Annotated in this window: 49 protein-coding genes and 1 pseudogene (1 of these 50 running past the window's edge); 24 read left to right on the forward strand and 26 right to left on the reverse strand. The window is 64.0% G+C overall.

Annotated features, from left to right (window positions below; all coding sequences use genetic code 11):
• Window positions 1–1,145: the 5' portion of a fumarate hydratase gene (locus G8O24_RS01135; RefSeq protein ID WP_188095653.1), read on the reverse strand. 511 nt of this gene lie to the left of the window's left edge; 1,145 of the gene's 1,656 nt are visible here — the first part of the coding sequence; it begins with the start codon at window positions 1,143–1,145; its stop codon lies off the left edge, out of view.
• 258 nt (window positions 1,146–1,403) lie between these two features.
• On the opposite strand from G8O24_RS01135, the gene G8O24_RS01140 reads away from it, so the two are divergent.
• The 4 genes from G8O24_RS01140 to G8O24_RS01155 all read left to right on the forward strand — a co-directional run bounded on the left by G8O24_RS01140 (window position 1,404) and on the right by G8O24_RS01155 (window position 4,345).
• Window positions 1,404–1,883, forward strand: a complete 480-nt coding sequence (locus G8O24_RS01140) for a hypothetical protein (protein ID WP_188095654.1) — start codon at window positions 1,404–1,406, stop codon at window positions 1,881–1,883.
• A 203-nt stretch (window positions 1,884–2,086) separates the two neighbouring features.
• Window positions 2,087–2,269 carry a hypothetical protein gene (locus G8O24_RS01145; protein ID WP_188095656.1) on the forward strand — a complete coding sequence of 61 codons (183 nt, stop codon included), beginning with the start codon at window positions 2,087–2,089 and terminating at the stop codon, window positions 2,267–2,269.
• Between the two features lie 205 nt (window positions 2,270–2,474).
• On the forward strand, window positions 2,475–3,590 hold the full coding sequence (locus tag G8O24_RS01150) for a helix-turn-helix transcriptional regulator (RefSeq protein ID WP_188095658.1): 1,116 nt from the start codon (window positions 2,475–2,477) through the stop codon (window positions 3,588–3,590).
• 80 nt (window positions 3,591–3,670) lie between these two features.
• Window positions 3,671–4,345, forward strand: a complete 675-nt coding sequence (locus G8O24_RS01155) for a methyltransferase family protein (RefSeq protein WP_188095765.1) — start codon at window positions 3,671–3,673, stop codon at window positions 4,343–4,345.
• A gap of 320 nt (window positions 4,346–4,665) precedes the next feature.
• Here the strand turns inward: G8O24_RS01155 and G8O24_RS01160 are convergent, their stop codons facing one another.
• The 9 genes from G8O24_RS01160 to flgB form a co-directional block, all read right to left on the reverse strand.
• Window positions 4,666–5,373, reverse strand: coding sequence for a glutathione S-transferase (locus G8O24_RS01160; protein ID WP_188095660.1), 708 nt, complete (start codon window positions 5,371–5,373; stop codon window positions 4,666–4,668).
• Window positions 5,374–5,555: 182 nt separating this feature from the next.
• Window positions 5,556–6,548 (reverse strand): Tim44 domain-containing protein, encoded by a 993-nt coding sequence (locus tag G8O24_RS01165; protein WP_188095662.1) that lies wholly within the window; start codon window positions 6,546–6,548, stop codon window positions 5,556–5,558.
• Window positions 6,549–6,881: 333 nt separating this feature from the next.
• On the reverse strand, window positions 6,882–9,464 hold the full coding sequence (gene cckA, locus G8O24_RS01170) for a cell cycle histidine kinase CckA (protein WP_188095663.1): 2,583 nt from the start codon (window positions 9,462–9,464) through the stop codon (window positions 6,882–6,884).
• A gap of 155 nt (window positions 9,465–9,619) precedes the next feature.
• Window positions 9,620–10,699, reverse strand: coding sequence for a flagellar biosynthesis protein FlhB (flhB, locus tag G8O24_RS01175; RefSeq protein ID WP_188095665.1), 1,080 nt, complete (start codon window positions 10,697–10,699; stop codon window positions 9,620–9,622).
• A 9-nt stretch (window positions 10,700–10,708) separates the two neighbouring features.
• A complete protein-coding gene (fliR, locus tag G8O24_RS01180) occupies window positions 10,709–11,479 on the reverse strand; it encodes a flagellar biosynthetic protein FliR (protein ID WP_188095667.1) in 771 nt (256 codons plus the stop codon).
• Between the two features lie 17 nt (window positions 11,480–11,496).
• On the reverse strand, window positions 11,497–11,760 hold the full coding sequence (gene fliQ, locus G8O24_RS01185) for a flagellar biosynthesis protein FliQ (RefSeq protein ID WP_188095669.1): 264 nt from the start codon (window positions 11,758–11,760) through the stop codon (window positions 11,497–11,499).
• Window positions 11,761–11,928: 168 nt separating this feature from the next.
• Window positions 11,929–12,237: a flagellar hook-basal body complex protein FliE gene (gene fliE / locus G8O24_RS01190; RefSeq protein ID WP_188095671.1), complete on the reverse strand. Its 309-nt coding sequence runs from the start codon at window positions 12,235–12,237 to the stop codon at window positions 11,929–11,931.
• A gap of 17 nt (window positions 12,238–12,254) precedes the next feature.
• A complete protein-coding gene (gene flgC / locus G8O24_RS01195) occupies window positions 12,255–12,680 on the reverse strand; it encodes a flagellar basal body rod protein FlgC (RefSeq protein ID WP_188095673.1) in 426 nt (141 codons plus the stop codon).
• An 18-nt stretch (window positions 12,681–12,698) separates the two neighbouring features.
• Entirely contained in the window at window positions 12,699–13,103 is a 405-nt protein-coding gene (gene flgB, locus G8O24_RS01200; RefSeq protein ID WP_188095675.1) for a flagellar basal body rod protein FlgB, read from the reverse strand.
• Window positions 13,104–13,466: 363 nt separating this feature from the next.
• Here flgB and G8O24_RS01205 point away from each other — a divergent pair, with 363 nt between their 5' ends.
• Both G8O24_RS01205 and fliP read left to right on the forward strand, forming a co-directional pair.
• A complete protein-coding gene (locus G8O24_RS01205) occupies window positions 13,467–14,468 on the forward strand; it encodes a flagellar biosynthetic protein FliO (protein ID WP_188095677.1) in 1,002 nt (333 codons plus the stop codon).
• Window positions 14,465–15,253: a flagellar type III secretion system pore protein FliP gene (fliP, locus tag G8O24_RS01210; RefSeq protein WP_188095679.1), complete on the forward strand. Its 789-nt coding sequence runs from the start codon at window positions 14,465–14,467 to the stop codon at window positions 15,251–15,253. Before G8O24_RS01205 ends, fliP begins: the two co-directional genes overlap by 4 nt.
• A 200-nt stretch (window positions 15,254–15,453) precedes the next feature.
• Here the strand turns inward: fliP and G8O24_RS01215 are convergent, their stop codons facing one another.
• Window positions 15,454–15,687, reverse strand: coding sequence for a hypothetical protein (locus G8O24_RS01215; RefSeq protein WP_188095681.1), 234 nt, complete (start codon window positions 15,685–15,687; stop codon window positions 15,454–15,456).
• Window positions 15,688–15,767: 80 nt separating this feature from the next.
• A complete protein-coding gene (locus G8O24_RS01220) occupies window positions 15,768–19,574 on the reverse strand; it encodes a tetratricopeptide repeat protein (protein WP_188095683.1) in 3,807 nt (1,268 codons plus the stop codon).
• A 421-nt stretch (window positions 19,575–19,995) separates the two neighbouring features.
• Between G8O24_RS01220 and G8O24_RS01225 the strand changes: the two genes are divergently transcribed.
• From G8O24_RS01225 to G8O24_RS45380, 3 genes are all read left to right on the forward strand, one after another.
• Entirely contained in the window at window positions 19,996–20,193 is a 198-nt protein-coding gene (locus G8O24_RS01225) for a hypothetical protein (RefSeq protein WP_188095685.1), read from the forward strand.
• A gap of 58 nt (window positions 20,194–20,251) precedes the next feature.
• The gene (locus tag G8O24_RS01230; protein WP_188095687.1) at window positions 20,252–20,740 is read left to right on the forward strand and encodes a hypothetical protein; all 489 of its coding nucleotides are present in this window, start codon (window positions 20,252–20,254) and stop codon (window positions 20,738–20,740) included.
• A gap of 115 nt (window positions 20,741–20,855) precedes the next feature.
• Window positions 20,856–21,005 carry a hypothetical protein gene (locus G8O24_RS45380; protein ID WP_306666285.1) on the forward strand — a complete coding sequence of 50 codons (150 nt, stop codon included), beginning with the start codon at window positions 20,856–20,858 and terminating at the stop codon, window positions 21,003–21,005.
• Window positions 21,006–21,216: 211 nt separating this feature from the next.
• On the opposite strand, the pseudogene G8O24_RS46330 reads toward G8O24_RS45380, so the two are convergent.
• A pseudogene (locus tag G8O24_RS46330) lies at window positions 21,217–21,318 on the reverse strand (PEPxxWA-CTERM sorting domain-containing protein); the annotation flags it as partial.
• Window positions 21,319–22,182: 864 nt separating this feature from the next.
• Here G8O24_RS46330 and G8O24_RS01245 point away from each other — a divergent pair.
• The 5 genes from G8O24_RS01245 to G8O24_RS01265 are packed head-to-tail and all read left to right on the forward strand — an operon-like array spanning window position 22,183 to window position 26,157.
• On the forward strand, window positions 22,183–22,854 hold the full coding sequence (locus tag G8O24_RS01245; protein WP_188095689.1) for a nucleoside triphosphate pyrophosphohydrolase family protein: 672 nt from the start codon (window positions 22,183–22,185) through the stop codon (window positions 22,852–22,854).
• The gene (locus G8O24_RS01250) at window positions 22,847–23,752 is read left to right on the forward strand and encodes a phage Gp37/Gp68 family protein (RefSeq protein ID WP_188095691.1); all 906 of its coding nucleotides are present in this window, start codon (window positions 22,847–22,849) and stop codon (window positions 23,750–23,752) included. The genes G8O24_RS01245 and G8O24_RS01250 overlap by 8 nt, the downstream gene beginning before the upstream one ends.
• Before the next feature lie 3 nt (window positions 23,753–23,755).
• Window positions 23,756–24,046 (forward strand): hypothetical protein, encoded by a 291-nt coding sequence (locus G8O24_RS01255; protein WP_188095693.1) that lies wholly within the window; start codon window positions 23,756–23,758, stop codon window positions 24,044–24,046.
• Window positions 24,016–25,218, forward strand: coding sequence for a site-specific integrase (locus tag G8O24_RS01260; RefSeq protein WP_188095694.1), 1,203 nt, complete (start codon window positions 24,016–24,018; stop codon window positions 25,216–25,218). The genes G8O24_RS01255 and G8O24_RS01260 overlap by 31 nt, the downstream gene beginning before the upstream one ends.
• A gap of 24 nt (window positions 25,219–25,242) precedes the next feature.
• Complete coding sequence (locus G8O24_RS01265; protein ID WP_188095696.1) at window positions 25,243–26,157, forward strand: hypothetical protein; 915 nt, start codon at window positions 25,243–25,245, stop codon at window positions 26,155–26,157.
• 95 nt (window positions 26,158–26,252) lie between these two features.
• Here G8O24_RS01265 and G8O24_RS01270 read toward each other — a convergent pair whose 3' ends face one another.
• From G8O24_RS01270 to fliL, 4 genes are read right to left on the reverse strand one after another with little or no spacing between them, the layout of a single operon-like run.
• A complete protein-coding gene (locus G8O24_RS01270) occupies window positions 26,253–27,020 on the reverse strand; it encodes a MotE family protein (protein ID WP_188095698.1) in 768 nt (255 codons plus the stop codon).
• Window positions 27,021–27,029: 9 nt separating this feature from the next.
• Window positions 27,030–27,476, reverse strand: coding sequence for a DUF6468 domain-containing protein (locus tag G8O24_RS01275; protein ID WP_188095699.1), 447 nt, complete (start codon window positions 27,474–27,476; stop codon window positions 27,030–27,032).
• A complete protein-coding gene (fliM, locus tag G8O24_RS01280) occupies window positions 27,473–28,675 on the reverse strand; it encodes a flagellar motor switch protein FliM (RefSeq protein ID WP_188095701.1) in 1,203 nt (400 codons plus the stop codon). Before fliM ends, G8O24_RS01275 begins: the two co-directional genes overlap by 4 nt.
• Window positions 28,676–28,705: 30 nt before the next feature.
• Complete coding sequence (fliL, locus tag G8O24_RS01285) at window positions 28,706–29,206, reverse strand: flagellar basal body-associated protein FliL (RefSeq protein ID WP_188095702.1); 501 nt, start codon at window positions 29,204–29,206, stop codon at window positions 28,706–28,708.
• A gap of 385 nt (window positions 29,207–29,591) precedes the next feature.
• Here fliL and flgF point away from each other — a divergent pair, with 385 nt between their 5' ends.
• From flgF to flgH, 4 genes are read left to right on the forward strand one after another with little or no spacing between them, the layout of a single operon-like run.
• On the forward strand, window positions 29,592–30,353 hold the full coding sequence (flgF, locus tag G8O24_RS01290) for a flagellar basal-body rod protein FlgF (protein ID WP_188095704.1): 762 nt from the start codon (window positions 29,592–29,594) through the stop codon (window positions 30,351–30,353).
• Window positions 30,354–30,369: 16 nt separating this feature from the next.
• On the forward strand, window positions 30,370–31,158 hold the full coding sequence (flgG, locus tag G8O24_RS01295; RefSeq protein WP_188095705.1) for a flagellar basal-body rod protein FlgG: 789 nt from the start codon (window positions 30,370–30,372) through the stop codon (window positions 31,156–31,158).
• Window positions 31,159–31,167: 9 nt separating this feature from the next.
• Window positions 31,168–32,301 carry a flagellar basal body P-ring formation chaperone FlgA gene (flgA, locus tag G8O24_RS01300; protein ID WP_188095707.1) on the forward strand — a complete coding sequence of 378 codons (1,134 nt, stop codon included), beginning with the start codon at window positions 31,168–31,170 and terminating at the stop codon, window positions 32,299–32,301.
• Window positions 32,302–32,310: 9 nt separating this feature from the next.
• A complete protein-coding gene (gene flgH / locus G8O24_RS01305) occupies window positions 32,311–33,075 on the forward strand; it encodes a flagellar basal body L-ring protein FlgH (RefSeq protein ID WP_188095708.1) in 765 nt (254 codons plus the stop codon).
• 265 nt (window positions 33,076–33,340) lie between these two features.
• On the opposite strand, the gene G8O24_RS01310 is transcribed toward flgH, so the two are convergent.
• On the reverse strand, window positions 33,341–34,120 hold the full coding sequence (locus G8O24_RS01310) for a 2-keto-4-pentenoate hydratase (protein ID WP_188095710.1): 780 nt from the start codon (window positions 34,118–34,120) through the stop codon (window positions 33,341–33,343).
• A gap of 85 nt (window positions 34,121–34,205) precedes the next feature.
• Window positions 34,206–35,234, reverse strand: a complete 1,029-nt coding sequence (locus tag G8O24_RS01315) for an SDR family oxidoreductase (RefSeq protein ID WP_188095712.1) — start codon at window positions 35,232–35,234, stop codon at window positions 34,206–34,208.
• 93 nt (window positions 35,235–35,327) lie between these two features.
• Here G8O24_RS01315 and G8O24_RS01320 point away from each other — a divergent pair, with 93 nt between their 5' ends.
• Window positions 35,328–35,726, forward strand: coding sequence for a winged helix-turn-helix transcriptional regulator (locus tag G8O24_RS01320; RefSeq protein ID WP_188095713.1), 399 nt, complete (start codon window positions 35,328–35,330; stop codon window positions 35,724–35,726).
• 285 nt (window positions 35,727–36,011) lie between these two features.
• On the opposite strand, the gene dksA is transcribed toward G8O24_RS01320, so the two are convergent.
• Window positions 36,012–36,377: an RNA polymerase-binding protein DksA gene (dksA, locus tag G8O24_RS01325; protein WP_008554760.1), complete on the reverse strand. Its 366-nt coding sequence runs from the start codon at window positions 36,375–36,377 to the stop codon at window positions 36,012–36,014.
• A 216-nt stretch (window positions 36,378–36,593) separates the two neighbouring features.
• Complete coding sequence (locus G8O24_RS01330) at window positions 36,594–37,205, reverse strand: NAD(P)-dependent oxidoreductase (protein WP_188095715.1); 612 nt, start codon at window positions 37,203–37,205, stop codon at window positions 36,594–36,596.
• A 149-nt stretch (window positions 37,206–37,354) separates the two neighbouring features.
• Between G8O24_RS01330 and G8O24_RS01335 the strand changes: the two genes are divergently transcribed.
• Window positions 37,355–37,726 (forward strand): winged helix-turn-helix transcriptional regulator, encoded by a 372-nt coding sequence (locus G8O24_RS01335; RefSeq protein ID WP_188095717.1) that lies wholly within the window; start codon window positions 37,355–37,357, stop codon window positions 37,724–37,726.
• 80 nt (window positions 37,727–37,806) lie between these two features.
• Here G8O24_RS01335 and G8O24_RS01340 read toward each other — a convergent pair whose 3' ends face one another.
• On the reverse strand, window positions 37,807–38,220 hold the full coding sequence (locus G8O24_RS01340) for a flagellar assembly protein FliX (RefSeq protein ID WP_188095719.1): 414 nt from the start codon (window positions 38,218–38,220) through the stop codon (window positions 37,807–37,809).
• Window positions 38,221–38,502: 282 nt separating this feature from the next.
• Here G8O24_RS01340 and G8O24_RS01345 point away from each other — a divergent pair, with 282 nt between their 5' ends.
• The 4 genes from G8O24_RS01345 to G8O24_RS01360 all read left to right on the forward strand — a co-directional run bounded on the left by G8O24_RS01345 (window position 38,503) and on the right by G8O24_RS01360 (window position 41,035).
• Complete coding sequence (locus G8O24_RS01345) at window positions 38,503–39,627, forward strand: flagellar basal body P-ring protein FlgI (RefSeq protein WP_188095721.1); 1,125 nt, start codon at window positions 38,503–38,505, stop codon at window positions 39,625–39,627.
• Window positions 39,627–40,007 (forward strand): flagellar assembly peptidoglycan hydrolase FlgJ, encoded by a 381-nt coding sequence (gene flgJ, locus G8O24_RS01350; protein ID WP_188095723.1) that lies wholly within the window; start codon window positions 39,627–39,629, stop codon window positions 40,005–40,007. Before G8O24_RS01345 ends, flgJ begins: the two co-directional genes overlap by 1 nt.
• Before the next feature lie 12 nt (window positions 40,008–40,019).
• Complete coding sequence (locus tag G8O24_RS01355) at window positions 40,020–40,514, forward strand: hypothetical protein (protein WP_188095725.1); 495 nt, start codon at window positions 40,020–40,022, stop codon at window positions 40,512–40,514.
• Window positions 40,515–40,675: 161 nt separating this feature from the next.
• Complete coding sequence (locus tag G8O24_RS01360) at window positions 40,676–41,035, forward strand: hypothetical protein (RefSeq protein ID WP_188095728.1); 360 nt, start codon at window positions 40,676–40,678, stop codon at window positions 41,033–41,035.
• Between the two features lie 14 nt (window positions 41,036–41,049).
• Here G8O24_RS01360 and G8O24_RS01365 read toward each other — a convergent pair whose 3' ends face one another.
• The 4 genes from G8O24_RS01365 to G8O24_RS01380 form a co-directional block, all read right to left on the reverse strand.
• On the reverse strand, window positions 41,050–41,418 hold the full coding sequence (locus G8O24_RS01365; protein WP_188095729.1) for a hypothetical protein: 369 nt from the start codon (window positions 41,416–41,418) through the stop codon (window positions 41,050–41,052).
• A gap of 12 nt (window positions 41,419–41,430) precedes the next feature.
• Entirely contained in the window at window positions 41,431–41,799 is a 369-nt protein-coding gene (flaF, locus tag G8O24_RS01370) for a flagellar biosynthesis regulator FlaF (protein WP_188095731.1), read from the reverse strand.
• Window positions 41,800–42,216: 417 nt separating this feature from the next.
• Window positions 42,217–44,397 carry a DUF1522 domain-containing protein gene (locus tag G8O24_RS01375; protein ID WP_438503262.1) on the reverse strand — a complete coding sequence of 727 codons (2,181 nt, stop codon included), beginning with the start codon at window positions 44,395–44,397 and terminating at the stop codon, window positions 42,217–42,219.
• 215 nt (window positions 44,398–44,612) lie between these two features.
• Window positions 44,613–44,794, reverse strand: a 182-nt coding sequence (locus G8O24_RS01380; RefSeq protein WP_283815472.1) for a flagellin, incomplete at its 5' end; no start/stop codon positions are given.

Raw genomic sequence — 44,794 nt, forward strand, 5'->3', positions numbered from 1 at the left:
GCCAGGATGTCCTTCATCGGCTGATTGAGATCGATCTTGACGACCTCCCCGCCCAGCGACTGCTCGACCTCAGGCAGATATTGCGCCGGGTTGTGCTCGAGCTCCTCGAGATAGACGCCGTCCCTGGTGATCTTGCCGAGCACCTGGCGATCGGCCGAGCAGGACACGCCGAGCCCGATCGGCAGCGAGGCGCCGTGGCGCGGCATGCGGATCACGCGGACGTCGTGGCAGAAATATTTGCCGCCGAACTGCGCGCCGACGCCGAGGCTTTGCGTCATCTTGTGGATTTCCTTCTCCATCTCGACGTCGCGGAAGGCATTGCCGTCGGGCGAGCCGTGGGTCGGCAGCGCATCGAGATAGCGGGCGGAGGCGAGCTTCACCGTCTTCATGCAGAGCTCGGCCGAGGTGCCGCCGATGACGATGGCGAGATGATAGGGCGGGCACGCCGCGGTGCCGAGGGTGAGGATCTTTTCCTTCAGGAAGGCCAGCAGCCGGTCCTTGGTCAGCACCGAGGGCGTCGCCTGGAACAGAAAGCTCTTGTTGGCGGAGCCGCCGCCCTTCGCCATGAACATGAACTTGTAGGCGTCATCCCCCTCGGCATAGATCTCGCACTGCGCCGGCATGTTGTTGGCGGTGTTCTTCTCCTCGTACATCGAGAGCGGCGCGACCTGCGAGTAGCGCAGGTTGCGGCGCAGATAGGCATCGCGCGCGCCCTCCGACAGCGCGGCCTCGTCGTCACCGTCGGTGATGACGTTGCAGCCCTTCTTGCCCATGATGATCGCAGTGCCGGTGTCCTGACACATCGGCAGCACGCCGCCGGCGGCGATATTGGCGTTCTTCAGGAAGTCCAGCGCCACGAACTTGTCGTTCGGGCTCGCCTCGCCGTCTTCCAGGATGGCGCGGAGCTGCTTCAGATGGCCGGGGCGCAGATAATGATTGATGTCGCCGAAAGCCGCCTCGGACAGCGAGCGCAGCGCCTCGCGCGACACCACCAACATGTCCTTGCCGAGGACCTTCTCGACCCTGACCCCCTCGGACGAAATCTTCTTGTAGGGGGTCTCGTCCTTGCCGAGCGGAAACAGCGGGGTGTGCTTGTAGGGCGGGACGGGCTTGGACTGGTCGGGGAAGGCGGTCGGAGCGTTCATGGGGCGATCTCGGGTTCTGCAGCCCTCGCGGGGCCTCTAAGCATAGAAGCGTTCTAAGCTTTTTTGCCGCAAAGGGAAGGCGTTCCGGTGCGGCGGGGGCATCCCGATTCGGTACCCCATTTGGTCCCATGGCGGCCATTTTTGCTGCCCGCACTCTGCCGGTGAATAGCTGTAGTTGTGCCCGATCGAGCCGGGCTGCACCCCTTGCGCTTCGCGCGCGGCGACGGTTGAATGCGCGCGCTTAAGGGGCTTTTCATCATGATTTTGAGACTGGACGTTCGCGGCGCGATTGTGGTCGCCGCCGCAATCATCGGCCTTGTGACCATCGCTGCGCCTGCTCGGGCGGACCAGTGCGACGACATCGCCAAGCAGCTCGCCGGCGGCATCGACGGGTTGAAGGTCAACTTCAAGGCCGCCAACATCATCTACCTGACCCACCCGGCGGCAAAGGAGCTCTCGCTCGGCTGCCGCGCACAGGGAGCCGCTTACTCCAACGAGCTCTACGCCAAGGGCGAGCGCAAGCCGACGCCGCAGTTCTATGACCTGGTCGCCTCCGCGGCCGCGATCATCTTCACCGTGACGAAGGACGACACCACGACCGGCGCGACGCGCTGCCTGAAGCGCATGGGCCTGTTGCGCGGCGACAAGATCACGATGCGCTACAAGCGCCTCAACATGGAATGCACGCGCACCAAGACGGACGCGGCGATCGCGATCACGCGGCCGAAGGACGAATAAGCCGGGCTCCTCACCGCACATTCCGTCATTGCGAGCGCAGCGAAGCAATCCAGACTTGTCTCCGCGGACGGACTCTGGATTGCTTCGCCGCGCTCGCAATGACAAGGAAGCGACCAGATCCCTCGCATTTTAACGATTGCCTTGAAGGAAATTTCGTCTCCTGCGGGGCAGGGTCAATCGTTTCCATGTGTGAGGATTTGTGGATGAGCGTTTCCAACGTTTCGACCGTTGCTCCGCCGCCGATCGCGATCGTGGTTCCGAGCTACGACACGACCAAGCAGCCCGACGACCAGACCAAGAGCCAGGATAGCGATCCGACCCATCAGCCGACGCCGCCTGCGCCGCTGCCGCCGGGCCAGGGCACACGGATCGATCAGCTCGCCTGATCGCGCCTGCCTAGCGATGGATCGCCCGGTCATAACGACCGGGCCTTTCGCGTGTCCGGGTTTGCCGGACGTACAGCCAAGCCATTGGCCCTCGGCCTGAGTGCTTCGTACCCTCAAGTGTGATCCGGCTCATCAAATTTCCACATCCGGCGTGCTCATCTGCGGGGCCGAACAAGCCCCCTCCATGCGTTTATGGGACGAGCCGATGGAACTGAGTGTACAGCTGCTCTCGCTGGTGGGAGACATCTACGATGCGGCGCTCGACGATTCCCTGTGGACGTCGACGCTTGGCAGCATCGTCGATCTCGCAGGTGGCCGGAGCGGTGGTCTGGTCCGGATTGGGCCCGCCGGCGAGGCCGTGATCTCGCATGCCGTCGGCGTCGATCCCTCCTACGTTCGATCCTATATCGAAACCTACGAGCCATTCGATCCGTCGCGGGGCGTGCTCCACGCGCCGGTCGGCCAGATCCAGACGATCGGAGACTGGATCGATGTCGGCGAATTCCGGACGACCATGTTCTACAACGAATGGACGCGGCCGCAGGGTCTCGATGACGCCGCCAACCTTCTGCTCGACAAGTCCGCTGCGGGATTGTCCCGCCTCTCGGTCATGAAGGCCGGCGGACTTGTCGACCGCAGGATGTATCAGGTGATCTCCTACATCACGCCGCATATGCAGCGGGCCATGCATGTCAGGCAGAAGCTGCAGCAGCAGAACGCCCTCGAGGCAATCTCGGCCCACACGCTCGACGCCCTGCGCGCCGCCATCCTGCTGCTTGATGCCAACGGCCATATCACCCACTCCAATGCGAGCGCGCAGGAGATCTTGGACGAGGCGGACGTGCTTCGTTCGGTCCATGGCCGGCTGATGACATCCGACCCGAATGCGGATCGTATCCTGAGACAGGCGTTGGCAGGCACAGGCCTCGGCGACCGAGCGATGACGGGCATCTCGCTTCATCTGGCGGCGCGCGACGGCTCGCATTATGTGGCCCATTTCGTGCCGCTGACCGCTGGGCGCCGTCAAATGTTCGGCGCCAGCTTCGAGGCCTGCGCCGTCCTGTTCGTCACAAAGGCAGCGCTTGATACGATCGTCGCTCCGGATCTCATCCGGAAACTCTTCAAATTGACGCCGGCGGAACTACGCGTCTTCCTCTCCATTATCGAGGTCGGCGGCGTTCCCGACGTGGCCAGAAGCATGGGCGTCGCCGAATCCACGATCAAGACCCACCTCGCCAGGATCTTCACGAAGACCGGAACCAAGCGACAGGCAGATCTGGTGCGGCTGATCGCGGCCTTCACACCTCCCATCAAGATCTGAGGCGCCGCGCGTCGCGCCGGCCGCATGTTGGCCGGAAGCATGCTATCATCGCATCGGTGCTGTGAGGGAGCCAGATGAACCTGATCGCACGCCTCCTGTTACAGAACACGATCCTCACCGCCGCGATGGGCGCGCTGCTGTTCGCGTCCGCCGGAACGCTGCACTGGCCCGGCGCCTGGGCATTTCTGATCACCTCCGTCCTGCTCGGCCCGCTCTGCGGCTGGTGGCTCTACCGGATCGACCCGGCGCTTCTCGCCGAGCGCTTGCGTCCCGTTCTTCAGAGAGACCAGCCGGCCGCCGACAAGGGCTTCATGATCGTATTCATCGTGGCGATGCTGGGCTGGCTCGTCGCGATGGGCCTCGACAGGCGCTATCTTGCCTCCAGCATGGGCGTCGCCTGGCAGGTCGCCGGCTTGATGCTGTTCCTCGCCTCGACGCTGTTCACGCTGTGGGTCTTTCGCGAGAACTCGTTCGCCGCACCGGTGGTGAAGCTGCAGGCCGAACGCGCGCAGCGCGTGATTTCGACCGGGCCCTACGCCCATGTCCGCCACCCCATGTATAGCGGCATGATCCTGTTCTTCGCCAGCGTGCCGCTGATCCTCGGCTCGTGGTGGGGCCTTGCGATAGCGCCGCTCTTCCTCGTCTTGCTCGCCATCCGCATCCGCATCGAGGAGCGCACGCTGATCGCAGGGCTGTCAGGCTATGCCGATTATGCGGCGCGGGTACGATATCGCCTGTTGCCCGGACTATGGTGAGGACGCCCTCGAAAAGCGTTGCCCTCCTCCGATCGACTGACGCCGCAAGAACAGGACCTCGCTACAGAGGGCCCGCACCGGCATGCGGTTCCGATCCGGACGCACAACGCGAGACGCAATGATGTTCTGCAAGCCCCCCTGTCCCGACGAGCATGATGTCTCTCCTGCTCCCGATCACTCCGACGATCGCCCCCGCTCGCCACGCGCGCGGACGGTCGGCAGTGACGAAGTCTTTGGGCGATCGATCGCGCCTGGAGAAGCCGATCCGGAACGGAGGCTGCCGCCAGCTTCCGTCCGGGTCGGCTAAAGCCGAACACGCTCTAAGCGTCCAGCTCACGATAGCGCCTGAAGATCCCCTGCTCGTTGAAGGGAATGCGGCGCTCGCTTGCGAGATAGGCCTTGATGTTCGGCCGCGCCGCGACGCGGTCGTGCAGGTCGGCGAGCCCGGGGATGTTTGTCTCGAACGCCTTCATTCGCCTCGGAAACGCGTAGCGCAGGCCGTCGACGATCTGAAACAGCGAGAGATCGACATAGGTCAGCCTGCGGCCGGTGACATAGGCGCCGCCATTATCATCGAGAAGCCGCTCGAAATAGCCGAGATATTTCGGCACGCGCTCGTCCCAGAATTCCGCCGTGCGCTTCTTCGCCGCCGGCTTCTGGTCTTCGTAGTACAGCGACGGTCCGAGCGGATGATGGGTGTCGTGGATCTCGACCACCAGATCGGTGATCGTCAATTGAAGCTGGTGTACCCAGAGCTTGCCGGCTTCCGTCTTTGGCGCAAGTCCGTGACGGGCGCCGAGATAAAGCAGGATGTTGGCGGTCTGGCCAATGACGAGCTTGCCGGCTTTCAGGAACGGCGGTGCAAAGGGCGGCGTGCCCTTGCGGGCGTCCATCATCTTCATCATGGCGCCGCTGCCGCGCGCTCCCCGCGCGACGTCGACATAGGCCGCCCCCGCCTCCTCCAGCGCCAGCCGCACATATTCTCCTCGGCCCTGGATCTCGGGCCAATAATAGAGCTCGTATTTCATGAGAGGGGTCCGTAAGCGTTTGGCCAGCGAGGCCAATGTAGCACGCATTCGAAGGTTCCGTCAGCGCGGGGCGGAACAGCCACACCACACAAATCCGTCTTTGCGAGCAGAGAGCTCCGCGTCCAAACAAAAAGGGCGCCGTGCTTGAGGCACGACGCCCTTCGCTTGTCACTGTTGCGCGATCAGTTGGTCTGCTGGATCGCCGACAATTCCCAGGCACCACCGGAGCGGCGCGCGAAGGTCCAGACTTCGGTGACCTCGCCCGGCTGCTCGCTGCCGGCGACGATCGCGCCGGTGTTGCGGTCGACCGTCTTGTCGGTGAGCGCGAAGCGCATCGCCACCGTCGCGTAGTCGGTCTCGCCTTCACGCCAGGCTTCCGCGAGGTCGCCCTGCAACAGCTTGACGTTGGTCACCTTGTTGACCGCGTTTCGCGCGCGGTTCTCAGCGAGATCCCGCTCGAAATAGGAGACCATTTCGGGCGTCGCGAGCGTGTGCAGTTTGGCAACGTCCTCGTTCGACCACGCAGACTGGATGTCGCCGAGCAGGCGCTCGAACGCCTCGTAGTCGGCAGGCTTGATCTCGAGCGGCGCGCTGTTGGCGCCGAAGCCGAAGCCGCCGCCGAGACCTGAACCAAGACCGCCACCGAGGCCGCTGCGATAGCTCGTCTGCGGTCCCGCACCGGCGTAGGCCGCCTGCGGCGAATTGCGGCGCTGCCACCAGGACATCGCCAGCCGCACCACGAACACGACGAGCACGATCTGGATGATCAGGCCCAGGATCGACGACAGCCCGCCGAGGCCGCCGAACAGACCGCCACCGAACAGCATGCCCAGAAGGCCCGCGCCGAGGAAACCGGCCGCGAGACCGCCCAGGAAGCCGCCGCCGCGGCCAAACAAGCCGCCGCGCGCGGGCGCAGCATTGTTGAAGCCGGTGCCCGGCTGGCTGTAGGTGCGGTTAAACTGCGAGGTCGAGCCCGGCGCGGTCGTGGTCGACGGCGGGGCCGAGAAGGTCCGCGAACCGCGCGAACCCGACGAGAAGCCACCGCCGACGCGGGCGTCAGCGGACGAGATCGCCAGCGCCGTCGGCAGCGCGAGCGCCAGAACGACGGCAATCGTCTTCACGACAGTGCGGGACCATTGCGAGAAATTCATGTTCGTTTCCCAAATCCCCGGCATGGGGACGTGCCAGTAAGATGGGCAGCCTTCAGCAAAAAGGAAGCCGGTTTCGGAACAAAGGGCTGCGGCCCTCAGTCGCGGGGATGTGGCAAAAGCTCATATTTACCGGGGGTTTGGCCGGGGAGCGGGCAGGAACCGTGGTCGCCCGTTACCGGCGATCTAGGGGACGTAGGGCTCTCTGCTCGTCATTGCGAGGAGCCCTTGCGACGAAGCAATCCAGACTGCCCCCTGCGGAAAGATTCTGGATTGCTTCGCGGAGCCTGTCATCGGGCCGCGCTTCGCGCGGACCCGTTGGCTCGCAATGACGGAGTGTGAGGCGCGGCCGGCCGCCCCTCACCCCTGCTTCGTCATCGTCTCCTTCACGGCGGCCACGAGCTGGCTGAGCGTGAACGGCTTTGGCAGGAAGTCGAACTGCTGGCCCTCGGGCAGGCTCTTCTCGAAAGCATCTTCGGCGTAGCCGGAGACGAAGATGAATCGGATATCGGGATTCTTCTCCCGCATCGCCTTGAGCAGCGTCGGGCCGTCCATTTCCGGCATCACGACGTCGGAGACGACAAGATCGATCGCGCCGCTCTGCTCGTCGAGCACGTCCATCGCCTCGACGCCGTTCTCGGCCTCGACCACGGTGTAGCCTCGCGAGCGCAGGCCGCGGGCATTCAGCGCACGCAGACCCTCCTCGTCCTCGACCAGCAGGATGGTGCCCTGCCCGGTGAGATCGGTGCGCGGCTTGGCCTCCACCGCGGCGGGCGCCGCTTCCTTGGCGGTGCCGGTCGGGGTGGCCACGGCGGCAGGTTGCTCGACCTGCACCTCCGGCTCGGCCTGATGGCGCGGCAGGAAGATGTGGAACGAGGTGCCTTTGCCCGGCTCGGACTCGACGTAGATGAAGCCGCCGGTCTGCTTGACGATGCCGTAGACCGTCGACAGGCCGAGGCCGGTGCCCTTGCCGACTTCCTTGGTCGAGAAGAACGGCTCGAAGATCTTGTCCCTGATATCGGCGGGGATGCCGGTGCCGGTGTCGGCAACCTCGATCCGAACATAATCCGCCGCCGGCATGCCCTTGTAGGCGAGCTTGCCCGCCTCTTCCGTCGCGACATTGGCGGTGCGGATGATCAGCTTGCCGCCGTCGGGCATGGCGTCGCGCGCGTTCACCGCGAGGTTGACGATGACCTGCTCGAACTGGGAGACGTCGACCTTGACCGGCCAGAGATCGCGGCCGTGGATCAGGTCGAGCTTGACCTTTTCGCCGATCAGGCGGCGCAGCAGCATGGTGAGATCGGACAGCGCATCGCCGAGATCGAGCACCTGCGGCCGCAGCGTCTGACGCCGCGAGAAGGCGAGCAACTGCCGTACCAGGGTCGCAGCACGCGTCGCGTTCTGCTTGATCTGCATGATGTCCTGGAACGACGGATCGGTCGGCTTGTGCGCGTTCAGCAGGAAATCGTTCGCCATCATGATGGCGGAGAGCACGTTGTTGAAGTCGTGGGCGATGCCGCCGGCGAGCTGGCCGACTGTCTCCATCTTCTGCGACTGGTTGATCTGGTTCTCCAGCGCGCGGCGCTCTGTGGTCTCGAGCATGTGCACGATCGCAGCTTCGGCGTCGTTCTCGGCCGCATCGACCGGCGTGACGAAGAATTGCCCCCAGCGCTCCTTGGTCCCCTCCAGCGCGACCTCGACCGGCGCGATGTCGGCCTTGTTTTCGGCGGCCTGATTGATGGCCGCGATCAAAAGGTGCCGGTCGCGCGCGTTCACGGCGCGGAAGATCGACTTGCTGGCACTGTCGAGCCCGAGGCCCTGCGCGAGCTTGGCGTAGCGCGCGTTCGCCCGCACGACGTTGCCGCCGCGGTCGACGGTGGCGATCGCCATCGGCGTATGGTCGAAGAAGCGCATGAAGCGCACTTCGGCGGCACGATCAGGGTCGCTGCGCTCGTCGCGGGCCCGGCTGATGACGAGCGTACGCGACGGTCCCGGCGCGCCATCGGCACCGAAAGCGAGCTTGTGATAGAGCCGCACCGGCATGGTCTTGCCGGTGCGCATGCGCAGATCGATGTCGAAGACCTCGGTCTTCACCTCGCCCGGCACGGCCACGACCGCGCTGAGCAGCGAAGCGCCGTCACCCGACACGATGTCGGCAAGCTTCAATCCGCCGGAACCGATCTCCGCGAGGTCGTAGTCGAGCCAGTTCGCCAGCGTCGCATTGACATAGGCGAGCTCGCCGGCAGGATTGACCGAGAAGAAGCCGCACGGCGCGTGGTCGAGATATTCGATCGCGTGTTGGAGCTCCTGGAACACGTCCTCCTGGCGCTCGCGGTCGCGGGTGATGTCGGCGATCGACCACACCGCATATTTGGCTTCGCGCTTTCCGGTGCCGAGCGGACGCACCCGCATGCGCAGCCAGCGCCCATGGCTGCCGTCCTGGCCGGAAATACGCACCTCTTCCTGCTGCCGCTTGCCCTCGCGCGCCGCCTTGAGCAGGCGGAACACGGCTTCGGACACATCGGGATTGCCGATGAAGACGCGCTCCACGGGCCGCACATCCTGCGGGCCGGAGGCCCCGGTCAGCGTCAGATAGGCCGCATTGGAATAGACCACATGGCCGCGCGGATCGGTCACCGCGAGCCCATCGAAGGCGTGATCGGCGATACGCCCCATCACGGGATCGTCGAGGCTGCGGTCGACGAAACGGATGATGCCGGCGGCAAAGGCAAACAGGTTGAACAGGCCGATCATCGCCAGCACGGCGAGGATCCCCAGGATATAGGGCTGCGCCTGCGCACGCCCCAGCGTCATCAGCCCGACGGCGACCACGACCAGGCCGGTGGCTACCAGCAGCACCAGCGCAATGCTGCCCGAGCGCGGCGACGGCTCGTGCGCCGCAGCGGGCTCGCGTGACAGTTCGTGGTCGGTCTCGGCGGTCATTTCACGCTAGGGCAGCCTGTCGGCAGAGAATCAACGCGCCGCGGGGCGCGTGGGGTCCTCCCTGCCTGAATCGGACCCGCAGACGCAAGGGCAGCAGGGGCGAAAGCGTACGCTGATTCCCAGTTTACAGCCATTTCCGGTACTTTTCGGGGGTTTTATTGCCGCGCGGCGCTAAAACCGCGCTTCATCCGCATGACGTAGCCGATGACTTCGGCGACCGCATGGTAGTGCTCCATGGGGATCTCCTGGTCGATCTCGACAGTGGCATAGAGGGTACGGGCCAGCGGCACGTTCTCGACGATCGGAATGTCGTGCTCGCGCGCGATCTCCCGGATCTTGAAGGCGAGATTGTCGACGCCCTTGGCGACGCAGATCGGCGCCGACATGCCGCGCTCGTAGGACAGCGCCACCGAATAGTGGGTCGGGTTGGTGATGATCACGGAGGCCTTGGGAACCGCTGCCATCATGCGCTTCTTGGAGCGCTGCTGCCGCAACTGCCTGATCTTGCCCTTGATGTGCGGGTCGCCTTCGGACTGCTTGAACTCTTCCTTGATCTCCTGAAGCGACATCTTCTGCCGCTGGAACCAGCTGCGATACTGGAAGAAATAATCGCCGATGGCGATGATCGCGAGGGCCGCGACCACCGCGCCGAGCAGATGGACGGTCAGGCCGGTCGAGGCACCCAGCATGGCCATCGGATCGAGCTTGACCATCGCCTCCATGCGGTGCCGTTCCGGCCACAGGACCGTGGCCATGACCGCGCCGAGCACGATCAGCTTGCCGAGCCCCTTGAGGAAGTTCGCCGCCGCCTGCTTGCCGAAGATGCGCTTGAGGCCCGCTGCCGGCGACAGCTTGCTGAATTTGGGCTTGAGGGATTCGGCCGACCAGACCAGCCGGTGCTGGAGCATGTTGCCGGCAATCGCCGCGATCAGCAGCATCAGGAGCGGCACGCCGACCGCAGCCAACACCGCGATTTCGATCTGCTGCATCAGCGCGAGCAGATTTCCGGGGTCGGTTTTGATCATCCAGGAATTGGCGAGCAGGTTGCGCATCGGCCTCATCAGCCCGCTGCCGACCGAGCCCGAGAAAGTCGAGACCACGAGCGTGCCGCCCGCGATCATGAACCAGGTGTTGATCTCCTGGCTTTTGGCGACGTCGCCGCGTTCAAGCGCCTCTTCGAGACGCTTTTGCGTCGGGTCTTCTGTTTGACTCTCCGGATCGTTGTCTTCCGCCATCGATCCCTCTTATTTCAATGGGAGCATCTGGTGCATGACACCGATGAAATAGTCGAGATAGGTGCCCATCATCGCCGTCAGCACCACGGCCAGCACCATGAAGCCCGCGAAGATCGACAGCGGCACGCCGACGAAATAGACCTGCATCTGCGGCATCAGGCGCGCCAGCACGCCGAGCCCGATATTGAAGACGAGGCCGAACACCAGGAACGGCCCCGACAGTTGCAGGCCGAGCAGGAACGCGGCGGAAAATGCCCGCGTCGCCAGCGAAGCGACGTCGCCGCTCGACACGGTCTCGCCCGGCGCGAAGATCGCATAGCTGTCGTTCAGCGCCGCGATCACCAGATGATGGCTGTCGGTGGCAAACAGCAGGGTGACGCCGAGCATGGTCAGGAAATTGCCGACCAGCACGCCCTGCTGCCCCTGCGTCGGATCGACCGAGGTGACGAAGCCGAGCCCCATCTGCTGTGCGATCACGGCGCCCGCGACCTGCAGCGCCGACAGCGTCACGCGCGCGGTGGCGCCCAGCACGATGCCGATCACAATCTCATGCAGCATCAGGACCAGCAGCGGCGCGAGCGAGCCCATGTCGACCTGATACGCGTTCCGGTGCAGCGGAAGGATGATCAGCGTGAGGAGGAGCGCGATCGACAGCTTCACCCGCGTCGGGATGTTGGTCTCTCCCAGCCCCGGCAGCAGCATCACCATCGCGCCGACCCGGGCGAAGGCGAGCATGAAGGCCGCGGCGAGCGCCGGCAGCAGCGAGACGTCGATGCGCATGGTGGGCGCATAGTGCCTCAGCCGCCGATGATTCGCGACGAGATCCGCAGCATGTGGGAATGGAGCGCATCGGCCATGAACGGCAGCGCCAGCAGCATCGTGGCGAAGATCGCCAGGATCTTCGGCACGTAGATCAGCGTCTGTTCCTGGATCTGCGTCAGCGCCTGGAACAGCGACACGATCACGCCGACCACGAGCCCGACCACCATCAGCGGCGAGGACACGACCACGATGGTCCAGATCGCATCGCGCGCGACGTCGAGGGTTTCAGGTCCGGTCATTGCAGAATTCCCTTATTCAAGCCTCATCCCCACCACTCCGGCGAGAATCACACGGCCCCTCCCCGTCATTGCGAGCGCAGCGAAGCAATCCAGACTGGTTACCGCGAAAAGACTCTGGATTGCTTCGCGGCGCTCGCAATGACGCCTGGGCAAGCGCCAGCGCCAAATTCAGATCGGCATCTTCATGATGTCTTCGTAGGCTGCGATCACGCGGTCGCGGACCGAGACCAGCGTCGACACCGCGACGTCGGTGTCGGCGACCGCCGTCACCACGTCCATCACGTTGGCCTTGCCGTTGGCCATCGCCACGGTCTGCGCATCGGATTTGCGGCCCGATTCCACCACGCTGCCGACGGCGTCCTTCAGCAGCGAGGCGAACGACTGTCCGTTCGGCTCGCTGCCCTTGCCGGCGCCGCCGTTCTCCAGCACGCGCGCAAGGTTGGCGTAGGCATTGGCCGCGATTGTCGGTGTTGCCATGGCTTAAGGCTTCCTGTTCAGCTCTTGAGGATGTCGAGCGTGCGCTGGATCATCCGGCGCGTCGCACTGATGATGTTGACATTGGCCTCGTAGGACCGCTGCGCATCGCGCATGTCGGTCATCTCGACCACCGAATTCACGTTGGGATATTTGACGTTGCCGCTGGCATCGGCCGCCGGATTGCTCGGCTCGTATTTGACACGGAAGGCGGACTGGTCGGGCTTGATCCTGCCGAGCGTGACCACCTGCGCATCGAGCGTGCGGTCGAGCGCCGCGGAGAATGTCGGCACCTTGCGCCGATAGGGATCGCCGCCTGCAGACTGCGACGTCGAGTCCGCATTCGCGATGTTCTCTGAGATCACCCGCATCCGCCCGGCCTGGGCCCGCAGGCCCGAGGTCGCGATCGCCATGGAGCGGGCAAAATCGCTGCTGTCATTCGCCATGATGCGCCTCTCCTAGCTCTAGCCCTTGCCGATCGCGGTTTTCAGAAGATGCAGGCTCTTCGAATAGAGCGAAGTCACCGCCGCGTAATCCATCTGGTTGTTGGCGGACTTCATCATCTCCTCCTCGAGATTGACGGCATTGCCCGCAGGGCGGGTCTCGAAACCCGCATTCTTGTTCTGGTCGAAGCTCGAGGCCGCCCCGGAGGGCGTCATGTGCGAGGCGCTGGTGACGGTCATGGCCAGGGGCCCCATCGAGCTCGCGAGCGCGCCGGCCTTGTCGAATTTGGGTTCGACCAGCTCGCGCGGCCGGAAATTGGGCGTGTCGGAATTGGAGACGTTCTCGGACAGGACGCGCTGGCGTTCCTGGTGCCACTGCATCTTGGTGCGAAGCGCCGACAGCACCGGAAGATCGTTGATCGACATCGTTGCGGCTCCTTCCGCCTCGCTGGGCCCCGGGTGCGGACGCGGGGCCGAAGCTAGGCAGAATTTGCCGCGTGTATGGTTAACAGGTGGTTAAGGCGGGGCAGATGCATGTTTCCGATTGAGACATGCAGGGCCTTCCCCGTGATTCTACCGATTCCAAAAGCCGCATTAACCCAATCGCTTGGCGGCCCGAGCACGGACCAAGAAGTCGTTTTGGATCGGGCGATTCATAGGTTATTAAGAGTTGGGGACGGCAAAACTTGCCGCAGGACGTTAAGAAATCGCAGGTTTGGGGCATCGCACGCCGGTGGTCGGCGCATCCGACCATAGGCACGAGAGAAGCGCCATTTACCGGGGACAGGTATGAACGGTAGCCCTATCACTTTCATCGTCGCGTTCATCGTCGTTCTGGCGTTGATCGGCGTCGCGGCGTGGCTGGTCCGCCGATTCGCGACCACGCGGCTCGGCGCCAATACCCAGCGCGGCAGGATGCCCCGTCTCGCCGTGATCGACGCGGCCGCGGTCGATGGCCGCCGGCGCCTCGTGCTGGTCCGCCGCGACAACGTCGAACATCTGCTGATGATCGGCGGTCCGACCGACATCGTCGTCGAACCGAACATCGTCCGCGCCGCCAGTGGCCGCGATCAGATCCCGCAACGTCCCAGCGCTGCCGAACCGCCGCGCCTCGCCCCGATGCCCGATGCCGGCAGCTGGGCCGACGAGGCGCCTCGGCCCGAAGTGCTCGACCATCCCGAGCCTCAGCTGCCTGAGCCGCCGCCGCGGCCCGCGCGCCCTTCCTTCGCCGACGAGGTCCGCCGTCCGGCGCCCGCTTTGGCCGAGCGCCGCAGCGAGCCGACGCTGGGCGGCTTTTCGCCGGAACCGATCGCACCGCGTCCCGAACGTGAGTCCCGGCCCGAGCCGCTGCCGCCACGTGTTGCGCGCAGCGAGCCGCCGCTGATGCCGCGCCCGCCACGCCAGAGCGAGCCGGCGAAAATGCCGCCGGTGCGTGCCGAACGTGCAGCCGCGCCGCCGCCGCCTCCACCCGTGCCGCAGGCCCCGCCAGGCTTACAGGCCTCGCCGGGACTGCAAGCTCCGGCCGTTCCGCCGCCGGCCGCTGCCGCCGCGCCGTCGAGCGCCGAACAGAATCTCGCCGAGATGGCCCAGCGCCTCGAAGCGGCGCTCCGCCGTCCCGCGGGCGAAACCGTGGCCCCGCCGGTTGCACCGGATCCGCCCGCGCCTCCGCCGCGCGCCGCGCGGGTCGAGCCGCCGTCGCCTCCGGCACGGCCGGCGGCGGAGAAGACCAGCTTTGAAAATCTCGAAGACGAGATGGCCTCCCTGCTCGGCCGTCCGAAGCCGTCTTCGTGAGGCTGCCGTCCTTCCCGCGTAGAGTTCTTGTCCGTTCTGTCCTGATCGCCGCGGCTCTGCTCGCCACGGGCTTGCTCGCCACGGCTTTGCTCACGACGCCTGCGCACGCGCAGGACATCAGCATCAATCTCGGTGGCGGTGCTGGCGGCGGCGGCGTCACCGAGCGCGCGATCCAGTTGATCGCGCTGCTCACGGTGCTGTCGATCGCCCCGTCGATCCTGATCATGATGACGTCGTTCACGCGCATCGTGGTCGTGCTGTCGCTGCTGCGCACCGCGATGGGCACCGCGACTGCACCGCCGAACTCCGTGATCCTGGCACTGGCGATGTTCCTCACCTTCTTCGTGATGGGACCGGTCCTGCAAAAATCCTACGATGACGGCATCCGCCCGCTCGTCGCCAACCAGATCGGCGTCGAGGACGCGCTCCAGCGTGCCTCCGTCCCGTTGCGTGGCTTCATGCAGAAGAACGTGCGCGAGAAGGATCTGAAGCTGTTCCTGGATCTCTCCGGCGAGCCGCCGCCGGCTACCCCGGACGAACTCGCGCTGCGCATCCTCGTCCCCGCCTTCATGATCTCCGAACTCAAGCGCGCCTTCGAGATCGGCTTCCTGCTGTTCCTCCCCTTCCTGATCATCGATCTCGTCGTCGCCTCGGTGCTGATGTCGATGGGCATGATGATGCTGCCGCCGGCGACGATCTCGCTGCCGTTCAAGCTGATCTTCTTCGTGCTGGTCGACGGCTGGTCGCTGGTGGCGGGAAGTCTGGTGCAGAGTTACGGGGGGTAGTCGGGATTTCGCCGTCGCCAACGCATCCTCTGCGCTGGCAGCGATAGCCCCCCAGCTCTCACCTCGTCATTGCGAGGAGCCCTTGCGACGAAGCAATCCAGACGGCCCCGCGCGGAAAAATTCTGGATTGCTTCGCTGCGCTCGCAATGACGAGTGTGAGGCGACGCCTCCGGCCGCGCTTCGCGCGGGACGTTGAGCCTTTATTTCACATCATACTGCTTGCTGAGGTGATCGCCGATCTGCACCAGCATGGCGACGCTCTCGGGGAAGCCGGGCCTGTCCCGTGCCGCCTGGTCGGCATCGGCCCGGAACTCCCAGCTGTCCCCGTCGCGGACGATCGAGATGATGAGGCCGTCAGGGCCGTCGGCATGGACCTTCAACTCGGCCCGCGCCATGGCGATCAGTTCGGCTTCGGTCTTGGCTGGCTTGCTCATATCGTGGCTCTCCCGGCAGGACAGTGGACAGGTTGCCGTCTCACCCGGCACCTGTCGAGAGGCTAGAAGTAGCAGAGTTCCTAGCGCGTCATCTTGATCTGCCGCACGACGGGGATCGTGGGCAGCGAGCCGGTGTGCTCGGTCTCGTCCTTGGCCTGCGGCGAGGCCGGTGCGCGCGCGGTGGCGTCAGGGAAGCGCTGCTTCATCTCGCGCAGGAAGCCGTCGAGCGTGTCGACGCTCGCGGCGAGCTTGGCGATCTCGGCGAATTCGGCGCTGGAGGCGGCCGCCGGCTTGCTGGCGATGTCGAAGGCGAGCCGGTCAGCGCTCTCGCTCATCAAGGGGGCATATTTCTCGCGGAAGCGCGACAGGCCGATCGAATCGTCTGCGAGCGCATAGCCGACGGCGGCCCGGATGATGTCGCTCTTCTCCACCGCATTGAGCGGCTTGAAGTCGCGGAAACGCTCGCCGTAATAGAGCTCGATCTGCTCGGCGGACTCGCGCCAGCGCCGCGCCGCCCAGAAGATGTCGGACCGCAGCCGGAGCACCTCGCGCCCGGAGACGTTGGAGACGATGTCGAGCGCGAGGTCATGGCGGCCGACGTCGCTCTGCGCCCGCGCCTCCAGCAGTAGGCGCTGCTGCCGCAGCTCGCCCGAGAGGTCGCTGATGCGGCTCGCGCGCAAGGCCGTGATCGCCATGTCGGGCTTGCGGTTGGCAAGATAGATCATGGCGAGCCGCGCGGCAACCTGCGCCCGCGCAGCGCCTTCGAGACGATGATCGACCTGGTATTGCAGCAGCTCGGCGGCCTGGTCGAGCAGGTCGATCGAAGCGAGACGATCTGCGAGGCGCCGGATCAACTCGTCGCCGCGGCGGCCGATCGGCGTCAGCTCGCGAAACTCGTAGAACATCCCGAGCGCCTCGACCGGCGGCAGTTCGTCGCCCTTGGGGCCCAGGAAGATCTGCGTAAACAGTTCCGACGCCAGATCCTGCGCCTGGCGCGAGGCCTCCGAGTTCGGCTGCAGCCTCGTCGCGGTGCGCGCCGCGGTGAGCGCGTCGCGGTAGCGACCGTTCTCGGAATAGAGCTGCGACAGCATCTGCAACGTCTTGACCTCGATCGCATCGCCACGCCAGGTCATCGACAAGGTCTCGAGCTCGCGCAGCGCCTCTTCCTTGCTGATCTCGTCGCGCTTCTGCCGCAGCGCGACCTCGAGCTGCTTGGCTTCGGCGGCCGCGAGGCGGTCGTTCGAGGCGACGGCGAACTTGTAGTCGTCGAGCGCGTCCTTGTCGTGGCCGAGCGCCTCGGCGAGCCGGCCGCGCAGCACCGCAAAACCGGGCGCCGCCTCCGGCGACACGCCGACCACCTCGATCTCGCCGCGGCGCTTGGAGGCGCCGGCATAGTCCTTGACCTCGAGCGAAGCGCGCATTGCATCCATCGTCACGATGCGCTGGATGTCGAGCGGCAGCGAGGCGATGGCGAATTCGACGTTCTTGAATTTCTCGCGGGCGTCCGCCCATTTGCCCTGGCGCGCATAGGCGAGCGCCTTCCAGAGCTGGGAATCATGGCTGTTGCCGATCACGGGATTGGCGAGATCCTTCAGGCCCTGGGCCGGCCGTCCGATCAGGATGCTCGCGATCGCATGGATGATCAGCGCGCTGCTCTCCTCCTTGTTGAGGGGATCGCTCAGCATCACGTCGGTCACGGACTTGGCTTCGTGATACATCCCCCGCGACATGTAGAACTGGGCGAGATCGAGCCGGGGCAGCGAGCGCTGCGCCGGTTCGACCGCCGAGCTCGCGGTGATCAATTCGCTCTGGCGCGTCCAGAAATCCTCGGACTGGCCCTTGCGCCAGCCCTCCGGATTGAACACCGGCCGCACCGCGGTCGGCGCCCGTTCGGCCGAGACGTCGACCGGCGACAGCGTCAAGCCGCCCTTCTTGCCCAGAATGACCTTGTCGGCTCCGACCTCGACACCGACCTCATCGGAGTTCGGCCGGATCGCGATGCCGTGGGCGGATTCCAGCAGCGAGAGGTCGACGAGGTCCTGCCGCTTGATGAAGCCGCGAACCGGCCGCTGCGCGGTGACGACGTAGAGCATGTCGCCGGCGTCGGGATCGGTGAGCTTGTGCAACAGGCCCGGATTGGCAAAGGGGATGGCGATGTTGGCGAGCGCGGGATCGGTGATGTTGCGCGACATCATCAGCGGCAGCGGCGTCGCCTGGATCTTGTCGGCGAGCGTGAGCAGCCAGTTGGTCTCCTTGCCGACCTCCTCGCTGGTCAGCGAATAGACCAGCGGACGGGTGAGACGGATGCGCACCGCCTGCCCCTTTTCCAGCGGCATGCGGCTGACCTCGCCGATCATCGCACCACCCCTGGTGCGGATCGCTTCGACGTCGATCGGCTTCGGCGAGTCGAACACCAGCCACACCGTATCACCGCGACGGAACGCTGCGGCCGGCGTTGCGACGGCAAGCGGGAACGTCACGCGCAGGCCGTCGCTGTCGCGCCGCGCATCGACGCTGGCGGCAGGAGGCGGCGCGGCTTGCGTCTCGGCCGGCGCAGGCTTTGGCGCTTCCTTGGGCGCTTCTTTGGAAGCTTCCTTGATCGGCTCCTTGACGGTTTCCTTGGGCGTTTCCTTGGGCTCGTCCTTGACCGGCTCCTTCGCCGCGTCGTTCACGGGCTCCTTGGGCGCCTCGGCCATCACGGGCTTGGCCGGCGCGGCGGCTTCCATCGCGGGCGGCGCGGCCTTTGGCGCTTCGGTGACGTGCGGGGCTTCGGTCGAGGTCATCGCCGGCGCGGGCTTCGGCGCTTCGGCAACCGGCATCACGGCAGCCGCGTCGGGCTTCGCTTCTGCCTTCACCTCGGGCTTGACCTCAATCTTGGCTTCCCGCGCGATCGTCTCCGAGGTCGGCGGCTTGATCTCGCTATGGGCATCCTTCGGCTTCGCCGCGGCCGGCTTTTCAGCGGCCGGCGCCGGTCCATGACCTCCGGCTTCAGCCTTCGCGATCGCAGCTTCGGGTGTTGCGGCCATCTTGCCCTTGTCGGGCTGGAAGGCGATGTCGACGACGTAGTTCTTGTCGTCGCGGAAGGAGTGCACGTCGGAATCGCCGATCAGCGCAATCTCGACGCTGGTCGTATCGATGTCGGCCTTCTGCTTGATCGAGGCGACGTTCGGGGGCGCCGCGACGACGGCGTCCGCGAGGTCGAAGTTGAGATTGGCATTGAAGGCGAGCGTCAGCTTCTGCTCGTTGAGCACGGAGGAGACGCCGACGCCGTCGGGCATCTCGAACACGAAGCGCACGAAGGTGGGCTGGATCGAGGCCCGCACGCGGATCGGTGGACGCTTCTTGCTCTCGGCCGCGGCGCGCTGAGCGCGCAGCGCGCGCTCGGCGGCGCGGGCGCGCTCGGCAAGCTCCTTCACGACGTCCATCGGCAGGCTGGGCGGCGGGCCCTTCCAACCCTCCGGCAGCAGGTCGATGAAGGTGCGCTCGCCGGCATTCATGGTGTTGACGGTAACGCGCCGGGCCAGCGACAGCCGGATCGCGCCGCCGTCGGGGTCGCGACGGGCGGAGTTGACGTAGTCGGGCGCGCCTTCCGGCACGCGATCGACGGGAACGTCGACAGGTCGGTCGAAACGGATGATGAGGATGGAGCCGGCGGTCGTCACCTCCGAGGGAACGTCCTCGCCGAGCTTGATGACGAGACGGGCAAAGCCGCCGCCGGCCGAAAAGCTCGCCTCACCCCTGATCGCATCGGCAGCCTCGGCGACATTGTGATTGAGGCCGACCAGCACGCAGGCGCCCAGCAAGATGCCCTTGCGGACATGGCGCGACAGCCCCAGCGCCAAGGCGCGGGCTCGCGACACAAATCCAGCGGCAGCCTCTCGCGCCATTGGCGGTATTCTTCCGGCTCGACGGGTCCACGCCGGCTACTATTGCCGGCCCATGCCCTCGAATGTAGGTTTTGCCAATTAAGGACTTCTTAACGCTATCTCTTTGGATTTATTCGACCGGTGTGCGCCTTGGCTAGGTCATGTGCGCCCGCATGTTCCCGGCCTGTTCATAGGTCGCATATCCGGAGTAACCCGGTTGCGGGATTTACGGAAATCTTAAAGATTACAGAACGTTGATTCGTCTCGGAAATGAGAAACGGCCCGAAGGTGCGAACTTCGGACCGTTTTGATCGAGGCGGAGTGTGCCAAATCCGTTGCCGTTGCACACCCTGGAAGACAAACCTCGATGAGAGGCGCACCACGCCTTATTCGAGGTCCTCTGTCAAGACGGCTGCAGTCTAACCAGTCAAAAGGACAAATCATGACTGGAATTGCGTCTGGCGGCTTCGGCCGCAAACCCTCGTACACGCTTAAACCCCAAGACGTTCCCTTCATTAAGAAGCGCATCCGTGAGGGTGACTTCGTGAACCGGATCGCCGCGGACTACGACGTGAACCCCGGCAGGATCAGTGAGATCAAGACTGGCCGCCGTTACGGGGAAATTCCGGCCGCGCCGTAAGGCGTTAACGGGGAGGCGCAACGCAAGTTGCGCCTCTTTCCCCAGGGAGTGTGGTCAAATGCAGATCAGCAGTACTTTGTGGCTGGTGATGATAGCCGCAGGCGCCATGCTTGTGGCCGTAGGCAACCTGAACTTCAATATCGCTCGCGACCGCGAGCGAGAGCAAGCGGCTGGTCTGCGAGCAGTAGAAATGCTGCAAACAGAGCTCGTCAACAATGATGGACGAATAAAAGAGCTACGTGAATTGTTGAAGCAGCGGCAGGTTACAACCGAGCCGCTTGAGTTCGCAGCGTGGAATGTAGTCACGGGTGCCGGTTTACTTGCAAGACTCGACCACAAGAAGATGACCCAACTGGCGGATGCCTATTACAACTTGAATTTGATCGAACAATATCGATCACAGATCGTGGAAAGATCCATCGGGGTTGCATCCGCTTTACAGCAAACGCCCGCGATCAAAGAACAATTGATGGCCAACCTAGGTGCCGCCATAGATAAATTAGAACCGAAACTGAAAGAGCTGACTGCGGATCAGATCTCGAAATGACATACGCTGCCGAGCGACCATACGCCAACGCAGAGGCTGCCGCGCGCAAGCTGGTCGAGATCGCCGCCGCCGTCGAGCCGGTCCGATCTACATCGAGCGCGTCAACGCGAAGTTCGTGCCTCTCTTGAACGGCAGCAGCAAGGGCGCCCCAGAGTTCGGCAACGGCATCCGATACGCGGTCGAGAAGGGCTGGCTCTGGTTGCACGAAAGCGGCACGTATCTGAAGCTGATGCCGCCGGCCGGAGATCTAATCGGCCGAGCGTAGGAACGGGAGACCGCGCCACGGATTGCCCTTCAGCCAGCTCGCCGCCGGGCTGGCGGAGCGGCCCCGGCCCATAGCCCCAAAGCCCCCCTGAAGCCGGGGCCAGCTCTCCGCCCCTCGTTGATAGGTCACCCACCGCTGACTCATAGACCCGATCAGCCCGCGTCCGTTAAGCCCTCAGCAATTGATACAGGTGGTGACGATCTCCATGCCGCTACACCGCTAAACCAAGATGAGATCGACGTCGGTACGCCATGGAGCCCAGCCCGCAGAAGCCGAGGATCATCATCACCCATGTAGAGGGCTCAGGGACCGAACTAACGGAAGACGGAGCGCTCGGATCAAAGATAATTGAGCCGTCATGCGCGCCCAGCTGCGTGTCCGTAGCCTGGTAATAGGTAAAGCCGTTCCACTCGTAAGCGGAGGCTGGATCAAAATATCGATCGTAAAAGTTCAGAGTTCCGCCGAACATGCCGATACTGACCAATTTGCCGCCGGCATACTGATTATTGTCGTAGTTGAAGCTGAGTGCCGCAACGCCACCAAAACCCAACCCTTGCGAGTTCCAGGCGGCTTGGTTGATCGAGGGCCAGTCCGGGTCCAGCGTGATGGCGCCTTTCCATTCTCCGCCCGCCACTTTGAAGTCAAATGTCGCTGTGTTGAAGAAGTAAAATCCGTTCGTCACGGAGGTGGGCGTGAAGTCGATCTCCAGGCTGACGGGATCGTTCGATCCGCTCGACTGGTGCGGCGAGAGCAGGCCGAGTTGATCGGTCCATCCATAATAGGCCGTGCCCGTATACTTCACGTAAGCAGCCCCGGCAGGCTGGAACAGCGCCGTGGACGCAAACAGCAGAGCACCTGAAAATATCCAAGGTTTCACTGGCTAATATCCTTTTGAAAAAAATGATGGAACCAAAGTTCCATAAGAATTACTGTCCGGTCAAGACGGCTGCGCGGCAAACTTTGCGCATAAGTTGCGCTGCGGTCGCCGCTGAGCCTGAGATGCGATTGGCGCAAGACCCTAGCCCGCGCTGCCCGTCGTGCTCGGCACCGGTCAGGCGCCTCGCCAATAAAGAGATCGAAGCTTGGATTATCTGCCAAGAATATGCCGACGACCTGAGGGCGATCCAGCACCGACTACGCCGCAAGGTGATTTAAGGGAGACTTAGTCGCCACTGGTTTGCGCAGCGATACCCCGCCGCAGCAACTTCCTCACGGCCTCTGCCCGGCTCGGCAGTTTCTGCGCAAACCAGAAATCATCGATCGCTTGCATGTCTTCTTTCGTCATGAGGACTTGAAGCCGGACTGTGCGGATGCGCTCTCTCATGCGCACGAAACGCAGACGGAAAAGCAGATGTTCCCGCCGTCAATGCGCAGGCCGGTTCTATCAAGGCCGGCTGGTCTTGCCGCCTGCGAAGGGATCAACGACCGGCACGGCGGGCGCCATTTGCGCCGACGCAATGGCCCTTTCCAGCTCGGACGCCAGCACCTTGTGATGCTCCGCCAGCCGGCTGAGCGCCGCCGAATGAGCGAAGATCGTTTCGTGCCGAGCGATGGCCGGCCCTTGACGCCGTACGAGCGCGAGATCCTGACAATCCTTCAGGAGGAATGCGCAGAGGTGATCGTCGCAGCTTCGAAGCTCCTGCGGTTCGGCGTCGGCAATACCAATCCGAGCACGGGAAAGAAGAACGACGAGGAACTTGGCCTTGAGGTCGGAGACCTTCAACAGATGATCGACAAGATCATCTTCGCGGAGATTGTCAGTCGAGATCACCTCATCGACGGCATGGTCCGCAAGCAGGATCGTTTGATCCAGTTCATGCAGCACGCCCCGGAGCGCCGCCATGGGTGAGAACAGCGCAATCAGTTGGTGCGACCACACGTTCAATCCGTGGATTGGCTGCACGCGCGTTTCGCCAGCGTGCGATCACTGCTATGCGGCCACCGAGAACCAGCGGCGAAAGTGGGTTGCGTCCTGGGGAGAGCCTGGCCAGTCTCCTGCGCCGCGGCATCGAACTAAGACGTGGGGCAACCCGCTGAAATGGCAGCGGCAGCACCTTCAATTCTATTCGATCCACCAACGCCCGCAGCGCGTCTTCTGCGCGTCGCTCGCCGACGTCTTCGACAACGAGGTGCCCGCCGAGTGGCGCGCAGATCTCTTCAGCCTGATCAACCGAACTCCCGATCTGCGCTGGATCCTTCTAACGAAGCGTATCGGAAATGTTTTGAAGATGGTCCCGGCCGGCGCTTGGACGCGTATGCCGCACGTCGGCTTGATGTCGACCATTGCGAACCAGGCCGAATGGGACCGCGACTACCCCAAGCTGAAGGCCGTGCCCGCGGCATGGCACGGCATCTCGGCCGAGCCGCTGCTCGGCCCGATCAACATCGGCGACGCTCGGCCGGACTGGATCATTACCGGCGGCGAGAGCGGGACGCACGCTAGACCGATGAGCATTCAGTGGGTCCGCGAGCTCCGCGATCAGTGCGCTGCCGGCGGCATCGCCTTTCACTTCAAGCAGTGGGGTGAATGGGCCCCTGCCCGCCTGCGCGCCTCCGGATCGCCTGGCCGCTTTGCGTTCGGCGACTATGAATACGACCGAACGGCCATGGTCCAGGTCGACAGCTATCCTCGCCATTTCACGATGTTCGGCTCTCGCACCGTCATGGAACGGCTTGGCCGGAGCAAGACGGGAGACCGGCTCGACGGCATCGAGCACAAGGCCTTCCCGCCGCAACTGGCGGCCTAATCCATGTCCAACCGCTTCCAACCGCTCGATAAATTGCCCCTCTTTGCCGAGGAAGAGGCAATTTCGGTCGCCCTGTTGGGACCGGGGAAATATGCTCATTGGCGCCAGCTTGCCCCTTTACTTGAGGGCCGCGGCTTCCCCAAGATCGATGCGGAGATGGGCGGCCGGTACACGCCGGCGATCAAGCGTTTCTTCGATCACGAGTACCGCCTGGACACCGCCCAGCCAGTTGCGTCGCGTGACGGGCCGGAGGATTGGGGAACGTGGAAAAAGAAGAGCGCCCGCCGGGCCTGAGATACAACGGCAAGCGCCCGGTTTGGCGCGCCAGCAAATCAGCGATCGCTGAAGGCTATCCCCTCAAATCCGTGCATCTTACCTCTCTTGCAGACAATCCCGTGCAGCTTCGTCAGCGCTGCGAGCGCCTGCAGGCCGAGATGCTGTCGTGGCTCAAGGGGAAGAGATCGAACATCGACCCGCAGTTCGACGGCACGTTTCGATCTCTGTTCGACCTCTACCAGGTCGACAAGGAGAGCCCATACCACAAGCTGAAGCGCTCTTCGCGCGTCCCATACGATGTCTATTTGCGCATGATGCGCACGAACATCGGCGAGCGGCTGATCAACGCGTGTGACGGCCGCGACGTGAAGCGTTGGTTCGCGGTCTGGTCAGAGCCGGCGGAAGGCAAGACAAAGCGCCAAGTTGCGAAGGCGCGCATGGCCATCTACGTCCTCAAGGCCGCACTCTCGTTCGGCATCCTCTGCCGCAAGCCGGGATGCGTCGAATTCCGCGCGGTGCTCGACGCCATCAGGTTTGAGACGCTCCGGCCTCGCGACGTCGCGCTTCCTGCCGATGTCGTGGTGAAGGCTCGCGCGGCTGCGCACGCGGCCGCTCATCCGCGCGCGGCGCTTTGCTACGCCATCCAGTTTGAGGGCGCTGTTCGACAATGGGACGTCACTGGGCAGTGGTTTCCGATCGCGGATTCTCAGCCGTCGGCAGTGCACGATCACGGCACGAAGTGGATAGGCCCGACCTGGGCGAACATCGACGAAAACCTGATCCTGCGCTGGACGCCGACCAAGACGGAATTCACGACGGGCTTACCCGTGGTGATCGATCTCGCCGCGTGCCCCATGGTGATGGAGGAGCTCGCGCTGATCCCCGAGGCCGAGCGCGTGGGCCCTCTGATCGTCAACCCAAAGACTGGCTTCCCCTATCGCAACGACAAATTCCACGATGTTTGGTGCGACGTGAAGGAAGCGATCGGGCTATCAGCGAAGGTCTGGAGCCGAGATTTGCGGAAGTCCGGGTCGACGGAGGCCCGCGCTGCCGGCGCGCCGCTCGATGACGTCAAGAAGCTGATGGGGCACGCGGAGAACTCGGACACCGCGGCAAAGGTCTATGATCTTGCCGTCCTCGAGGCTCACCGCCGCATCGCAGCCGCGCGCGTTGCGAGCCGTAAGAAGTGATTGCCGATGATCAACAGAGGTCCAATGGCGAGCCTGGCCGCTCAGGAGGGCAAGTTCAAAATCAATCTCACGGACCTCTGCCCGTGCGATAGCAAATGGATGGTCGAGCGATGCTGTTTAGACCGTACGGACATGAAGCTTCGAAAACGAACGCCATCCATTTCGCCGCCGGGACCGTCGACCAGCTACTCGCATCCACGATGCTACCTAAATGGAACGAACGACTGTTCGGAGAAGATTTCGGCCGAGCATTATTTTTCCAAAAACCTGCTCGAGTTCCTCGCCGAGGATGGCGGTGGAATAACCATGTCGGGCATGCCTTTCTTGAAGCCGGGTGAACAGAGGCGCCTGGCCGTGGATAATTTAGTCGCCAATATTCTGTGCAAACGCCACAACGAAGCCCTCTCTCCGCTCGATCAGGAGGCCGGAGCATTCTTCCGTGGGCTGAAGGATACCCTCTCTGGCGGTAAGCGCCGGAACCCACACATTCGACTGTTCGACGGCACCGCCATTGAAGCATGGATGCTGAAAGTAGCTTGTGGTGTCTACTTTGCCAGGCTTGCTAGCGCTGGCGGAGTTCGAATTGCGGATACTCACACCATCAACCTCGACAAGGTGCAGAAGGCTCTCTTCGACCACCAATGGGAAACTGCTGCAGGTCTTTACTTTGTCGGTAGCCCTGGCACCGTCATAAACACGGCATTCCATCTACAATTCGCGCCACTCACTTTGGAAAGCGCAACTCGTTTCTGCGGTGCTCGTATTTCGTTTCTTGGTTTCGAATGCGATCTGCTATTCGACATGGAAGGCATCAACATGGGCAAGTTGGTTCACCGGCCCCATGAGTTGAACCTTCGCCAAAAGAATAGACACAGCATCATCATGCTGAGTTGGCCGCGAGGCACGCCCATGGTTTCTGTCAACATCGAAAAGATTTGACGGTGTGCGAGAGGACGGCGCACACGGCGCACAGCCATATTGATTTGTCAGCGCTTTTTAGGCGTCCCGTCTAAGGACTTCTTAAGTATGAGCCCTCAATTCGGCTTTTGCGTCGGCTTGCCGTCGATCTTCGGCAGGTCCCCGGCGGCGGCGGACTGATCCCCGCCCCCGTTGGCGCGGCGCGCCATCTCGACCGTCAGCCGCTCGGCGGCTTCCGAGGACATCAGTCCCAGGATGTCGGACATCTTGCGGGGGGCGATCGCCGAGGCGATCTCGATCAGCACGCTCATCTCGAGCCGGTCGAACACCCGCGCGGCGTCCTTGGGCTTCATGCTCTCATACATGATCACGAGGCCCTTCAGGCGCTGGGCCTCGGCAGCCTTTTGCTCGGCCTGGGTCGCCGAGATGCGGGATTCGACCGCCTTCATCTCCTCGACCTTGCCTTCGATGCGCTTTTCGGCCGACTTCAACAGGCTTTCGCGGATGTCGATCTCGCGCTGGCGGGCCTCGATCTCCTGGCGACGCGATTGCAGCCGTTCCAGGATCGCGCGCTCCGAGGCCGAGACCTGCGGCTGAGCTTCGTCCATCTTCACCGGAGTGCCGCCCTCCGGCGGCTTGCTCTCGGCCGCGGCCGGCTTGGGCGCTTCCTTCGGCTCACCATGCGTCGAGCCGGTGACGTCAGGGTCCTCGCGCCCGGTCGGGAAGTTCAGATTCTCCTGCGCCCACGACTTCTTCGCGCTGTTCGGCTGGTAGTCGAAGACATAGCCGCCATTGATCACGAGTCCCGCCACTTTCAGCATGGCGAGACCTGCGACCGCAACCAGCACGACCGGAATGACGCGGATGTTACGAAACGACTTCATACCCTGGCTTTATGCGGCGAGACCGTTGGACCTTCGGCGCTCCGAAAAGGCCTCGGCGGCGGCGGCCACCGCCTTCGCGGGCGAGGGCTTGGCCACCGGCGCGGCGGCGGCTTCCGGATGCGTCACGGGGCGCGCCGCGATCGCGATCTTGGAGAGGCGGCGCACCACATTGTCGGCTTCGCCGAGCTGCTTGTAGAGCTGGTCGGACATCTGCGTCGCGGCCGCGAGCTGGCTGCCGAGATTCTCGTTGACGTCGCGCACCGCGAGCTTGAGCCCGCCGATGGCACGCTCGGCGATCTCGGTCGCGGTGATCAGCTCGCCGATCACGGCCTTGAGCGAATGCTCGTCCGCCTTCAGCCGCGTCAGCCGCTTGTTCAGCAGGATACAATAGCCGATCGTGAGCATCAGCAGGATAGCCACCAGCGTCTCGATCGCCATTCCCAGGGAGTGGTTCATGGGGCCTCCATCAGCTTGTTCTGTTCGTCCACCTTCTCGAACATCGCAAGTGTCGTACTTGGCTTGCGCAAGGGTTTCGTCACGCGGATCGCAACGCGCTCCCCGACCCGGCCCATGCGTCCTTCGGTGATGATGACGTCGCCGCAGCGCACGGAGACGTTGGCATCGGCGCGCATGTCCAGCGGCAGGGTGTCGCCGACCTTGAGCCGCATCAGCTGCTTGAGCGGGATGTCGGCCTCATAGAGCACCGCATCGACGGAAATCTCGGCCTGCACGATCTCGGTGGCGAAATGGCCTTCCCAGATCGGATCGCGGCCGAACTTCTCGCCCATGAACATCTGGAGCAGGACGGGCCTGATCGGTTCGATGGTCGCGTAGGGCAGCAGCAGCTCGATGTTGCCGCCGCGGTCTTCCATGTCGATGCGCAGGCGCACCAGGATCGCGGCATTGGCAGGGCGGCTGATCGCGGCAAAGCGCGGATTGGTCTCGAGCCGGTCGATCGTGAAGGTCACCGGGGACAACGGCCGGAACGCCTGCTCGGCGTCGGCCAGCACCACCTCGACCAGGCGCTTGACCAGCTCGGTCTCGATCGTGGTGTAGGGCCGGCCCTCGATGCGCAGCTGGCTCGAGCCGCGGCGGCCGCCGAGCAGCACGTCGATCATCGAATAGATCAGGTTGGAATCGACCGTCGCCATGCCGAAATTTTCCCACTCCTCGGCCTTGAACACCGAGAGCACGGCGGGCAGCGGGATCGAGTTCATGTAGTCGCCGAAGCGCACCGAGGTGATGCGGTCGAGCGAGACTTCGACGTTGTCGGAGGTGAAATTGCGCAAGGAGGTCGTCAACAGCCGCACCAGGCGGTCGAAGACGATTTCGAGCATCGGCAGACGCTCGTAGGAGACCATCGCCGAATCGATGATGGCGCGGATGCCGCTGTGGTCGTCGAGCGTGACGTCGCCGACGGTGAAGCCGAGGAGATTGTCGATCTCCTCCTGCGACAGCACCCGCTCGCCGGAGTTCTTGCCGTTGCCGAGATCGCGGCTGCCGTCCTCGACCATGGCCGCCCATTGCAGGGCCATGGTCTCCGACAGTTCGTTTTCGGCAGCGGCCTTCGCGGCCTCCGCGGGATCCTCGGAATCGAGCGACGCCTCCCATTGGGCGGCAATCGCATCCTGATCCATCTGCTCGTTGCCGGCCATGACGCTAGCCCGTACCCTTCCGCAGCATCCTCACTGGAGCACGACTTCCTTGAACAGCACCGCGCTGACCTGGATCGGCGCGACCGCGGCGTTGACGCGCTTGGTCAGCTCTTCCTTGAGGCGGAAGATGCCGGCGGAGCCGTTGAGATCGGAGGAACGGAGCTCGCGCACATAGGTCTGGAAGATGTCGGTGACGCGCGGCATCGACGGCTTGATCGCCTCGATCTGCTTCTCTTCCTTCAGCTCGAGCACGATCTTGAGCTTGAGATATTGCACGCGCTCGCCTGGCGCGCCGGCGAGGTTGACCATCATGTCGGGTACGTCGACGAAGGCCGGCGGCTTCGGCGGAGGCGCCGCCTCGGCATGATGCTCGTCGTCGCCATGACGGAAGAAGAAGAACCAGGTCGCAGCGCCGCCGCCGAGGACGGCGAGCAGGCCGACGGCCATGATGATGAGCTTGAGCTTGTTCTTTGGCGGAGCGGCTTCCGCGCCCTCGGCGGCTGCGCCGCCTTCCGCTTCGTTCTCTGCCATGGTCGTCCGGGCTCGCTCATCTCATCAAGGGTCGAAAGAGCGAAGCCTCCTGGCAGACAGTGACGCGATACAAATGTCCCAGCGCGATGCGCTCCTCTTAGGCGCAAACGCTACGGTAATAATGGTTAACGGAACCTTTCGATCGGGCCTTCGCTAGGAAAAATCTGCCGGGCAAACATGGCTAACAGAACCTTTCTGCCCCCCGCCCGGAGCTCCGAAAAATCGACATCCAATTGTAATTCCTTATCTTTTCGCGTTGGCACGGCTTTCGCTGAGAGAGGCCGAGACCGGACGGTTTGGGAGAACCCGACGGCCTCGTTCACGGGATCGGCCAAAGCGCTTGGGAGAGCGAAAGGGCCGGGCTCATTTGAGGGGAGATCGACCGATGCAGAATGCGCTTCTGATCGGGTTGTCACGGCAGATGACGTTGGAGCGGCAGATGGATGTCATCGCCAACAACGTCGCCAATGCCAACACCAACGGCTTCAAGGCCGACCATTCGCTGTTCGAGGAGTACCTCAACTCGAACGCGCATGAGGACAATTTCGTCGGCTCCGACCGCCGGGTCTCCTATGTGCAGGACCGCGGCACCTATCGCGACGTCGGCCAGGGGCCGATGGAGGCGACCAACAACCCGCTCGACATGGCGATCAGCGGCAACGCCTTCTTCGCCGTGCAGGCCAATGGCGCCGAGCGTTACACCCGCGACGGCAAATTCGCGCTCAGCAGCACCGGCCAGCTGATGACCTCCGACGGCAATCTGGTGCTCGGCACCGGCGGCCCGATCGTGTTCCAGCCGACCGACCACGACGTCAACGTCGCCCCCGACGGCACCGTGACGGTGCTGGAGGGCACCGCCAAGACGGACTCGATCCGCGGCAAGATCAAGATGGTGACGTTCGACGACCCGGCCAAGCTGATCAAGCTCGGCGCCAACCTCTATGACACGGGCTCCGCCACCCAGCAGCCCGACACCAAGTCCACCCTGCAGCAGGGCTATGTCGAGAAGTCGAACGTGAATTCGGTCGGCGAGATGAGCCGCATGGTCGAGGTGATGCGCAGCTACACCGCGATCGCCAACCTGCTGCAACAGCAGAGCGACCTCCACAAATCGGCGATCGAAAAGCTCGCCGACGTTCCGGCCTGATTAGGGGATCATTGACATGCAAGCGCTCCACACCGCTGCGACCGGAATGGCGGCACAGGAACTGAACGTTCAGGTGATCTCCAACAACATCGCCAATTTGCGCACCACCGGCTTCAAGAAGCAGACCGCGGCGTTCCAGGACCTGATCTACGAGCACATCCGCCGCGTCGGCGCCCAGGCTTCGGACCAGGGCACCATCCTGCCCGTCGGCGTCGACATCGGCGGCGGCGTCAAGACCGTCGGCACGCCGCGCAGCATGACGCAAGGAACGCTGTCGCAGACCGGCAACGACCTCGACCTCGCGATCTCGGGCGAAGGCTTCTTCAAGATCCTGATGCCCGACGGCACCTACCAGTACACCCGCGACGGCACCTTCCAGATGGACAATCAGGGCCGCGTCGTCACCGCGGGCGGCAACCCGGTGCAGCCGACCATCACGATCCCGAACAACGCCTCGGGCATCACCGTCAACGAGCAGGGTCAGGTCACCGTGACGCTGCCGGGCTCGTCGAGCAACACCGTGCTGGGCCAGATCGGCGTGACCCGTTTCATCAACAAGGCGGGCCTGCAGCCGGTCGGCAGCAACCAGTTCATCGAGACGACCTCGTCGGGCACGCCGCAAGACGGCACCGCAAACTCCGAAGGTTACGGCAAGATCACGCAAGGCAGCCTCGAACAGGCCAATGTCGACGTCGTCTCGGAGATGAGCGATTTGATCGCTGCGCAGCGCGCCTATGAGATGAACGCGAAGGTCATCAGCGCCGCCGACCAGATGATGCAATCGACCACGGCGCTGTTCCGCTGAGGTGATGAGATGATCCGCACCGCCTTTCTCGCACTCTCCGCCCTGCTCGTGCTGGCGCTGCCGGCGCGGGCCGCAGACGATGGCATCGCGACGCTGACGCTGCGCGCCAACGTCACCGTGACCTCCGACGTGGTGCGGGTCGGCGACCTCATCGACAATGCCGGCTCGGCCGCGCTGATCCCGGTCTATCGCTCGCCCGATCTCGGCACCACCGGCGCGCTGCCGGTCGCCCAGGTGCTGAGCGTGCTCCGCGCCAAGCAGGTGATCGGCGTGATGACCGGCGACATCAAGGAGGTCCAGGTCACCCGCCTTGCCCGCACGCTTGCCAGCAAGGATCTCGAGAACGCGGTCGCTTCCGCGCTCGAGCGCCGCTTCGGCCTGGGCGATGCCGCCAACATCATCGTCACCTTCGACCGCGGTCTCGCCGACATGCGCCTCGATGCCTCCAACACCGGCGCTCTCCAGGCGGTCGCGACCCGCTACGATGCCCGCGGCGGCCGCTTCGACATCGCCTTCGAAATCAACAACGACAGCAACCCGGCGCCGACCAAGCTGCGCCTGACCGGCACCGCGATCGAGACCGTCGAGGTCGCCGTGCTGACCCGCGACATCGATCGCAGCGAGATGCTGAAATCCTCCGACGTCGCGCTGGAGCGCCGGCCGAAGGCGGAAGTGGCCGGCGAGCCCGCGCCGCGCGAGCGCGCGGTCGGCATGCAGCTGCGCCGGCCGATGCGCGCCGGCACGCCGATCCGCGTCGCCGACATCGCCAAACCGGAATTCGTCTCGCGCGACCAGAGCGTCACCGTGATCTATCAGGTCCCCGGGATCTATCTCACCACCCGCGGCAAGGCGATCGAAGCCGGCGCCGAGGGCGACACGGTGAGCGTTATCAATCTGCAGACCAAGCGCACGCTGACCGGTGTCGTCACCGGCCGCGGCCAGGTGACCGTGCAGGGCGCCAGCCAGTCCGCGCCGATGGCGCCTGCGGTGGAGCAGACCTCCTCGCTCAAGCGCGACGAAGCGCCCGCCCCGGTCGACACCGCAGCCCTCCTCCGCAACCTGGTCCAGCCCCCCGCCTCGCCGGGCCAGATCGCAGAAGTCCAGATCCCGCAAGCTCGCGTCTCGCAAGCCCAAGCCAAGTAAGAGTTTGTCATGTCCGTTTTCAGTTCGGCTTCCCGTCTTCGTCGCATCGCGGTCTCTGCCCTGCTGCTGGCAGCCAGCGCGCTTGGCGGTTGCTCCTCGATCGACCGCCTGTCGCAGATCGGCGAGCAACCAAAGCTGGCCGCGATCGAAAATCCGACGACGCAGCCCGGCTACAAGCCGGTGCAGATGCCGATGCCGAAGCCGGAAGTCGCCTCCTACAGCCCGAACTCGCTGTGGCGTAACGGCAGCCGCGCCTTCTTCAAGGATCAGCGCGCCACCCATGTCGGCGACCTCCTGACCGTGACGGTGAACATCACCGACAAGGCCAATATCGAGAACGAGACGCAGCGCAGCCGCACCAACAAGGAAGACTCGGGGATTACCGACTTCATCGGGGCGAAGACGCTCGGCGTACAGGCGCAGAAGGTGCTGCCCGGCCGCATTCTCACGGCCGACTCCACTGCCTCCAGCGACGGCAAGGGTTCGGTCAATCGCACGGAAGCGTTGCAGACCAACGTTGCCGCCGTCGTCACCCAGGTGCTGCCGAACGGCAACCTCGTCGTCGAAGGCAAGCAGGAGATCCGCGTCAACTACGAGATCCGCGAGCTCGTGGTCGCCGGCATCGTCCGCCCCGAGGACATCCAGAGCGACAACACCATCGATTCCAGCAAGATCGCGCAGGCCCGCATCGCCTATGGCGGCCGCGGCCAGATCATGGACGTGCAGCAGCCGCGCTACGGTCAGCAAGTCATGGACGTGCTGCTGCCCTTCTAAGGTTCTCCCGAGCTCCCACATCGTGTTCGCGAACCTAGGCGCGAACGACGATGTACGACGCGGCCTCCGGTAGCTCCCCTGCCGGAGGCCGCATTTATTGGTGGGGGTGGTGTCGTTATGGCAGCGGTTCAAGTCCGCGCAATTGCAGCGACGCCGCTGCCGCACACTCGGTCATTGCGAGCAAAGCGAAGCAATCCAGACTGCCGCCGCGGAAAAGATTCTGGATTGCTTCGCTACGCTCGCAATGACGGGTGGAGAGAGCGCCTCACGTAAACTCCGCCTCCACCACGCCCAGCCCATCGAGCTCCATCCGCACCTTGTCGCCGGCTTTCAGCCACAGCGTCTTCACGAGGCTCCCGGTCAGCACGAGCTGTCCGGCATGCAGGCCCTTACCTTCGGCGGCGAGATGGTTGGCAAGCCAGGCGAGTGCGTTGTGGGGATGGCGAAGCACGTCGGCGCCGGTGCCGTGGCTGACTTCCTCGCCGTTGACGAGGGCGCGGCCCTTGACCGCTTTCAGGTCGGGCACCGACGAGCGCGCAACCGACGGGCCCAGCACGCAGCCGGCGGCGAAGAAATCGTCGGCGATCAAGGTCGGCGCGCCCATCGTCTCCCATTTCACGTAGCGGTCGTCGACGATCTCGATCGCGGGGTGATAGGCCTCGACGGCCTCGCCGACCCATTCGGCCGTGAATGGCGCCTCGCCGGCGGCAAGGTTGCGCTTCAGCCGCGCCGCGATCTCGCACTCGACGCCGACGCGGACATAGTCGGACGCCGCGAGCTTGACGCCGCTGTCATGCACGCCCTTCTGGAACACGCCGCCGCCGCAGGGGTGCGGGATGCCGATGTACTCCTGCATGACTTGGCTGGTGCAGCCGATCTTGTAGCCGACCAGGGGGCCGGCATGCGGCAGCAGCAAATCATGCAGCGCGCGCTGCACCTGATAGCCCTCGGCCTCGTCGCCTGGCGGATGTTCCAGCGCGGCGAGCGGCGCATGGTTCCTGCGCGCCAGTGCGATCGCCTTTGCGGCCTCGAGAATTTTGTCCATCGGCGCCGCCTTTCCACGCTACCAAACCAAGGGCGGCACTTCAGCATCCCCGCCCGGGCCTGACAAGCACGGGCGGCGTGCAGGATCAGCCCTTGAGCAGGCCGAGCCGGATCAGGCTCTCGGCGGTGGAAAGAATCGCCTCGTCGTTGGAACGAGGCTGCCAGCCCAGCACAGACCGCGCCTTGGCGCTGGTGGAACGCCTGACACGCCCCAGCATCGGCACGACCGCCTGCAGCAAGGGAATCCGGTATGCGGCGACCCGCACCAGCCAGTCCGGCGCCTGCAGCCTGGGAACCCGGCGCGCTTTGGCGCCCAGTTCTCGCCGCAGCACCTTGCCGATGTCTAGGATTGACACGGGCTCGCCCGACACTGCGATGAAGCGCTCGCCTTTAGCCTCCGGCGCGGTCATCGCCCGCAAATGCAGATCGGCGACGTCGCGCACATCGACCACGCCGAAATAGACCCGCGGCACCGCCGGCATGGCGCCATCGAGCAGCGACTTGACGATCTCGATCGAGCCGGAGAAGTCCGGCCCCAGCACGGGACCGAAAATGCCGGCGGGATTGACCACCGACAGTTCGAGCCCGCCGCCCTCGCGCGCGATGAAATCCCAGGCCGCCCGCTCGGCCAGGGTCTTCGACTTAATGTAGGGCTGCACGTCAGCGCCCTCGAGATTGGTCCACTCGGTCTCGTCGAACGGTCTTTCGCGCGGCTCGTGGCCGTAGCCGATCGCCCCCAGCGAGGACGTGACGACGACGCGCCGGACCCTGGCGTCGCGGGCGGCACGCAGCACCCGCAACGTGCCGTCGCGGGCCGGGATGATCATCTCGTTCTCGTCTTTGGGAACGCTGGTCGACAGCGGCGAGGCGACATGGAGCACGTAGTCGCAGCCAGCGATCGCCTCGTGCCAGCCGTGGTCGGCCGTGAGGTCGGCGGTGAAGAAGGACAGGTTTTCGGGCGATGCCACCCCACCCTCGCGCAGCATCGCCAGCACGTCGGCTTGCCGGTCCGCCCGGCGCACCGTGGTCCGGACCTGATGGCCCGCGGCCAGGAGTTGCAGGACGACATGGATACCGACGAAGCCGGACCCGCCGGTGACCAGAACGGTGCTCATTGCCAAATTCCCTCGTTGCGCCGGGTGCGCGAATGAGGCCGCCACCCTGCTCAAGGCCGCATCTGGCCCCTATCTCTCGGTGGAACAAGTAGAATGGATTCCGAGACCGGTATGGAAAACCTGACCAGCATTTGCGACGGCGACTGCGATTGCAGCCCCGACCCTGCCCTGCTCGACGACTTCAAGCGCGCCATCCACGCGCTCGGCGGCAAGTGGAAACTCGAGATCCTGTTCGCGCTGATGAACGGGGCGGTTCGTTTCGGCGCGTTGCGGCGATCGATCGATGGCATCACTCAGCACATGCTGACGACGCAGCTGCGCGAGCTCGAACAGGACGGGCTGGTATCCCGCACCGCCTTTGCCGAGAAGCCGCTGCGGGTCGAATATGAGCTGACGGATGCGGCCTACGGCCTGCTGCCGGCGTTTAAGGAAATATTGAGCTGGTCCAGGCTTTATGGAGATGCGCGCCTCTCAGCGTCGCATGAAGCCTGATTGCAGCGAAACATGACGCGGCTTGATCAGCTTCACAGCATACGGGTCGATCCCGTTGATGCGACTCGCGAAAACATCCCGCACCTGAAGTGAAGGCTGTTTCTCATGTGAACTCACGTGAGGTTTCAGGAATCGACTCTAGCTCATTGATCCCGATTCATTTTTCGCGATTGCGCACGTGCATCGAGGCTCGCGGCGGCGAGCAACAGCCAAAATGCTGATTGCGGCACCAAACGGTACCTTGCGTCCCAAAAAACAAAGAGCCGCATCGCTGCGGCTCGGACTCTATTCGTCGCGATAGACCTTCTCGCGTTTCTCGTGGCGCTCCTGCGCTTCCACCGAGAGCGTCGCGATGGGCCGCGCTTCGAGCCGTTTCAACGAGATCGGCTCGCCGGTATCCTCGCAATAGCCGTAGGTGTTGTCCTCGATGCGCTGGAGCGCGGCGTCGATCTTGGCGATCAACTTGCGCTGGCGGTCGCGGGCGCGGAGTTCGATGGCGCGGTCAGTTTCGGACGATGCCCGATCAGCCAGATCGGGGTGGTTCACGTTCTCCTCCTGCAAGGCTTGCAGGGTGAGCTTGGACTCTTTGAGGATCTCATCCTTCCAGGCGAGGAGCTTCAGACGGAAGTACTCCTTCTGCCGGTCGTTCATGAAAGGCTCTTTTTCGGTCGGTCGGTAGTTTTTCAACTTTTCCAAGGGCGGCCTATCTTCTTAAGCAACGACTCGCGAACGGAACGGGGTCCGTTGAGCCGGGGCTTATATAGCTACCCCTTGTGACAGACAATATTTCCTTAATGGCGCAGTTACCGCCCCCAAGCCCTTGCACAGGAAGGTTTATCCCGCAGGGCCCGGGGGGCGGCCAAAAGCCTAGTAGCCGACCGTGAAACGCTGCCTTGGGTGGGCCGGCTTCTCGATCTCGTCGGCAAGCGCGATGGCGTAGTCGGCGAAGCTGATCCAGCTCTTGCCGTTCGCATCTGCGAGAAGCTGGTCGGTGCCAAGCCGGAACTTGCCGGTCCGTTCCCCTTCGATGAAAAGGGCCGAGGGCGAGATAAAGGTCCAGTTCAGGTCCTTTTCCTGCCGCAGGAGGTCGAGGAACGCAGAGCCTGCCTCTGCCTCGGCCTTGTATTGGGCCGGAAAACCGGGAGTTGTGACCAGCTTGACGCCGGGGGCGACTTCAAGGCTGCCGGCGCCACCGACGACCAGATAGCGCCCGACGCCGGAGGTCTTGGCTGCGCCGATCAGCTTGTGCGGGTCGCTCGCCAGGAAGTGCACGGAACTGATCGCAGCGTCATGCCCGGCCCAGAGTTTGGCCAGACCGGCCTGATCGAGCACATCTCCCTTGGTTGGTGTGACGTTCGGCAGCGCCGCAATCTTGTCGGGGTTCCGGGCAATGGCGGTAACCGCGTGACCGCGGCGGGACAATTCCTTGGTGATCTCTGACCCGGCCCGACCCGAGGCGCCGGCGACTGCGATTTTCATGGAAGGCTTCCTTTGCTTCTGTGGTAACTAATGGTGACTAGATATCGCAAGGAATGCTGGTGTTAAGAGCGCACTTTGTGCTTACCTGATTACACCGGAGTAACCAGGGCGACAGCTGGCGAGCCCAAGCAAGCATGAGGACCCCCAGAATGAAACCAAATGTCTATGCCGCCGAATGCCCGACGCGCCAGATCCTCGATCGTGTCGGCGATAAATGGGCCGTGCTGATCCTGTTGCTGCTGCGTGAGGAGCCGATGCGTTTCAATCAATTGCGTCGCACGATTGAAGGCATTTCGCAGAAGATGCTGAGCCAGGTTCTCAAGTCGCTCGAACGCGACGGCCTGCTCAAGCGTCGCGCCATCGCGACCGTGCCAGTGACGGTCGAATATTCGATCACGCAGCTCGGCCTGACGCTCGCCGCCGCGGTCGATCCGCTGCGCGATTGGGCCGAGGAGAATCTGAAAGACGTGCTCGCCGCCCAGCGCCGCTACGACGCGCAGTTGAAGCAGGAAGCGGCGTAGGCGCGAGACCCCTCGCAGACCCGTCTTCCTTCGAGGGTCGCTGAAGAAGCGGCCACTCAGGGTGACGGATAACGTGACGATCAGCCCTGCCCGGCCTTCGCCAGCTCGACCTCGACGCGCAGCTCGATCTCGGACAGCACGGAATCCAGGCCGGGATCACCGGACGACGATTTCAAATTCGCCGCCGCATCGCGCAGCCGCATCACGGTCGACGTGTCGAGATTGCCGGAGAGAAGTCCCATCTTGAGATCGTCGAGCACGTCGAGCGCGGTCCTGCCGCGGGCAACCGAGCGCTTGCGCCGTTCGACCGGATCCTCCTCGATGCCTTGCAGCGCGAGAAGCCCGTCGATGTTGGCGGTGGCCTTCGGTGCGGCAGCGCTCCGCGTCTCCTGCGCCGACGTCGTATCCGGCAGCACGAAGGTGCCGGAGCTCGTTCGCCTGGCTTGGCTCGCCGGGGTCCCAAGCGTGGTGCCATTCGGTCCGTAGATGCGCATCGAAGCAATCCGGGTGATCGATGCGCCACATTCGCCGCTTTATGGTTAACGGAACGTAAACGGGCCGGCAAAAACTGCCGACGGGCGGCAGTTTCGCTCCTCAGCGACAACGGCCGCTGACACAGGAGGAAACAAGTTTACTCAACCTATTCAATCGCCTAGGCCCTCTGCCCCGCGTTGGCACAGCGCTCGCAAGGACAGCGTCGGACCAGCTCGTCATGGGAGTGTCGCAGATGGTCCGAGATGTGAGGAGGCTTCTCGGAAAGCCTTGGGGAGCAGAGGATGCCAGGCGTTCGTTGGGTGAGAATTTTTGCAGTGGCCTGCGCCGCGCTGTCAGCGTTGGCGCTCTCGGCCGCCTCTGCCAATGCGACCTCGCGCATCAAGGATCTCGCCAACATCGAAGGCGTGCGGCAGAACCAGCTGATCGGCTATGGCCTCGTCGTCGGCCTCAACGGCACCGGCGACACCCTCAACAACATTCCCTTCACCAAGCAGTCGCTGCAGGCGATGCTCGAGCGCATGGGCGTCAACATCCGCGGCGCCACCATCCGCACCGGCAACGTCGCCGCTGTGATGGTGACGGGCAATCTGCCGGCCTTCGCCACCCAAGGCACGCGCATGGACGTGACCGTGTCAGCGCTCGGCGATGCCAAGGATCTGCGCGGCGGCACCCTGCTCGTCACCCCCCTCCTCGGTGCCGACGGCAACGTCTACGCGGTGGCGCAGGGCTCGCTCGCGATCTCCGGCTTCCAGGCCGAGGGCGAGGCAGCCAAGATCGTGCGCGGCGTTCCGACCGTGGGCCGCATCGCCAATGGCGCCATCATCGAGCGCGAGATCGAATTCGCGCTGAACCGCCTGCCAAACGTGCGGCTCGCGCTGCGCAACGCCGACTTCACCACGGCCAAGCGGATCGCGGCCGCGATCAACGACTATCTCGGTGTCAAGACCGCCGAGCCGATCGATCCATCGACGGTGCAGCTTTCGATCCCGCCGGAGTTCAAGGGCAACGTCGTCGCCTTTCTGACCGAGATCGAGCAGCTCCAGGTCGATCCGGACCTCGCCGCCAAGATCATCATCGACGAACGCTCCGGCATCATCGTAATGGGCCGCGACGTCCGCGTCGCCACCGTCGCGGTCGCGCAGGGCAATCTCACGGTCACGATCTCCGAAAGCCCGCAGGTGAGCCAGCCCAACCCGCTGTCGCGAGGCCGGACCGTGGTCACGCCGCGGTCCAGCGTCGGCGTCACCGAGGATGGCAAGAAGTTCGCTGTCGTCAAGGACGGCGTCTCGCTCCAGCAGCTCGTCGACGGCCTCAACGGCCTCGGCATCGGCCCGCGCGACCTCATCAGCATCCTCCAGGCGATCAAGGCCGCCGGTGCGATCGAAGCCGACATCGAGGTGATGTGATGCAGGCCGGCATGATCAACAGCGCCCACGCCGTCACCGCCGCCCTCTCGAACCCGGCCTTCTCGGTCGAGAGCCGCAACAACCGTCCAGACTTCGAGCTCGCCGCCGCGCTTCAGAAGGTCTCGCCGCAGCAGCAGGCCAAGGCGCAGAAGACCGCCACCGACTTCGAGGCGATGTTCCTCAACAGCATGTTCTCGCAGATGACGTCGGGCCTGAAGGGCGAAGGCCCGTTCGGCGATACACCGGGCACGGGCGTGTGGCGCTCGATGCTGACCGAGCAATATTCCAAGAACTTCGCCAAGGCCGGCGGCGTCGGTGTCGCCACCGAGGTCTACCGTACCCTGATCATGCAGCAGGCCAAAACCATCCGCACGGCATAAGGTCCTTTCGAGATGAACCACTTCAACGCCTCACGTCAGCCAATGCCGGCACAGCGTCCCGGCACGCCCGAGAGCGCCGCGGCGCGCAAGCTCGCCGAGGACCTGATGGACGCGATGAACGCGCTGCTCGGCCTGATCGAGCGCGAAACCGAGCTGGTCCGCGCCGGCAAGGTCCGCGAGGCGATGACGATGGAGGGCCAGAAGCAGGAGCTGTCGCGGCGCTATGTCGCCGCCGTCGGCCAGCTGAAGGCAAACCAGCCGCAGCTCGCGAAATCCGCGCCCGAGCTGCTCTCGACGCTGCACCGGCATCACGATGCCTTCCGCGCCATGCTCCAGGTCAACCTCACCGTGCTCGCAACCGCGCACGCAGTTTCCGAAAGCGTCGTGCGCGGCGTCAATGCCGAGATCCAGAAGCGCAACGTGCCGAACACCTACACCGCGGCAGGGCGCCGCGCGGCTCCCGGTCCGCGCCACATCACGCCGCTCGCGGTCAGCCGCTCGCTCTGAGCGCCCTCGCAAGAACTGTCTTCAATTTTAGGAAAAACCGCGCGGCTAAAGCGTCGCGTGGTTAGCCACGTTTCCTTACCGGGTGTTCAATCCTGGTGTTCCATGGTTGCGTATTGAGAGGGGTTGGGATTTGACTCACGTAAGGCAACCAGGAGGCTGCCATGAGTACAGATTTCAGCATCAGGCCGGTGGGGATACCGGCCCCCGTACAGATCGTCACGACGTCGAATTCGGCGGCGAACGAAGCCGTGCAAACCGATTTGCCCGTGAGCCAGACGGTCGCCGCGAGTGATACCAGCGCGCCTGCGCGCAATGATTTGCAGAACAGCGAGAACATCTCGCGCCAGGTGGTGTTCGACCAGGCGGCCGCATCCATGGTGTTCCAGGTCGTCAACGACAAGACCGATGCGGTGGTCAACCAGTTCCCCGACGAGGCGATGCTGCGCCGGCGTGCCTATTTCCATGCACTGGATTTGAAGTCGGAGCCCTCGCGTCCGCTCAACACGGACCTCAGCGCCTAAAGCGCGCCTGCCGATCAGCTGTCGAGCGTGGCCTGCGCGGTGTCGAGATAGCTCGAGCCGGTCGCGGGGTCCGTGACAACGTTCTTGATCTGCGCCTTCCCGGTATCGGTCAACGTGAACTTCGTGTTGCCGAAGCGGAACGAGGAATCCTTGATCAGCACCTGCTGGTATTGCGAGGTCCCGCCGCTCTGATAGTGGATCTGCGCGCGGAAGCCGTTGACCTGCGAGACATTCAGCGAGAACGTCTTGCCGTCGGGATAGGTGCCGGTCCAATTGCCCTGGTAGAGCGACGAGTCGACGGCAACGTATTTGGACGAGCCCGTGGTGCTCGAAAGGACGCTGGACTTATAGGCGGTCGACAGAATGCTCATGATGTCGGACATCATGAGTCTCCGTCACGGCCGGCCGGAGAGGCCAGCGGCGATGTTGCGGTTGATCTCGATCAGCGGACGGAAGTGATCGAACTGCGGGCTCATCTGCAGCGCCGCCGTCTGGCTCAGCACGAACACGCTGATGTTGGCAATCTTCTGCCGGACGTCGAGCGGCTGCGGGTTGGTGTCGCGCATCGCCTCGCTGAGGAAGATGGTCCAGAGCTTGCGATTGAACATCAACGCCTGCGTGGTCTGCTCGCTGAATGGGTCAGCATTGTTGACAGCGTCCTGGAGCTTGTTGGCAGCCTTCAGCAGAGTCTGCGCCTCGATGTCGCGAGGGGAAGCGGTCGTCGTTGCGACACGCGCGTAGGCCGAGGCAGCAGAATTCGACATCAATCACACCTTGGAAGCTTCCTAGCCCGTTGAACGGACTTAAGGATTTCTTTCCCAACCCTATGCATCACCGCTTAAGATTTGCTTACATGTGCGCTTGGAAGCACTCCGGATTATTACGGGTCGCAGAGTCCTTCTGTCGCACAAGGCTAGATGCGCCAACGCAAGCTGTAAACTTGCACTGCATCATGCGCATCGATCTCGGCTAATCCAGTGTTAGCGGACTCCTTCAAAACAACGGCGGAGCGTTAGCCCCGCCGCGCTGTCTCAAGATGCGCGGTCTCAAGATTCGATTCTTGCGCTTTCGAATTAGCGGAGCAGCTGCAGCACGCTCTGCTGCGACTGGTTGGCCAGCGACAGCGCGGAGACCGCGATCGACTGGCGGGGCGACAGCGCCCGGCTGTTCGCCGCGTCGTCCTAGGGGGCGGCGGGGGGCAGGCTGGGGGCGCCGGGCGGGGCCACGCTGATGTTGGGTTTGGGGGAGTGCTGGCGCGCCGGACCGGTAGCGGGGTGGGAACCGAGCGAAGAGCCCTCCGAACGCAGCGTGCTCGATGCAGCATTCAGGCTCTGCAGCACCTTGTTGGTCGCGCCGTTGTCGATGAAGTCGGTGCCGGGGACGAGATTGCTGAGGCCGAGACCCGCCGCGTTGAACACCACGCCGTTGATGCCGAGCGTGGAGCTGCCGGTCTCGTTGAAGACCAGCTTCAGCGTGTCGCCGTTCAAGAGGTTTACGCCGTTGAAGGAGGAGTCCTGCGAGGTCGTGTCGATCTGCGCCAGGATGTTGTTGAACTGGCTGACCAGGCTCGAACGCGCGGTCTGCGCCACGGGATCCTGCACCGGCGGCTGTGCGGTGGTGAAGGCGAGCACGCTGCCGAGCGTGCCGCCGACCGTGCCGCCGGCAATGGACGAGCCGAGCGTCGAGGAGGCGTATTCGTTGACGGTGGTGACCGTCAGTACGCCGTTGGCATCGATCGTGGCGGTCAGATGGTTGGCCTGAAGCTGCACGTTGAGCTGGTCGAGCGTCTTGACCGTGCCGTTGGTGCCGTCGCCGAAGGTGACGTTGACCGGCGTGCCGCCGTTGAAGGAGGTAAAGGTCAGTGTCTTGCCGCTGACACCGCCGACACCGGATTTGCGATCGGCGCTGAATGCCGTCGCCGTCCCGGTATTGCCGCTGAGGCCGAAGGCGCTGAGCGCGTTGCCGGTTCCGGTGATCGAAAGATCGGCATTGATGCCGGTCGAGATCGATAGCTGGCCGCTCGAATTCACCGACGACGGGATCTGGCCCGACGTGGTGGAGAGATTCGCAGCACCGTTGAACAGGCTCGCGGTCTTCACGCCGGTGGCGAGGTCGATCGAATTGAGCAGGTCGGTCAGCGTCGCGCTCTGCAGATAGACCGTCGAGTTGCCGTTGCCGTCGGTGACGACGTTGCCGTTGACACCGAAGCCGGTGGGCACGCTTGTGGCCGACTGCGGCGTCTGCGCGTTCTTGAAGGTGATGGTGTGGCCGTCGACATTCAGCGTCGAGCCGTCCTGCACGAGCGTCCCCAGCGAGCCGCCCGTCGTCGAACGGTTCGCGGTCACACTGGCATTGCCCGCACCGGTCGCTGCGGTGAGGCCGAGGGCGTGAAGGAAGTCGGCATTGCCCGTCACGCTCAGGTCGGCACCGGTCGAGCTCTTCAGCGTGACGACGCCGCCCGCACCGATGGAGGATGGCGTCTGGACCGTACCGACGGTCGCGCCGCTGGTCGCAAGCGTCGCCGCACCTGCGCTGATCGTCGCGGTCTTGACGCCGCTGGCAAGATCGATCGCACTGAGCACGTCGTTGACGGTCGCCTTGGGAGCGGCCGCGGTTCCTTCATAGACGATCGAATTGCCGTTGCCGTCGGTGGCAATGCTTCCGCTGGCGTTGAGGCCCCAGCCGGTCGGTTGCGTCGCCGGCGCCGGGCCGGTGCGGAACGTGATGGTCTTGCCGTTCACCGTCAGGGTGGCGCCGTCGGCCGGCGGCGTGCTGAACGTGGTTGAGGTCGTGCTGCCGAGCAGCGTATCCGTGCCGGCCAGCGCCGTGGTGCCGTCGGCGGCGGTCGTCGTATTGCCGGTCAAGGTGCCGGCGCTGGAGCCGAGCGAGGCGCCGAGCGCGGCAGCCGCGGTCACGGGCGTGACGCCGCCGGCCGCACCCGTATAGAGCACGTTGCTGTTGGCCGTCGCGCTCGCGTAAGACGTCGTGCCGCGCAGATCCGCCGGTGTCGCACCCGGAATCGTGGTCGAAACGTTGGATTTTGTGGAGTAGCCGACCGTGGTCTGCAGTGCCTGGTTGGCGATCGATTTGGCGGAGTCGATCAGCTTCTGCAACGAGGTGATGCCGGTATTGGCCGCCTGGAGCACCTGCACACCGTTATTGATGCCATCCAGGAGGTTGCTGATGTCGCTCGCCCGGTTGTCCAGCCCCTGTGCCGTGAAGAAGTTGGTCGGATTGTCGAGCGCGGTGTTCACCTTCTTGCCGGTCGACAGCCGTTCCTGCGTCGTGGCCAGCAAGTCGGCTGTCGACTGCAGCGACAACAGGTTCTGGCGAACGGACGCCGAGAGAACGATGTTGGACATTGGCAAGTCTTCCTCTTGAACCGGATACGAATCGGCCGCGCAGGTCTGGAAGCGGGCTTTTGTCCAGTTTTAGGAGCTGTCCTTTAAAGTATGGTTAACGCCGGTTTAAGGGATACGGTTAATGTCTGGTGTACGCCCTTCCCTGCCCCGGAACGCACAAAAAAGCGGCGGGGCAAAAGCCCCGCCGCCCGATTTTATGGAGTAACTTCAGCCGCTTAGCGGAGCAGCTGCAGCACGCTCTGCTGCGAGGTGTTGGCGAGCGACAGCGCCGAGACCGCGATCGACTGGCGGGTCGAGAGCGCCTGGCTGTTGGCCGCCTCGACGTTGGTGTCGGCCAGCGTCAGGGTGGACGAGCCGGGCTGCAGCACGTTGGTCAGGTTCTTGTTGAAGTCCTGAC

The organism is Bradyrhizobium campsiandrae (genome assembly GCF_014529705.1).
Classification (GTDB): Bacteria; Pseudomonadota; Alphaproteobacteria; order Rhizobiales; family Xanthobacteraceae; genus Bradyrhizobium; species Bradyrhizobium campsiandrae.

Bases quoted from the DNA above. Each gene is read 5' to 3' on its own strand.
- flgA (WP_188095707.1), top strand. From the start codon at position 31,168: ATGATCCGCACCGCCTTTCTCGCACTCTCCGCCCTGCTCGTGCTGGCG.
- dksA (WP_008554760.1), bottom strand. From the start codon at position 36,377: ATGAACGACCGGCAGAAGGAGTACTTCCGTCTGAAGCTCCTCGCCTGG.
- G8O24_RS01335 (WP_188095717.1), top strand. From the start codon at position 37,355: ATGAAACCAAATGTCTATGCCGCCGAATGCCCGACGCGCCAGATCCTC.
- G8O24_RS01265 (WP_188095696.1), top strand. From the start codon at position 25,243: ATGGCGAGCCTGGCCGCTCAGGAGGGCAAGTTCAAAATCAATCTCACG.
- G8O24_RS01255 (WP_188095693.1), top strand. From the start codon at position 23,756: ATGTCCAACCGCTTCCAACCGCTCGATAAATTGCCCCTCTTTGCCGAG.
- G8O24_RS01250 (WP_188095691.1), top strand. From the start codon at position 22,847: ATGGGTGAGAACAGCGCAATCAGTTGGTGCGACCACACGTTCAATCCG.
- G8O24_RS01315 (WP_188095712.1), bottom strand. From the start codon at position 35,234: ATGAGCACCGTTCTGGTCACCGGCGGGTCCGGCTTCGTCGGTATCCAT.
- fliR (WP_188095667.1), bottom strand. From the start codon at position 11,479: ATGCGCATCGACGTCTCGCTGCTGCCGGCGCTCGCCGCGGCCTTCATG.
- flgF (WP_188095704.1), top strand. From the start codon at position 29,592: ATGCAGAATGCGCTTCTGATCGGGTTGTCACGGCAGATGACGTTGGAG.
- G8O24_RS01320 (WP_188095713.1), top strand. From the start codon at position 35,328: ATGGATTCCGAGACCGGTATGGAAAACCTGACCAGCATTTGCGACGGC.
- G8O24_RS01205 (WP_188095677.1), top strand. From the start codon at position 13,467: ATGAACGGTAGCCCTATCACTTTCATCGTCGCGTTCATCGTCGTTCTG.
- fliM (WP_188095701.1), bottom strand. From the start codon at position 28,675: ATGGCCGGCAACGAGCAGATGGATCAGGATGCGATTGCCGCCCAATGG.
- G8O24_RS01340 (WP_188095719.1), bottom strand. From the start codon at position 38,220: ATGCGCATCTACGGACCGAATGGCACCACGCTTGGGACCCCGGCGAGC.
- G8O24_RS01345 (WP_188095721.1), top strand. From the start codon at position 38,503: ATGCCAGGCGTTCGTTGGGTGAGAATTTTTGCAGTGGCCTGCGCCGCG.
- G8O24_RS01160 (WP_188095660.1), bottom strand. From the start codon at position 5,373: ATGAAATACGAGCTCTATTATTGGCCCGAGATCCAGGGCCGAGGAGAA.
- G8O24_RS01355 (WP_188095725.1), top strand. From the start codon at position 40,020: ATGAACCACTTCAACGCCTCACGTCAGCCAATGCCGGCACAGCGTCCC.
- G8O24_RS01145 (WP_188095656.1), top strand. From the start codon at position 2,087: ATGAGCGTTTCCAACGTTTCGACCGTTGCTCCGCCGCCGATCGCGATC.
- fliQ (WP_188095669.1), bottom strand. From the start codon at position 11,760: ATGACCGGACCTGAAACCCTCGACGTCGCGCGCGATGCGATCTGGACC.
- G8O24_RS01225 (WP_188095685.1), top strand. From the start codon at position 19,996: ATGACTGGAATTGCGTCTGGCGGCTTCGGCCGCAAACCCTCGTACACG.
- flaF (WP_188095731.1), bottom strand. From the start codon at position 41,799: ATGTCGAATTCTGCTGCCTCGGCCTACGCGCGTGTCGCAACGACGACC.
- G8O24_RS01165 (WP_188095662.1), bottom strand. From the start codon at position 6,548: ATGCCGGGGATTTGGGAAACGAACATGAATTTCTCGCAATGGTCCCGC.
- flgC (WP_188095673.1), bottom strand. From the start codon at position 12,680: ATGGCGAATGACAGCAGCGATTTTGCCCGCTCCATGGCGATCGCGACC.
- G8O24_RS01360 (WP_188095728.1), top strand. From the start codon at position 40,676: ATGAGTACAGATTTCAGCATCAGGCCGGTGGGGATACCGGCCCCCGTA.
- G8O24_RS01275 (WP_188095699.1), bottom strand. From the start codon at position 27,476: ATGAACCACTCCCTGGGAATGGCGATCGAGACGCTGGTGGCTATCCTG.
- flgG (WP_188095705.1), top strand. From the start codon at position 30,370: ATGCAAGCGCTCCACACCGCTGCGACCGGAATGGCGGCACAGGAACTG.
- G8O24_RS01220 (WP_188095683.1), bottom strand. From the start codon at position 19,574: ATGGCGCGAGAGGCTGCCGCTGGATTTGTGTCGCGAGCCCGCGCCTTG.
- G8O24_RS01140 (WP_188095654.1), top strand. From the start codon at position 1,404: ATGATTTTGAGACTGGACGTTCGCGGCGCGATTGTGGTCGCCGCCGCA.
- flgB (WP_188095675.1), bottom strand. From the start codon at position 13,103: ATGTCGATCAACGATCTTCCGGTGCTGTCGGCGCTTCGCACCAAGATG.
- cckA (WP_188095663.1), bottom strand. From the start codon at position 9,464: ATGACCGCCGAGACCGACCACGAACTGTCACGCGAGCCCGCTGCGGCG.
- G8O24_RS01230 (WP_188095687.1), top strand. From the start codon at position 20,252: ATGCAGATCAGCAGTACTTTGTGGCTGGTGATGATAGCCGCAGGCGCC.
- fliL (WP_188095702.1), bottom strand. From the start codon at position 29,206: ATGGCAGAGAACGAAGCGGAAGGCGGCGCAGCCGCCGAGGGCGCGGAA.
- flgH (WP_188095708.1), top strand. From the start codon at position 32,311: ATGTCCGTTTTCAGTTCGGCTTCCCGTCTTCGTCGCATCGCGGTCTCT.
- flgJ (WP_188095723.1), top strand. From the start codon at position 39,627: ATGCAGGCCGGCATGATCAACAGCGCCCACGCCGTCACCGCCGCCCTC.
- G8O24_RS01215 (WP_188095681.1), bottom strand. From the start codon at position 15,687: ATGAGCAAGCCAGCCAAGACCGAAGCCGAACTGATCGCCATGGCGCGG.
- flhB (WP_188095665.1), bottom strand. From the start codon at position 10,699: ATGGCGGAAGACAACGATCCGGAGAGTCAAACAGAAGACCCGACGCAA.
- G8O24_RS01330 (WP_188095715.1), bottom strand. From the start codon at position 37,205: ATGAAAATCGCAGTCGCCGGCGCCTCGGGTCGGGCCGGGTCAGAGATC.
- fliE (WP_188095671.1), bottom strand. From the start codon at position 12,237: ATGGCAACACCGACAATCGCGGCCAATGCCTACGCCAACCTTGCGCGC.
- G8O24_RS01365 (WP_188095729.1), bottom strand. From the start codon at position 41,418: ATGTCCGACATCATGAGCATTCTGTCGACCGCCTATAAGTCCAGCGTC.
- G8O24_RS01375 (WP_438503262.1), bottom strand. From the start codon at position 44,397: ATGTCCAACATCGTTCTCTCGGCGTCCGTTCGCCAGAACCTGTTGTCG.
- G8O24_RS01310 (WP_188095710.1), bottom strand. From the start codon at position 34,120: ATGGACAAAATTCTCGAGGCCGCAAAGGCGATCGCACTGGCGCGCAGG.
- G8O24_RS01150 (WP_188095658.1), top strand. From the start codon at position 2,475: ATGGAACTGAGTGTACAGCTGCTCTCGCTGGTGGGAGACATCTACGAT.
- G8O24_RS01270 (WP_188095698.1), bottom strand. From the start codon at position 27,020: ATGAAGTCGTTTCGTAACATCCGCGTCATTCCGGTCGTGCTGGTTGCG.